58 protein-coding genes and 6 pseudogenes (2 of these 64 running past the window's edge) are annotated in these 54,449 nt (G+C 69.6%); 28 read left to right on the forward strand and 36 right to left on the reverse strand.

Going from position 1 to position 54,449, the window contains the following annotated elements; translation table 11 throughout:
* A pseudogene (locus MQE23_RS00605) lies at positions 1-31 on the forward strand (deoxyribodipyrimidine photo-lyase); its annotated part reaches 178 nt to the left of the window's first position; the annotation flags it as partial.
* A 109-nt stretch (positions 32-140) separates the two neighbouring features.
* Here the strand turns inward: MQE23_RS00605 and MQE23_RS00610 are convergent.
* Positions 141-1,136: a MerR family transcriptional regulator gene (locus tag MQE23_RS00610; protein ID WP_020269207.1), complete on the reverse strand. Its 996-nt coding sequence runs from the start codon at positions 1,134-1,136 to the stop codon at positions 141-143.
* A 162-nt stretch (positions 1,137-1,298) separates the two neighbouring features.
* Here MQE23_RS00610 and MQE23_RS00615 point away from each other — a divergent pair, with 162 nt between their 5' ends.
* From MQE23_RS00615 to MQE23_RS00630, 4 genes are all read left to right on the forward strand, one after another.
* A complete protein-coding gene (locus MQE23_RS00615; protein ID WP_037665959.1) occupies positions 1,299-1,910 on the forward strand; it encodes a sigma-70 family RNA polymerase sigma factor in 612 nt (203 codons plus the stop codon).
* Between the two features lie 107 nt (positions 1,911-2,017).
* A complete protein-coding gene (locus MQE23_RS00620) occupies positions 2,018-2,845 on the forward strand; it encodes a DUF4397 domain-containing protein (RefSeq protein ID WP_243377837.1) in 828 nt (275 codons plus the stop codon).
* A complete protein-coding gene (locus MQE23_RS00625) occupies positions 2,838-3,488 on the forward strand; it encodes a class F sortase (protein WP_243377838.1) in 651 nt (216 codons plus the stop codon). The genes MQE23_RS00620 and MQE23_RS00625 overlap by 8 nt, the downstream gene beginning before the upstream one ends.
* Positions 3,488-3,751 (forward strand): hypothetical protein, encoded by a 264-nt coding sequence (locus tag MQE23_RS00630; protein WP_128092422.1) that lies wholly within the window; start codon positions 3,488-3,490, stop codon positions 3,749-3,751. The genes MQE23_RS00625 and MQE23_RS00630 overlap by 1 nt, the downstream gene beginning before the upstream one ends.
* Here MQE23_RS00630 and MQE23_RS00635 read toward each other — a convergent pair.
* Positions 3,696-3,998, reverse strand: a pseudogene (locus tag MQE23_RS00635) (RNA polymerase subunit sigma-70); the annotation flags it as partial. The gene MQE23_RS00630 and the pseudogene MQE23_RS00635 sit on opposite strands and share 56 nt — an antisense overlap.
* A gap of 524 nt (positions 3,999-4,522) precedes the next feature.
* On the opposite strand from MQE23_RS00635, the gene MQE23_RS00640 reads away from it, so the two are divergent.
* The gene (locus MQE23_RS00640) at positions 4,523-5,404 is read left to right on the forward strand and encodes a metallophosphoesterase (protein WP_243377839.1); all 882 of its coding nucleotides are present in this window, start codon (positions 4,523-4,525) and stop codon (positions 5,402-5,404) included.
* Positions 5,405-5,444: 40 nt separating this feature from the next.
* Here the strand turns inward: MQE23_RS00640 and MQE23_RS00645 are convergent, their stop codons facing one another.
* The 3 genes from MQE23_RS00645 to MQE23_RS43595 form a co-directional block, all read right to left on the reverse strand.
* The gene (locus MQE23_RS00645) at positions 5,445-5,918 is read right to left on the reverse strand and encodes a GNAT family N-acetyltransferase (RefSeq protein ID WP_063610792.1); all 474 of its coding nucleotides are present in this window, start codon (positions 5,916-5,918) and stop codon (positions 5,445-5,447) included.
* A 78-nt stretch (positions 5,919-5,996) separates the two neighbouring features.
* Positions 5,997-6,917 carry a hypothetical protein gene (locus MQE23_RS00650; protein ID WP_243377840.1) on the reverse strand — a complete coding sequence of 307 codons (921 nt, stop codon included), beginning with the start codon at positions 6,915-6,917 and terminating at the stop codon, positions 5,997-5,999.
* 344 nt (positions 6,918-7,261) lie between these two features.
* On the reverse strand, positions 7,262-7,855 hold the full coding sequence (locus MQE23_RS43595) for a DUF1330 domain-containing protein (protein ID WP_347710159.1): 594 nt from the start codon (positions 7,853-7,855) through the stop codon (positions 7,262-7,264).
* Between the two features lie 305 nt (positions 7,856-8,160).
* Between MQE23_RS43595 and MQE23_RS00660 the strand changes: the two genes are divergently transcribed.
* Positions 8,161-8,895, forward strand: coding sequence for an alpha/beta hydrolase (locus MQE23_RS00660; RefSeq protein WP_243377841.1), 735 nt, complete (start codon positions 8,161-8,163; stop codon positions 8,893-8,895).
* A gap of 597 nt (positions 8,896-9,492) precedes the next feature.
* On the opposite strand, the gene MQE23_RS00665 is transcribed toward MQE23_RS00660, so the two are convergent.
* From MQE23_RS00665 to MQE23_RS00695, 7 genes are all read right to left on the reverse strand, one after another.
* A complete protein-coding gene (locus MQE23_RS00665; RefSeq protein ID WP_243377842.1) occupies positions 9,493-10,281 on the reverse strand; it encodes an LLM class flavin-dependent oxidoreductase in 789 nt (262 codons plus the stop codon).
* Positions 10,282-10,394: 113 nt separating this feature from the next.
* Positions 10,395-11,093, reverse strand: a complete 699-nt coding sequence (locus MQE23_RS00670) for a nitroreductase (protein WP_243377843.1) — start codon at positions 11,091-11,093, stop codon at positions 10,395-10,397.
* Between the two features lie 271 nt (positions 11,094-11,364).
* Complete coding sequence (locus MQE23_RS00675; protein WP_020269244.1) at positions 11,365-12,099, reverse strand: NAD(P)-binding domain-containing protein; 735 nt, start codon at positions 12,097-12,099, stop codon at positions 11,365-11,367.
* A gap of 108 nt (positions 12,100-12,207) precedes the next feature.
* On the reverse strand, positions 12,208-12,801 hold the full coding sequence (locus tag MQE23_RS00680; RefSeq protein ID WP_020269245.1) for a TetR/AcrR family transcriptional regulator: 594 nt from the start codon (positions 12,799-12,801) through the stop codon (positions 12,208-12,210).
* A gap of 383 nt (positions 12,802-13,184) precedes the next feature.
* Complete coding sequence (locus tag MQE23_RS00685; RefSeq protein ID WP_020269246.1) at positions 13,185-14,024, reverse strand: helix-turn-helix transcriptional regulator; 840 nt, start codon at positions 14,022-14,024, stop codon at positions 13,185-13,187.
* Positions 14,025-14,280: 256 nt separating this feature from the next.
* Positions 14,281-15,030 (reverse strand): SDR family NAD(P)-dependent oxidoreductase, encoded by a 750-nt coding sequence (locus MQE23_RS00690; RefSeq protein ID WP_020269247.1) that lies wholly within the window; start codon positions 15,028-15,030, stop codon positions 14,281-14,283.
* Positions 15,031-15,342: 312 nt separating this feature from the next.
* On the reverse strand, positions 15,343-15,909 hold the full coding sequence (locus MQE23_RS00695; RefSeq protein WP_243377844.1) for a TetR/AcrR family transcriptional regulator: 567 nt from the start codon (positions 15,907-15,909) through the stop codon (positions 15,343-15,345).
* A gap of 70 nt (positions 15,910-15,979) precedes the next feature.
* On the opposite strand from MQE23_RS00695, the gene MQE23_RS00700 reads away from it, so the two are divergent.
* Positions 15,980-16,144, forward strand: coding sequence for a hypothetical protein (locus tag MQE23_RS00700; protein ID WP_020269249.1), 165 nt, complete (start codon positions 15,980-15,982; stop codon positions 16,142-16,144).
* 355 nt (positions 16,145-16,499) lie between these two features.
* On the opposite strand, the gene MQE23_RS00705 is transcribed toward MQE23_RS00700, so the two are convergent.
* On the reverse strand, positions 16,500-17,480 hold the full coding sequence (locus tag MQE23_RS00705) for a winged helix-turn-helix domain-containing protein (RefSeq protein ID WP_020269250.1): 981 nt from the start codon (positions 17,478-17,480) through the stop codon (positions 16,500-16,502).
* An 89-nt stretch (positions 17,481-17,569) separates the two neighbouring features.
* Between MQE23_RS00705 and MQE23_RS00710 the strand changes: the two genes are divergently transcribed.
* The 4 genes from MQE23_RS00710 (at position 17,570) to MQE23_RS00725 (ending at position 23,464) form a co-directional block, all read left to right on the forward strand.
* The gene (locus MQE23_RS00710) at positions 17,570-18,886 is read left to right on the forward strand and encodes an MFS transporter (protein ID WP_243377845.1); all 1,317 of its coding nucleotides are present in this window, start codon (positions 17,570-17,572) and stop codon (positions 18,884-18,886) included.
* 98 nt (positions 18,887-18,984) lie between these two features.
* Positions 18,985-19,569, forward strand: coding sequence for a DinB family protein (locus MQE23_RS00715; RefSeq protein ID WP_020269252.1), 585 nt, complete (start codon positions 18,985-18,987; stop codon positions 19,567-19,569).
* 294 nt (positions 19,570-19,863) lie between these two features.
* Positions 19,864-20,244, forward strand: coding sequence for a CU044_2847 family protein (locus MQE23_RS00720; RefSeq protein WP_037666163.1), 381 nt, complete (start codon positions 19,864-19,866; stop codon positions 20,242-20,244).
* A 226-nt stretch (positions 20,245-20,470) separates the two neighbouring features.
* On the forward strand, positions 20,471-23,464 hold the full coding sequence (locus tag MQE23_RS00725) for an SAV_2336 N-terminal domain-related protein (RefSeq protein WP_243377846.1): 2,994 nt from the start codon (positions 20,471-20,473) through the stop codon (positions 23,462-23,464).
* A gap of 126 nt (positions 23,465-23,590) precedes the next feature.
* Here the strand turns inward: MQE23_RS00725 and MQE23_RS00730 are convergent, their stop codons facing one another.
* The 8 genes from MQE23_RS00730 to MQE23_RS00765 form a co-directional block, all read right to left on the reverse strand.
* A complete protein-coding gene (locus MQE23_RS00730; protein ID WP_243377847.1) occupies positions 23,591-24,499 on the reverse strand; it encodes an SDR family oxidoreductase in 909 nt (302 codons plus the stop codon).
* A gap of 250 nt (positions 24,500-24,749) precedes the next feature.
* On the reverse strand, positions 24,750-25,229 hold the full coding sequence (locus MQE23_RS00735; RefSeq protein ID WP_020269260.1) for a MarR family winged helix-turn-helix transcriptional regulator: 480 nt from the start codon (positions 25,227-25,229) through the stop codon (positions 24,750-24,752).
* Positions 25,230-25,240: 11 nt separating this feature from the next.
* A complete protein-coding gene (locus tag MQE23_RS00740; protein ID WP_020269261.1) occupies positions 25,241-26,302 on the reverse strand; it encodes an alkene reductase in 1,062 nt (353 codons plus the stop codon).
* Positions 26,303-26,366: 64 nt separating this feature from the next.
* Positions 26,367-27,272, reverse strand: coding sequence for an NADP-dependent oxidoreductase (locus MQE23_RS00745; protein WP_243377848.1), 906 nt, complete (start codon positions 27,270-27,272; stop codon positions 26,367-26,369).
* A gap of 492 nt (positions 27,273-27,764) precedes the next feature.
* Positions 27,765-28,316 (reverse strand): DinB family protein, encoded by a 552-nt coding sequence (locus MQE23_RS00750; protein WP_243377849.1) that lies wholly within the window; start codon positions 28,314-28,316, stop codon positions 27,765-27,767.
* Between the two features lie 199 nt (positions 28,317-28,515).
* Positions 28,516-29,280, reverse strand: a complete 765-nt coding sequence (locus MQE23_RS00755) for a class I SAM-dependent methyltransferase (protein WP_020269344.1) — start codon at positions 29,278-29,280, stop codon at positions 28,516-28,518.
* 619 nt (positions 29,281-29,899) lie between these two features.
* Positions 29,900-30,523, reverse strand: coding sequence for a hypothetical protein (locus tag MQE23_RS00760; protein ID WP_243377850.1), 624 nt, complete (start codon positions 30,521-30,523; stop codon positions 29,900-29,902).
* Positions 30,524-30,552: 29 nt separating this feature from the next.
* Positions 30,553-30,966 (reverse strand): helix-turn-helix domain-containing protein, encoded by a 414-nt coding sequence (locus MQE23_RS00765; RefSeq protein ID WP_020269346.1) that lies wholly within the window; start codon positions 30,964-30,966, stop codon positions 30,553-30,555.
* Between the two features lie 123 nt (positions 30,967-31,089).
* Here MQE23_RS00765 and MQE23_RS00770 point away from each other — a divergent pair, with 123 nt between their 5' ends.
* A complete protein-coding gene (locus MQE23_RS00770; protein WP_037666302.1) occupies positions 31,090-31,959 on the forward strand; it encodes an NADP-dependent oxidoreductase in 870 nt (289 codons plus the stop codon).
* 337 nt (positions 31,960-32,296) lie between these two features.
* Here the strand turns inward: MQE23_RS00770 and MQE23_RS00775 are convergent, their stop codons facing one another.
* Positions 32,297-32,839, reverse strand: a complete 543-nt coding sequence (locus MQE23_RS00775) for a winged helix-turn-helix domain-containing protein (RefSeq protein WP_020269348.1) — start codon at positions 32,837-32,839, stop codon at positions 32,297-32,299.
* Positions 32,840-32,896: 57 nt separating this feature from the next.
* Here MQE23_RS00775 and MQE23_RS00780 point away from each other — a divergent pair, with 57 nt between their 5' ends.
* Positions 32,897-33,802 carry a S41 family peptidase gene (locus MQE23_RS00780; protein ID WP_243377851.1) on the forward strand — a complete coding sequence of 302 codons (906 nt, stop codon included), beginning with the start codon at positions 32,897-32,899 and terminating at the stop codon, positions 33,800-33,802.
* 136 nt (positions 33,803-33,938) lie between these two features.
* Positions 33,939-34,025 (forward strand): annotated as a pseudogene (locus MQE23_RS00785) (hypothetical protein); the annotation flags it as partial.
* Between the two features lie 72 nt (positions 34,026-34,097).
* Here MQE23_RS00785 and MQE23_RS00790 read toward each other — a convergent pair.
* Positions 34,098-34,895, reverse strand: coding sequence for a Ku protein (locus MQE23_RS00790; RefSeq protein WP_243377852.1), 798 nt, complete (start codon positions 34,893-34,895; stop codon positions 34,098-34,100).
* 532 nt (positions 34,896-35,427) lie between these two features.
* Here MQE23_RS00790 and MQE23_RS00795 point away from each other — a divergent pair.
* Positions 35,428-36,024: a hypothetical protein gene (locus tag MQE23_RS00795; RefSeq protein WP_243377853.1), complete on the forward strand. Its 597-nt coding sequence runs from the start codon at positions 35,428-35,430 to the stop codon at positions 36,022-36,024.
* A gap of 469 nt (positions 36,025-36,493) precedes the next feature.
* Here the strand turns inward: MQE23_RS00795 and MQE23_RS00800 are convergent, their stop codons facing one another.
* From MQE23_RS00800 to MQE23_RS00820, 6 genes and pseudogenes are all read right to left on the reverse strand, one after another.
* Entirely contained in the window at positions 36,494-36,925 is a 432-nt protein-coding gene (locus MQE23_RS00800; RefSeq protein ID WP_243377854.1) for an HIT family protein, read from the reverse strand.
* Positions 36,926-37,112: 187 nt separating this feature from the next.
* Positions 37,113-37,235, reverse strand: a complete 123-nt coding sequence (locus MQE23_RS43450) for a hypothetical protein (protein ID WP_279345108.1) — start codon at positions 37,233-37,235, stop codon at positions 37,113-37,115.
* A 13-nt stretch (positions 37,236-37,248) separates the two neighbouring features.
* A pseudogene (locus MQE23_RS00805) lies at positions 37,249-37,347 on the reverse strand (aldehyde dehydrogenase family protein); the annotation flags it as partial.
* Positions 37,348-37,495: 148 nt separating this feature from the next.
* Entirely contained in the window at positions 37,496-38,158 is a 663-nt protein-coding gene (locus MQE23_RS00810) for a hypothetical protein (protein ID WP_243377855.1), read from the reverse strand.
* Between the two features lie 232 nt (positions 38,159-38,390).
* A complete protein-coding gene (locus MQE23_RS00815; protein ID WP_128092432.1) occupies positions 38,391-39,083 on the reverse strand; it encodes a hypothetical protein in 693 nt (230 codons plus the stop codon).
* 194 nt (positions 39,084-39,277) lie between these two features.
* Entirely contained in the window at positions 39,278-40,291 is a 1,014-nt protein-coding gene (locus tag MQE23_RS00820) for a LacI family DNA-binding transcriptional regulator (protein ID WP_243377856.1), read from the reverse strand.
* A gap of 326 nt (positions 40,292-40,617) precedes the next feature.
* Between MQE23_RS00820 and MQE23_RS00825 the strand changes: the two genes are divergently transcribed.
* Positions 40,618-41,583, forward strand: a complete 966-nt coding sequence (locus MQE23_RS00825; protein ID WP_020269264.1) for a glycoside hydrolase family 6 protein — start codon at positions 40,618-40,620, stop codon at positions 41,581-41,583.
* A 199-nt stretch (positions 41,584-41,782) separates the two neighbouring features.
* Here MQE23_RS00825 and MQE23_RS00830 read toward each other — a convergent pair whose 3' ends face one another.
* On the reverse strand, positions 41,783-42,142 hold the full coding sequence (locus tag MQE23_RS00830) for a hypothetical protein (protein ID WP_020269265.1): 360 nt from the start codon (positions 42,140-42,142) through the stop codon (positions 41,783-41,785).
* 69 nt (positions 42,143-42,211) lie between these two features.
* Between MQE23_RS00830 and MQE23_RS00835 the strand changes: the two genes are divergently transcribed.
* The 4 genes from MQE23_RS00835 to MQE23_RS00850 all read left to right on the forward strand — a co-directional run bounded on the left by MQE23_RS00835 (position 42,212) and on the right by MQE23_RS00850 (position 45,930).
* Positions 42,212-43,183: a Clp protease N-terminal domain-containing protein gene (locus MQE23_RS00835; RefSeq protein ID WP_243377857.1), complete on the forward strand. Its 972-nt coding sequence runs from the start codon at positions 42,212-42,214 to the stop codon at positions 43,181-43,183.
* A gap of 169 nt (positions 43,184-43,352) precedes the next feature.
* Complete coding sequence (locus MQE23_RS00840; RefSeq protein ID WP_243377858.1) at positions 43,353-43,631, forward strand: polyprenyl synthetase; 279 nt, start codon at positions 43,353-43,355, stop codon at positions 43,629-43,631.
* Positions 43,621-44,673 carry a polyprenyl synthetase family protein gene (locus MQE23_RS00845; RefSeq protein WP_243377859.1) on the forward strand — a complete coding sequence of 351 codons (1,053 nt, stop codon included), beginning with the start codon at positions 43,621-43,623 and terminating at the stop codon, positions 44,671-44,673. Before MQE23_RS00840 ends, MQE23_RS00845 begins: the two co-directional genes overlap by 11 nt.
* Positions 44,674-44,769: 96 nt before the next feature.
* On the forward strand, positions 44,770-45,930 hold the full coding sequence (locus MQE23_RS00850) for an oxygenase MpaB family protein (RefSeq protein ID WP_243377860.1): 1,161 nt from the start codon (positions 44,770-44,772) through the stop codon (positions 45,928-45,930).
* A gap of 19 nt (positions 45,931-45,949) precedes the next feature.
* Here MQE23_RS00850 and MQE23_RS00855 read toward each other — a convergent pair whose 3' ends face one another.
* Complete coding sequence (locus tag MQE23_RS00855) at positions 45,950-46,564, reverse strand: dihydrofolate reductase family protein (protein ID WP_243377861.1); 615 nt, start codon at positions 46,562-46,564, stop codon at positions 45,950-45,952.
* A 172-nt stretch (positions 46,565-46,736) separates the two neighbouring features.
* On the opposite strand from MQE23_RS00855, the gene MQE23_RS00860 reads away from it, so the two are divergent.
* The 4 genes and pseudogenes from MQE23_RS00860 (at position 46,737) to MQE23_RS00875 (ending at position 49,635) form a co-directional block, all read left to right on the forward strand.
* A complete protein-coding gene (locus MQE23_RS00860; protein WP_243377862.1) occupies positions 46,737-47,600 on the forward strand; it encodes a metalloregulator ArsR/SmtB family transcription factor in 864 nt (287 codons plus the stop codon).
* 355 nt (positions 47,601-47,955) lie between these two features.
* Positions 47,956-48,624, forward strand: a complete 669-nt coding sequence (locus tag MQE23_RS00865) for an HAD-IA family hydrolase (protein ID WP_037666197.1) — start codon at positions 47,956-47,958, stop codon at positions 48,622-48,624.
* 7 nt (positions 48,625-48,631) lie between these two features.
* A pseudogene (locus tag MQE23_RS00870) lies at positions 48,632-48,808 on the forward strand (IS5/IS1182 family transposase); the annotation flags it as partial.
* A 263-nt stretch (positions 48,809-49,071) separates the two neighbouring features.
* A complete protein-coding gene (locus MQE23_RS00875) occupies positions 49,072-49,635 on the forward strand; it encodes a cysteine hydrolase (protein ID WP_037666192.1) in 564 nt (187 codons plus the stop codon).
* 284 nt (positions 49,636-49,919) lie between these two features.
* Here MQE23_RS00875 and MQE23_RS00880 read toward each other — a convergent pair.
* Positions 49,920-50,203: pseudogene (locus MQE23_RS00880) on the reverse strand (hypothetical protein); the annotation flags it as partial.
* Positions 50,204-50,276: 73 nt separating this feature from the next.
* On the opposite strand from MQE23_RS00880, the gene MQE23_RS43455 reads away from it, so the two are divergent.
* Both MQE23_RS43455 and MQE23_RS00890 read left to right on the forward strand, forming a co-directional pair.
* Positions 50,277-50,780, forward strand: a complete 504-nt coding sequence (locus MQE23_RS43455) for a dihydrofolate reductase family protein (protein WP_279345187.1) — start codon at positions 50,277-50,279, stop codon at positions 50,778-50,780.
* A 237-nt stretch (positions 50,781-51,017) separates the two neighbouring features.
* The gene (locus tag MQE23_RS00890; protein WP_020269360.1) at positions 51,018-51,755 is read left to right on the forward strand and encodes a transporter substrate-binding domain-containing protein; all 738 of its coding nucleotides are present in this window, start codon (positions 51,018-51,020) and stop codon (positions 51,753-51,755) included.
* A gap of 62 nt (positions 51,756-51,817) precedes the next feature.
* Here the strand turns inward: MQE23_RS00890 and MQE23_RS43460 are convergent, their stop codons facing one another.
* Positions 51,818-52,024: an SCO3870 family protein gene (locus tag MQE23_RS43460; RefSeq protein ID WP_037666314.1), complete on the reverse strand. Its 207-nt coding sequence runs from the start codon at positions 52,022-52,024 to the stop codon at positions 51,818-51,820.
* A 207-nt stretch (positions 52,025-52,231) separates the two neighbouring features.
* Here MQE23_RS43460 and MQE23_RS00895 point away from each other — a divergent pair, with 207 nt between their 5' ends.
* Positions 52,232-52,645 carry a hypothetical protein gene (locus tag MQE23_RS00895; protein ID WP_243382417.1) on the forward strand — a complete coding sequence of 138 codons (414 nt, stop codon included), beginning with the start codon at positions 52,232-52,234 and terminating at the stop codon, positions 52,643-52,645.
* A gap of 139 nt (positions 52,646-52,784) precedes the next feature.
* On the opposite strand, the gene MQE23_RS00900 is transcribed toward MQE23_RS00895, so the two are convergent.
* The 3 genes from MQE23_RS00900 to MQE23_RS00910 form a co-directional block, all read right to left on the reverse strand.
* Positions 52,785-53,348 carry a snapalysin family zinc-dependent metalloprotease gene (locus tag MQE23_RS00900; RefSeq protein ID WP_020269362.1) on the reverse strand — a complete coding sequence of 188 codons (564 nt, stop codon included), beginning with the start codon at positions 53,346-53,348 and terminating at the stop codon, positions 52,785-52,787.
* 135 nt (positions 53,349-53,483) lie between these two features.
* On the reverse strand, positions 53,484-54,152 hold the full coding sequence (locus MQE23_RS00905) for a hypothetical protein (RefSeq protein ID WP_020269363.1): 669 nt from the start codon (positions 54,150-54,152) through the stop codon (positions 53,484-53,486).
* A gap of 207 nt (positions 54,153-54,359) precedes the next feature.
* Positions 54,360-54,449, reverse strand: partial view of a glycoside hydrolase family 64 protein gene (locus MQE23_RS00910; RefSeq protein ID WP_020269365.1) — the 3' end only. The gene runs 1,116 nt beyond the window's last position; 90 of the gene's 1,206 nt are visible here — the last part of the coding sequence; its start codon lies beyond the right edge, outside the window; the stop codon is at positions 54,360-54,362.

The following is a 54,449-nucleotide window of genomic DNA, read 5'->3' on the forward strand; positions in this document are numbered from 1 at the left end:
CCTCGACTCCTCACTGCGTCGGCGCGGTGGTGTCACACGGAAGCCCGTAAGTCAGCACCCCGTTCCCGGCCGACGGGCCCGACGGCATCGGTCCGTTCCCTCACCGCTTCGGGCCGTCGGCCGAGTCCGGATGCAGCCGATCAGGGCTTGTGCGACACGACCGACTCCAGCAGCGTGACGGCCTCGGCCAGCCCGGCCGGGCGCGGCAGGCCGGCCGACGTCCGGCCGGCCCAGCCGGGACCGATCGTCAGGACGACCGGTTTGCGGCGCGCCCCGCGCACCCCCCACTCCATCGCGGCGACGTGCTGCGCCAACGGCCGGCTGGCGGTGGTACGGGACTGTGCCCACAGCCCGACCGCGGCCGGCCCGGTCCGGCGTACGGCCGTGACGAGCGACTCCACGGGCAGGGCACCGCCGAACATCCGTACCGGCAGGCCGCGCTCGGCCAGCGCGGCGGCCAGCGCCTCCAGCGGCAGCGTGTGGTTCTCTCCCGGCACGCAGGCGAGCACCGTGGTGGCGCCCGCGGGGTCGGCGACCGCGGAGGGGGTGCTGCGCCGCAGCGCGCCGGAGACGTGCCAGGACAGGAAGTGCTCGACCTCGACGTACTTCTCGCCCGAGCTCTCCCACTTGCGGCCGACCGCCTGGAGCGTCGGCATGATCACCTCGGTCCAGGCGGTGACCAGGCCGTGCTCGTCGATCGCGGCTTCGAGCAGTTCGTCCAGCGCGGCGGCGTCGAGGCGCAGGGCAGCACGGGCGATGCCCTTGCATTCCTGACGCACGTCCCCCAGGCGCAGCCCACTGCCCGCCCGGCTGCGAGCCCGGACGGAGGCGCGCGGTGTGACGGCGGCCGGCCGGGCCGGGACCGCTTCGGGCGGGGCATCGCCTCGCACCATGCGCGCCGCCTCGGCGGGCGGTATCCCGGTCGCCGTCAGGGCGCACATCCGCTCCAGCCGTGCCATGTCCCCGGCCGTCCAGCGCCGGTGCCGGCCGCCGGTGTGCGCGTCGGGACCAAGGCCGTAGCGGCGGTCCCAGGTGCGGACCGTGGTGGGTGCCACTCCCAGCCGCCGGGCCACCTCGCCGGTGGTCAGTCCGGCGTCTGCCGGCACGCCCTCGTCATCCCGTTCTTGTACGGCCATACCCCAACTATACGACGCACAATCGATGCATGTTGCCCTGCGTCGTTTGTGCGCCGAACACTGGCTCACGAGCGCATGGTCGCCGCTCCGCACAGCGCGACCGGTGTGGTCCGGCAGACGGTCTTCCGTCCCACACGGCGCCCGGCAGGAGGAAACCAGGCCATGATCACGAACACGCTGTCCACGACCCTCGCCCCACCCGTGGAGGAGACGCGCTACGAGGAGGAACTGGCCCGTGGCCTCGTCGCCGCCGACGAGGAGGCGTTCGCCGCGATCTACCGGCGCTGGGGCTCACTCGTCCACACCATGGCCACCCGGCTGCTCGGTGACGCCCACGAGGCGGAGGACGTGACCCAGCAGGTCTTTCTCGGCGCCTGGCACGGACGGGCCGGCTTCCGTCCCGAACGGGGACCGCTCGGCGCCTGGCTGGTCGGCATCACCCGCCGCAAGACCGTCGACGCGCTGGCGGCCAGGACGAGACGTCTGACGCTCATCGACTCGGCCGCCCACGACACCGGCGCCGGCGCGGCGGAGCAGGGCGAGACGGCGCCGGAGCGCGTCCTGGACCGGGTACTGCTCATCGACGCCCTGTCCCGGCTGCCGCAGCAGCAGCGTGAAGTGCTCTGCATGGCCTTCTACGAGGACCTGACCCAGGCCCAGATCGCGGAACGCACCGGCATGCCCCTGGGGACCGTCAAGAGCCACGCCCGTCGCGGCCTGCACCGTTTGCGCCTGGTGATCGAACAGTCCGCCGCTCCCGGCACGGGCACGTGACCGCGCCGAAGAAGGAATGCCTGCCGCGCATCCGCGCCGGCCCTCACACCTGAAACGGGACCGAGACTCCGCACCGTACGGAGACTCCTTCTGAAGGGAAGATCCCCATGAGCTCCCGAATCCACCTCGCCGTCGCAGCCTCGGCCGGCGCCTGCGCCCTGGCCCTCGGCATGGCCGCACCCGCCATGGCGCAAGAGCAGGACAAGGCCATGGTGTCCGTCTTCCACGGCATCCCCGGGATGACCGTGGACGTGTACGCCAACGGCGACGAACTGCTCAGCGACTTCAAGCCCGGCACGGTGACGGACCCGCAGTCCCTCGACGCCGGGACCTACGACATCCAGGTCTTCGAAGCGGGCAAGGGCCCCGAGGGCACTCCCGCCCTGGAGAAGAAGGTCGAGGTGCCCGAGGGCGCGAACGCCACGGTCGCCGCCCGTCTCTCCGCCGACGGCAAGCCCCAGCTGACGGCCTTCGTCAACGACGTCTCGCAGGTCGGCGCCGGCCAGTCGCGTCTGACGGTCCGCCATGTCGCGGCGGCGCCCGCCGTCGACGTCCGGGCCGGCGGACAGCCCGTCTTCAGCGACCTCACCAACCCGAAGGAGGACACCGCCGAGGTCGACGCGGGCACGGTCAACGCCGACGTGGTGCTCGCCGGTACGGACACCGTGGCCATAGGCCCGGCCGACCTGAGCCTCGAGGAAGGCACCAGCAACGTCGTCTATGCGTGGGGCAGCGCCGGCGACAAGAACCTGGCTCTGAAGGTCCAGTCGTTCAGCGGCATGGCATCGGCACCCCAGGGCGTCGACGCGGGCGGCAGCGGTGCCGCCGTCACCACGAACTCCTCCGACACGTGGCCGGCCTGGGCCGCCGCGGCCGGAGTGGTCACGGTGACGGGCGTCCTGACGGCCCGCAGGGTCGCCGGCCGACGTGGCTGACAGCGCGCGACGGCTGACCGGACTGACCGTGGCGGCTGCCGCTCTGGCAGCCGTCCTCGGTTTTCCGGACGGGCCGTCGCACCCGGCCGCGCCCCCGCCCGCCGTCGTGGCCGCGACCTTTGGACGTACGGACGGGGCGGCCGCGAAGTCGGGCACCGGCACGGCGCAGGATCCGCCGCCCCGGCGCGTCCTGGTGCGCGACGTGGGCCTCGACGCCCGGGTCGGCCCGGTGGGCGTGACGAACCGGGGGGACATGACCGTGCCCGACGAGCCCTCCGTGGCCGGCTGGTACCGCTATGGCCCTGCACCGGGCAGTGAGCTGGGGTCGGCCGTGCTCGTCGGGCACGTCGACAGCGACACCGGTGAGATCGGTGAATTCGCCGCGCTGTACGACGTGCGGCGCGGGGATCGTGTCGAGGTGCGGCGGGCGGGGGCGGAACCGGTGCACTACCGCGTCGTCTCGCGCGTCACCGTGCCGAAGGACGAGCTGCCCTCCTCGGTGTTCCGCCGCTCCGGTGCCCCCGTCCTGACGCTCATCACCTGCGCACCGCCGTTCGTCCCCGAGCGGGGCGGCTATCTGTCCAACCTCGTCGTCACGGCGGAGCCCGCCGAGTCGCGGGGGCCGGGGAACGGGAGGGCGTAGTGGTCCACGTAGAGCCCGCGCACCTGGTGGAACTGGCGCTGCGGAATACCCCGCCGACCGACGACGACGCCGAGGCCCTGCGGCATGTCGAGCGGTGTGACCGCTGCCGCGATGAGCTGCGGATGATGACCCGCGTGGTGACCGCCGCCCGCAGCGCGGAGCTGGAGGACATGGCGGCGGCACCTCCGGAGCTGGTCTGGCAGCGCATCACACAGGGCCTGTCGCGCGAGTCTGCTGCTCGCCGATGTGCGGGGGCAGGTTGAAAGGCGGGAACAGCCGCTCGGTGTCCCGGAAGGCAGGGATGTCGGTGATCCGGTCCCCGGAGATGTCGACGACCTGGAGGGCCCAGAGCTCGAATCCCGCTCCGGTGACGCTGGGTTGGTACTGGCCGAAGGCCGGCGAGCCGTTCGCCACGGTGGGGAACAGCCGGGATCCCCGGCAGCCGACGGCGGGTCCGGTCAGCCACGCCTGAATGTCGGTGACGCCTCGCATCCACAGGGCGTATGGCGGCCCAACGTGGCTCGCCGCCGGAGCACCTGGCTACGCCGGGGCGGGGCGAGGGAGAATGCCCAGCTGGGCGCTGACACCGTCATGGACAGCCAGCCGTATGCCCCGTCATCAATTACCCGGTTTTGACGATTGAGGTTGCCGAGGAAGGCCTGGCGGCGGGCGAGTTGCCGATCTGTGCGGTTGTGGCCACGGGTGACGAGGTCGTTGGTTGCGCAGACACGCAGGAGCGGGTGCTGAACCGGCGGCTGGTGCATGCCGAGTTGCCGGCAATGACAGAGGCCGATCAGGGGCTGGGCTGGGGACACCGTCCGGAGCCGATGATTCTCGCCGTGACTGTCGAACCGTGCCTGATGTGTCCGGGAGACGCCATGACGATGGGGGTGACGGAGATCTGGCCTCGGCTCTGGCGAGCCTGCCCGTGCGCGACTGAAACACGATGGCTCTCAGACAGGGCATTTTGGTCTCGCAGATTCCGGCGCACAAACGCCTGGTCCTGCAGAGCCGGCCTCGATAGCGTCTGGCGAATGCGGATCTTGCACCTGTCGGACACCCACCTCGATCGCCGTGACGCACCGAACAAGCACGGCGTCAACGCGACTCAGTCCCTGCGCCGGATGCTCGCCGATCTACGGCATCTGCGCGCGGTCGACACCATCGTGGTCAGCGGTGACATCGCCGACGACGGCTCCCCGGAGGCATACGTCGCGGCCCGCGACATCGTGCGTGAGTTCGCGGCGGAGCGGAACGTCCCGGTGATCTACAGCACCGGCAACCACGATGAGCGCCAGGCGTTCGCCAAAGTGCTGGGCAGCGGTCATCTCGATCCGGACGGCAGCGACCGGGCCGACACTCTGATCGCCTCCGATGAGACAGAGCGGGCCGCCGTGAGCCTGGTCGGCGGCCACCGCTTCATCACGCTCGACTCACTCGTGCCCGGCAAGGGGTACGGGCACCTCAGCCGAACCCAGCTCGACTGGCTCCGCGACGTACTGAGCACACCAGCACCCCATGGAACCGTCCTGGTCTTCCACCACCCACCGATCACCCTGGACGTGGAAGTCCAGCAGGCACTGGGACTGCAGAACCCGTCAGACCTGGTCGATACGATCCGTGGCAGCGACGTCCGCCTCATCCTGTGCGGCCACTTCCACCTGCAGATCTTCGGCTTCCTGGAAACGGTGCCGGTGTGGGTCACCCCAGGCGTTGTCAGCCGTGTCGACCTCACCGCCGCCCCGCGCACCGAACGGGCAGTGCGGGGAGCCTCCGCCACCCTGGTTCAACTCGGCGCGCACGGCCCGCTGTTCCACACCCTCCACGCCCGCGACCCGCAGGCCGGCGAGACCGTCTACGAACTCGACGAGCAGCAGCTCCGCTCCGTCATCGACGAGCTCGGCCCCGGCGCCTGACCACGGCGCTCCCCCGCTTTCGCCGAAGTCGCTGAACACCTCACCAGACCGCGCCTTCCGGCGGCAGCGGCCGGCCGAAGACGACCATGGGGCGGCCGGGGCCGTCGTAGTCCTCGACGATCTGCGTGCCAAAGCCGAGGCTGCGGTGGAAGGCGATCGAGCCGGTGTTCCCGACGGACGTGATCGCCTTCAGCCGTTGCGCGCCCTGGCGACGCGCGGCCTGTGCGAACGCCGCATAGAGACGCCGCCCGAGCCCAGTGCCCCGGGCATCGTCCCGCGTGGCGATCAAATGCACGTACCCCGTGCCGGTGGGCGTGACGAAACCGATGACGTACCCGCGGATCCCGTCCTCGGCACGGGCCACCAGGCACGTTGAACCGAACTCGTGCACCAAGGAAAGCAGGTGCAGAGACCGGAGGTCGCGCTCTCCCCAGTAGCGCGGGTGATCTCCCAGGACCTGATGGATGTCGCCTATCTCGGCCGGTGTGATCTCTACGTCCATAAAGACGATCATGTCAGGCACAGACCCTGCATCCGAGAGCGGTGCCTTCAGAACGCCAGTGTTGTGGGTGCGCAGACAATGGCCGACGGCTCAGGTCGGGCTGGCTCGTCGACGGGCCCAGACGTAGCCGGCGACGATCCCGCCGATCACGATCACCTCGAAGACCACGTCCACCAGGTGATCCCCCAGGGAGACCAGCAGCAGTCCGAACAGTCCAGCGGCAAGGACCGCGCCGAGGGATGCCGCCAACTGGTGCCGCGCCGTCCAGCCGTGGCGCACCCAGCGGGCCACGATCGCCGCGGCGGCGATGGCGACCAGCACGGCTGCGAGCACCCACCACACGAACGATATGCCGCCGCCGATGAATGCCATCAGGTGGAAGGCGAACCAGACCAGTCCGAAGCCCAGCCCGGTCCACCCGGCGCGCATCGGCCCGGGCAGCCGCTGCGGAACCCGCGGTGTGTCTCGGGCCCGGCAGCGCGACGCGGTCAAGGTCAGCATTCCCACGATGGCGAGCACCGCGCCGATCTCGACGACGGAAAGGCGGAAATCCGACCGCAGGAGGGAAATCAGCGCAAAGAGCGCCGTACCGAGGGCGAACACCCCACCGAAGACCGCCAGCTTCCGTCGCGACAACCACGGGGACCCGCTCTCCCGGGGGAACAGGATATGCACCACGCCGATGGGGATGAGCACACTCCAGACAACGTGGTACCCGCACACGAGCACGGCCCAGAACCAGTTCACCCCGGCGGCGCGGCCGTACATCGTCTCGCCGTCCATCCCCTGCGGATTGAAGATCGTCTGCAGGGCGAGGCCCTCCTCGATCAGCGCGTAGGCGACACCGAGCAGGACTATCCCCCACCCGTTGAGCCGCAGGCGTTGCGCGATCTCACGTAACAGGACGACACCGGCACCGTAGAAGCAGAGGATCGAGACCACCCGCAAGGGCTCCACGAAATAGCTCAGGCGCAACGCCGCTCCCACCACCTCGCCCAGCAAAGGAGCCATGAGAAACAGTGTCACCACTGGGGCCACCCGGTGCCGACGGCCATCCGGACTGAGCTCGCCGCGACCCCTGGCGGTTGGTGGATCGGGGGGCGTCTTCATTCCCACGCTTTCGGGTCCTCTGTTTCATGTGTGGGCTGCCATTGCGATGGAGTTCCGCGATGGCGTTTCCGCCGATAACCGTTCCGCCCACTGTGCACACAGCATGATGGCCAGCGGGGAGTCAGCGACCACGGCGGCATTGGCCGTGGGGAGGCCGGACTTTGACGGAGGCTCATATCTGCAAGTCTGTTGCTGCCCAGGGCGCCGCGTATCGGCCGATGGTCTACTCCAGGGCGACCAAAGTCTTAGTGCCGGGGCGAGGACTCGTCCCACGTCATGACAGTGGCCGGGGGGCTCAGGAGGCTGAGACGTTCTCGGGCGTCAGGCCGTACAGCCGACGCAGCACCATGACGTCGAGCTGGTGGGCGGGCAGGCGGCTGACCGTGTACGGCTTCAGGCGTGCGGCTCCTTGCCCGCTGCCCAGAACTTGCGGCGGCCGAACAACGAGCGCTCAGTATCTCGGCGCCCGAGTAGGAGGCTGCAGGACTACCTGGTCGACTGGCCCGCTCGGCCGGGTCGTAGTTCGGCCCGACACCCTCGATGAGCAGCAAGTCGCCCTCGATGTGATCGGTACGCAGGCTCAGGATGGCCCGGTACGCGGGAGAGTCGTACCAGGCACGGGCTTCGGCAAGGCTGGGGAATTCGATCAGCACCATGCTGCCGGGCCACGTACCCTCTGCGACTTCGGCCGGCGGGCCGTGGATGACGAAGCGGCCTGCGAAGGGGTCGAGGGTCGCCTGGATGCGCTCCAGGTACTCGATGATGTCGGAGTGATTGCGGCGGCTGCGGAGAGAACGTAGCTGAGGGTCGTTGGGCGGTGCGATTACCCCAGGGGTAATCGCACCGACACATCGAGGGCACGTGCCAAGACCACCGCCCCACCGTTCGCCTCACGGAAGCTCGGGAAGTCGCGACGACACCCAAGTGCCCAGTGTCTCAGTGGTATTCGGCCACGGAGGCTCCACGAAAACTCGTTGGCGGACGAGGGCGACCACTGCTAGGTTTCCGGAGGCCGTGCGAGAGAACGAGGAGGTGGTACCCGTGAACGCAGTATCGACATGGGTGCTCCCCTCCGGGGTCACGGTCGGGCGATAGCCAGGTCGTCCGGGAGCGCCGTTCCAGTGCACTCCCGAAAGGCACGATCATGCATTTCACTTCTGAACAGCGTCTCGACGACGGCGTCCTTGAACGCGAATTCACCCTCGGTGAGATCCCCGGCATCCTGTGGACACCCGCATCCACATGCGCACCGGTCCCGCTGATTCTGCTCGGCCACCCTCCCCTCGGGCTGCGCAAGATGTACCCCCGACTGGTGGCCCGGGCCCGGCACTCCGCGGCGGAGGGTTTCGCCACGGCCACCATCGAGCTCCCCGGAAGCGGCGACCGGTCCCGCTGGCCCGCCGCCGAGCAGGCCCGAGCCGACCTGCGCCGGGCGATGCAGGCCGGTGAGCCGGTCAGCGACGAGATCGTCGACGCCCTCGTCCTCCCGCTGGTCGACAAGGCAGTCCCGGAATGGCAGGCCACCCTGGACGCCCTCCTGTCGCTGCCCGACATCGACGGCCCGGTCGGCTACTCGGGAGGAGTGATCTCCATCGGCATCCGGCTGGCGGTGGTCGAGCCGCGCATCGTGGCCGCCGGCTTCTTCGCCGGGAGTTTCGTGCCTCGCGCCATGTTCGAGGAGGCCCGCCAGGTCACCATTCCACTGCACGTCCTGCTGCAGTGGGACGACGAAGGGAACGACCGGCAGGCGGCCCTGGACCTGTTCGACGCCTTCGGCTCCCAGGAGAAGTCCCTGCACGCCAACATGGGTGGGCACACCGGCGTCCCGCAGTTCGCAGCAGACGCCGCAGTCCAGTTCTTCACCCGGCACCTGAAGTAAGGCCCGGCCTGTCAGGCCACCAGCGGACGGCGAGCCATTTCGGCCGGGATCTGCTCATCAGCGCAGGTCCCGGCGCTCGTCTGCTGTTCATGCCGCGGGCCCCTGCCAACTCAACAAGGGCCGCGCTGCCCGAACCATGGACCGTTCGGCGGGCCTCCCCGGGAGAGCGGGCTCACATGTCGATCAGGCCCCCCGACCGGAGCGGGAGCCAGAAACGCTCCTTAGGAATTCGGGGCGGTGGCCGCAGCGGGAGGGGCACTGGTTGGTTGCTGGCAGGCCTCGCACAGTTCATGACGGCCCTCGGGGGTGATCACAGTGCCCCAGCCATTGCATCTCTCACAGCCCCGGGCCAAGGCGACGTCTGGACGGGGGGCCGGGATCCCAGAATGAGGACCGGGTATGCGAGCCATGAGGTGGAACCTCCCACCAGAGGTGGCGAGTGACGGGCGCACTCCCACACTGCCTGCCCATATGCCCGATATGGGTGTTATTGCAGTCAGGATTAGGTCAAGGTATTGCTAAACGGACACTCGGTGCATGTCCCGAAGCGCCTTCAGCGAGGCGGCCATGGCGTTGCCAACACCTGAGGGGTGGTGGTCATGACGGGGGCCGGCTTCGTGAGGCGCGGGTCGAGGCCGTACTGCTCGTGGGCGCCGAGGTTCTCGCGCAGTGTGGGGCCTTCGTAGTCGTCGTGGACCAGGCCGCGTTCCTGCAGGAGCGGGATGACCTGGTTGACGAAGGCGTCGAAGCCGTCATGGTAGCCGTCGCGGCGATCGAGAAGCCGTCGCAGGCCTCTGCCTCGAACCACTGCTGCATGTGGTCGGCCACGTCGGCGGCGCTGACGACGGTCACCGGGTGGAAGTCGATGACGCCGTGGGCGAGCACGTCGCGCATTGTCCAGTCTTCCCGGGCCACTGCGAGGGCGCGGGCGGAGCGCGGGTCGTGCGGGCTGGGCATGGCGTCGGCGAGCTGGTCCGCGGTCAGCGGCTCGTCGAGCCGGCCAGGGCCGAGCGGGAGGCCGATCATGGCGCCGAGGTAGCGGACGCGCTGGCACAGGTCGACAACCTCGTCCGGGTCGCGTCCGGCGCGCTTGGTGGCGTCTCGCAGGGCCTGGCGCTGGGCCCGGGCGTCCTCGATGGTGTACGGATTGGCGTAGACGCCGCCGGCGTAACGGCCCGCGAGTTCCAGGCCGTAACCGCCGCCGCCCGCCTGGAAGATGACCGGCTGGCCCTGCTCGGACGGGGGGATGGGGGGCCGCGGGCCGCGGAGGCGGCGTGCTTGCCCTGCAGGTTGACCGGCTGGATCTTGTCCATGTCGGCGAACCGCTTGCCAGCGACGTCGAGAAGCCCAGGCGTCCTTCTCCCAGCTGTCCCACAGCCCTTGCACGATCTGGACGAGGCGATGAAAAACGGAGAATGTCTCTGGTGCGGGCGCCGAGCCCGGGCCGGCCGAGTGGCGGGCCCGGGCCCGGCGCCGGATGGTTCCGGCGGGCGGAGGAACTACTGCCTGTCGAGGACTCCCGGGGTGTCATGCAGGACCACGCTCCGCTGCAGCGGAACCCGCTCCGTGCGGAGCGTGTTCACCGGAGCCGTCGGGTCAGCCATGCCGAAGGAGATTCCGAACAGCAGCTTGAGCTCGGCGGGGACACCCAGGGACTCGCGGACGGTGTCGGCATAGACGCCGAGTATGGTCTGCGGGATGCCGGCCAGCCCCCGGGCCGCCAGCGAGAGCAGGAAGTTCTGCGCGTACATGCCGATGTCGCCGGCCGTCCGCACCCCGTCGCCGAGTGCCGGCATGAACAGGAAGGCGGCATGGGGAGCGCCGTAGAACTCCAGGTTCTCGCGGACCGCCGCCCTCCTGCCGTCCCGGTCCGAGCGCTCGACACCCCGGGCCCGGTAGACACTCGCGCCCAGGGCCTGCGACCGCTCGAGGTAGAGGCCCTCGCCGTAGCCATCGGTGAAATCCGGGGAGGTCCGTCCCTCCTCCTCGGCCCGGAGCAGCTCTTTGGCCAGGGCGTCCCGCGCCGCACCCGAGACGACGTGCACCGTCCACGGCTGGGTGTTGCTGTTCGAGGGGGCCGTCTGTGCGTCTTCCAGCACGCCGCGGATGTCCGAAGGGGACAGGGCGGTGGGCAGGAACTGCCGGGGGGAGCGTCGGGAGCGGGCGATGTCGGTGAAGGGTGATGCGGTGCCGGGCAAGGCGGTTCCTCTCCATGGCGCGCAGTCACCGCCGCTGCGGCAGCAGCGCAGCACAGTACGGCAGCCCACGCAAGGAGGCAGCCGGCGTAAGGGCCGGGCGCAGGATGCGCCCTGCGGGTTCCGGCAGGCTTGCGGATGCTCGCAGGCAGCGGCTTGCCGAGGCTGCAGGCTGCAGCGCGGGGACTTGCGCTCTTCGTGTTCGCGTGTGTTCGCGTGGCGTGCCGACGCTGCCGCCCTCGTGCCGTTGCGCACGAGAGCCGCGTCAAGTGACTCAGCGGTGGGCGGCGCGGTTCATCTCGACGACGTCCTCCAGGGTGGCCGTGGCCGGGAGGGCGGCGAGGCGTTCCGGCACGCTGTCGCGGATGCGGGCGTCCTTGACGCGGTCGGCCGCGGCCAGGGCCGCCGGCAGTTCGTCGAGGGTCAGCTCGGTGCAGTAGGCGGGGCTGTTCGGCTGCTGGCGCCAGGAGTCGGCCAGCGTGCCGGCGTCGTAGGGGTCGAAGCCGGTGTCGTCCACGAGCTGCATGGCCACGCGCCGCGCCTCCTCGGAGTCGCCGGCGACGGGGATGGCGAGGCGGCCGGGCGTTCCGGCCGGGACGCCCTTGGTCCGCTGGGTTTCGGCCAGGGCGGCGTTCCATGCCTTGACCACGGGGCGGCCCAGCTGCTCGGCGTTCCACACGCTGTCGATCTCGCCGTTATCCACGGCTTCAATCTGCCCGCTGAGGTGCGGATAGTAGTTCGAGGTGTCGATGACCACCGTCTCGGCGGGGACCGGGGCGAACAGGCCGGCCAGCTTCCCCGCCACCCCGAAGGGGATGGCCAGGACGATGACGTCCCGGCCCTGGACGGCGTCGGCGAGCTCCGCCGCGCGGGCCCCGGACTCCAGCACCTCCGGCCGGACGGCCTCGGGGCCGCGGGCGTCGGCCACCTGGACGTCGTGACCGGCCGTGCTGAGCTTGGCAGCGAGGTTCCCGCCGATGGCGCCGGCGCCTATGACAGTAATTTTCATGATTTGTCCCTGGGGAAGTTGTGCAGCCTCTGAGGGCAGCGCAATGTGATGGCTGGGTGGTGTGGTGTCGCCTGGCGTTGCGGGGGTCTGGGCGGCGTGCCTGACGTTTTACGCCTGGGCGTCCCGCTGGCGGTAGCCGCTCGCGATGAGCATGCGGAGCCGGTCGAGCGACTCCTCCTCGGTGCCGTTGCCCTTGATCCAGGCAATGGAACAGGCCGCGAGGAACAGGTCATGCCCCCGCACCGACGCGCGCACGCGCCCCGCTCGCTGCGCGGCTCGTACGTACTGATCGGTGGCGGAGATGAGGATGTCGCAGGGAATCGTGAGCGGGTTGTCCGGCTCCTGAGCCCGGGCGGCGGCCATGAGCGGGTCCGGCAGCCCGCTGAAGGCGCTGAAGTACTCCTCCATCGCCCGCAGCCACTGCTCCAGCGCCTCGGCCGGGTCGCCGAGCTGATCGATGTCCGCCTGGCGGGCCACCAGCTCCTCGGAGCGTGTCTGCAGCACAGCCGCCAGGAGCGCCTCCCGGGTGGGGAAGTGCCGGTACAGGGTGCCGGGCCCGACGCCCGCCTCCTTGGCCACCGCCTCGAGGGAGGTGCCGACCCCGTGCTGCAGGAAGTGACGCTGCGCGGTCTCCAGGAGGGCAGCGCGGTTGCGCTGGACGTCCGCGCGGGGCTTGCGTCCTCGCTGTTCACCGGCGCCCATACGCCCTCCTGCCTGTCGTGATCCTGCGGCCGCATCAAAACGGATGCTGCCTCCGCATGTATCCGAGAGTAAAACGGAGGGGGCATCCGGTCAAACCGGCGGCCCGATCACGGGGCCCGGGCAGTGCAGAGGGCCGACATGTCCGGCCGCATTCGCATCCAGGCCAAGCCTCCGCCCGCGAGCGCGGCCACCACGGCGGGCGAACCAAGTGCGTCGGCGACGACATGGCCGCGTACGCGCGCCCCCTGGGGGCCAACGGCCTGCCCGTGCCGCAGAAGGGCCTGCAGCGTCATCCGGTCGTCGGTTCCGCCTGCACCATCCCAGGGCACCCGTTGTCCGGCCCCTGCCGTGCCGAGTCTGGACCCGTCCCCCGGTCCAGCACGTCAGGGGGTGAGCTGCTGGTGCCCTATGACGGAGAGCAGTTCGAGCTTGCCGTGGCTCTCCGTGCCGGGGCGAGTGGTCAGCACCACCAGGGTCTGGGCGCGGTTCTCGGTGAACAGAAGCTGGGCGTCGACGTCGATGCGGCCGAGTTCGGGATGGAGGATGGTCTTGCAGTCGTCGTAGCGCCGGGCGACCTCCTGGAGTTCCCACATGCGGACGAACTCGGGGCTGTGTTCCTGGAGTTCGGCGAGGATCCGGGCGGCTCGGGGAGTGTCGCTGCCGGCTGTCAGCGCGGCCCGCAGGCGGGCTGCCTGGGCGCGGCCGTGGCGTTCGCGGTTCTCCTCGGGAACCATGAGCCGTTCGGCCGGGTCCATGAACCAGCGGTAGTAGCCGCTGCTGGCCAGACCGGTGTGGCGGGTCTGGTCGCCGAGCAGTGCGACGGCCAACGGGTTCATCGCGAGGGTGTCGACCAGGTCGGTCTGCACCATGGCCGGGGAGTCGTCCAGGCGGTCCAGGACCCGCATCAGTGTCGGGCTGACATGTTCGGAGCGGTGGAAGCGGGCCGGGGCGTTGTGGCCGATGAGGACGAAGAGGTGGTCTCGTTCGTCCGGGGTCAGCCGCAGTGCCCGAGCGAGAGCCGTGGTGATCTGGACCGAGGGCTGCGGAGCACGCTGCTGTTCCAGCCGGGCGTAGTAGTCGGTGGACATGCCGGCGAGCTGCGCGACCTCCTCGCGGCGCAGCCCCTGCGTACGCCTGCGCGGCCCCTCGACCAGCCCGACGTCGCGGGGGCGCAACATCTCACGCCGGCGGCGCAGGAATTCCGCCAGTTCCTTCTTGTCCATGCCGCCATCCTCGCCGCATCCCGCCCGGCTATCCAGAGACCGCCGATCCATGGCTGAGCCCTCCTCTCCCATCCCCGCGAAGCCGCCCCGCACGGCCGACGCCGAGGGCGCTCGCAGCGAGACGACCCGATGGTCACCTGGCCTGCACGACCCGCTGGGAACTTCGCCGACTGTCGGTGGTGCGCCGCAGGCCGTCGCCTGGAAGACGGCCTGCGGCGACGGTCCCCACCGTTCCTCGTCGGTCACTACAGGTCGGTCAACTGCCGCTGATCATGGCGAGGACGTCGTCGTAGGAGCCGCTGGCCTCCGCGTCGCGGATGAACCTGGCGCGCTCGACGACCAGTTCCTTCGCGTCGGGGTTCTCGCGCAGCAGGTCGAGGGTCTCGGTGAGGAAGTCGTCCAACGGCATGGATTGGTCGTTGTCCTCCTGACCCAGCAGGGTCGTGCGCACGCCCGGCGGGACCACCTCGATCACCTGGACGCCGGCGTCGGCACCGGCGAGTTGGATGCGCAGGCTCTCCGAGAAGGAATGCAGCGCGGCCTTGGTCGCGCTGTAGGTCGGAGTGCTCGGGTACGGTACGAACGCCAGCGCGGAGGTGACGTTCATGACGACCGCGTCGTCCTTGCCCGCAAGCAGGGGCAGGAAGGCGTACGTCATCCGGATCGTACCGAGCAGATTGGTCGCGACGTGATCCTCGGCGACCTGGAGTTCGGCCGGGTCGAGGAGGTTCTCCAGCAGCATGATGCCGGCGTTGTTGACCAGGACGTTCAGCCTCGGGTAACTCGCCGCCACGGTCTCACGGGCCCGGGCGATCGAGTCGGGGTCCGCGACATCGAGGACGAGCGCGTCGATGCCCGGGTGCTCGGCCGTGATCTCGTCGAGGAGTTCCTTGCGCCGGCCGGCGACGATCACCTTGTTGCCGGCTTCGTGCAGGCGCAGGGCCAGACCGAGCCCGATGCCCGAGGTTCCGCCGGTGATCAGGATCGTGTTGCCGGTCATCTTCATGGGGGTCTCGCTCCTTCGTTACGGCGGGCCGTTGAGCGCCCGCAGCCTTGAACGTAGGGGCGCCCGCGCAAGGGCGGGAGAGGAAGGTTTATCCGTGGATCGGCGGTCTCTGCCTGGCGAGGTGGTCCCACCCAGCGGATCCGGTATCGCTTCTGCGTCACGGCATCCGAGGACAGATGACGTTCGCCGGGGCTCGTCCTGACGCGCAAGTGCTGTCGAACCCGGGTCCGAGGTCTGCCCTCGGATCGGAGGGCAATGCCGGCGCGCGTCGTTCTGGAGAGGTGCTCCCCTTCCCCGGTGGTACCTGGGCGCCTAGGCCTGGTCCCTGGGCGAGCGCGCAGCTGTGGAAGGAGACGCGAATGCGCCGTGCCCCGGACTGAGCCCGTCCAGCAGAAGGTCACCGAGCTCGGAGAAGGCGTCGCCGGCGGTCAGGCCGGTCCTCTCCAGGAGGACCCCCGACTGGACCGCGTCGATGGTGACCGCCACGACCTGGGCGGCGAAATGGCCGTTGAGCACGCGGAAAGCGCCGGCCTGTACGCCCTCCTCGATCAGTTCGTGGACCCGGCGCGCCGCGGCGGCGGAGTTCTTGCGGTAGATCTGCGCGGTCGGTTCGTAGCCGACCATGTCGTCGTAGAAGGCGTGGGAATGCCGGCTCATGGCCGTGCCGACGCCGGCGAGGTAGACGCGGATGCGCTGCCTGGGGTCGGGCTCGGCCTGGACCGCCTGCTCGATCTCGGCTGTCGCCCCCCTGAAGAAGGCGCGGGTGACCGTCAGGACCAGCTGTTCCTTCGTGGAGGCGAGACTGTACAGCGTCGCCCAGCTGCCGCTCAGGCGGCGTGGGAGTGGCCGGCGCACTTCGTGGCCTTCGATCTGGTCCACCGAGACGACGACCTGTTTTGGCTCGCCGTACGCCCGGCGCCGTGCGGCGCCGTGAGCACCGTGTCCGTCGATGACCGACCCCGCTGTGGCGCAGGAACGACTGTCGTGGACGGCGGCCGGGATGGAGGGGCTGTACGGCTGTCTGCCAGATGCACGGCTGGTTCCAACCCAATTTGTCAGCGGCCGCAATCTGCTCTGCGCCGAGAAGCAGCTCCAGCACGGCGTCACCGGCTGACGAGGTGAGCCAGGGTTCCTGATCCACGCCGTACCGCCCATCCGCGGCAAGCGCGGACGATCCCGTCAGCTCCCCGCCGTCCTCTACGCCGACGGCGTCCCGACCACAACTTCTACCGCCGCCAGGTCCGTGAGCTGGGCATCCGCACGCTCATCGCCCGGCACGCACCGGGCACGGCGGCGGACTGGGCAAGAACCGATCGGTCGTCGAAGCGGCCTTCGCACTTCTGCGCTGGTTCCGCCGACTGCCTATCCGCTGGGAAATCCGCGTCGCCATCCACCAGGGCGCCTTCCGCACCCACGGGTACGCAATGATCTGCTGGCGGCGCCTCAAAAAAACAGCGCTGCTCTGAGCCTCAGCCCGAACCGGCGACCAGCGCCTCGCCGAGCGGGGTGCGCCGGTAGAGCACCGACCGTCCGGACCGCGCGCGGACGAGCAGCCCCGCGCCGCGCAGGATGGCGAGGTGGTCTCCCACCGCGCCGGGTGCCATGGCGAGGCTTCGGGCGAGGTGGCTGGTACTGGCCGGGGCGTCCAGCGCCAACAACAGCCGGGCTCGGGCCCGGCCGACCAGAGCGGTCAGCGCGTCCGGTTGGGGGACGGTCGCCTGTTCGCCCCACAGGGCGGCGGTGCCGCGGGCAGGGTAGACCAAGGTCCTGGGCCAGGGGTCTTCCAGGTGGGCGGCGATGTTCCCGACGAAGACCGATGGGATCAGCAGTAGTCCGTCGCCGGCGAGGCGGACGTTTCCCACTGGGGGGAAGAAGCCGATCTCGATCCCGCCGGCGCGCCAGGCGATGCTCGGGTGCAGGCTCTCGATGGTCGTGGCCCATCCGTGTTCGCCGATCACACCCACCCGGTGCACGACATCGCGCTCACAGATCGCGCGCAGTTGCGGCCAGTCCGTGGCGAGCAGTTCGTGCCACGCCTGGTCCATCGCCTCGGCGATCCTGGAGACGGCGTCCGTGGAGTCCAGCACTGCGCGCACGCGGGGATCATGGGCGGACGGGCCGGTCGCGGTGGTGGCGAATTCGCGGCGGGCCGCTTCCAGCGGTGTGGCCCGGATCATGGCCAGGTCGTCTGCCCAGGTCTGGTTGATGCCGCGCGGGGGCGGGGCGACGAAGTTCGGTCCGGATTGCGGAGTGTGCAGGGCGAGGGCGGCGTCCAGCTCGGTCTCGCGGCGAAGCCGTTCAAAGGCCGGCAGGAGCCGGGTGGCCCAGGCTCGCGGCAGCGGCCGGTTTTGGCCGGCGAGTGAGCGCAGCAGTAAGCAGAGGTCCATCGCGGGCGACAGTGCGAAGCGGCTGCGCAGCAGGTCCTCGACGGAGACTTCGAAGCGGAGCACCCGGCGATGCTACCGCCGGACGTCTGTTCCGATTCGTCCAGCGACGAATCATTGGTGAGTGGCGGGGGCGCGCGGCGAGGCTGGGCGTCATGATCCCAACCGCCGAACCCGCGCAGGGCAACCACCGCGCCACCTACCGGGAGGTGCTGGCCGAGCCGCGATTCCGGCTGCTCTTCTCGACCCGCGCCGTCGCGATCACTGCGGGCTCGCTGCGGATCACCACGTTCTCGGTGCTGGTCTTCGCGGCCACCGGCTCCGCGCTGTTGAGCGCACTGGCCTTCGGCATCGGCTTTCTGCCGCAGTTGTTCGGCTCGCTGCTGCTGGGCTCACTGGCCGACCAACTGCCGCCCCGCGCGCTCATCGCCGGCGGCTACGCCTTGGAGTGCGCCGCCGCCCTGCTGCTCGCCCTGGTGCGGATGCCGATCGCGGCAAGCCTCGGTCTCGTGGCGCTGGTCGCCCTCGCCACACCGGTGTTCGGCGGCGCGTCGAGTCGGCTGGTCGCGCAGTGGCTGAAGGGCGACGCCTATGTACTGGGCCGTTCACTGAACAACATCGCCTCCTCTGGCGCGCAATTGTTCGGTCTGGCGCTGGGAGGTGCGGTCGTCGCGGTACTCGGCCCGCACCGGGCGCTCGCGGTAAGCGCCGCCCTCTACCTCGGCTGCGCGCTCGCCATCCGCATCCGGTTACCCCGGCTGCAGCCGGGAGAGTTCGGCGGCACACCCGGCAGCGCTCGGGGCGATGGCGGGGCCGTCCGGGCAAGCCTGCACGGCGCCGGCCTGCTGCTGCGCGGACGCACAGTGCGACGACTGATGCTGGCCCAGTGGCTACCGCCCGCGTTCGTAGCGGGCGCGGAAGGTCTGATCGTCGCCTACGCGGGAGGACGCCACTTCGCGCCCGGCTGGTACGCGGTGCTGATGGGCTGTCTGCCGGTCGGCATGCTTGTCGGTGACCTGCTGGTGGGTCGACTGCTACGGCCACCCACCCGGGAGCGACTGGTAGTCCCGTTGATTGCGCTGACGGGACTGCCGCTGGTCGGCTTCGCCACCGAGCCCGGAGTGGGCGTCTCGTCCTGTCTGCTGCTGCTCTGCGGCTTCGGATTGGCCTACGGTCTCGGCCTGCAACGGACGTTCCTGGACGCCCTGCCGCAGGATGGCCAGGGCCAGGCCTTCGGTCTGCTCGGCTCCGGCAGCATGACGCTGCAGGGCGTCGGGCCGGCCTGCTTCGGCTCGGTGGCCGCGGGCATCGGAACAGGCGGCGCAATCGCCCTGGCAGGCGGCGCGGCGGTGCTTACCGCCGGCTGGATTCTCACCTGGCACCCGCCCACCTCCCCGTTCCCCGTCCCGAACTGCTCAACGGGATCAGAGAACGGCACCGAACAGCATGCGTGTAGTTCTCCTGCGCAGTAACCGTCGCAGGTCGGGTCGGCCGCGAGTCGTCGCCCCCCCGTTGCGGACTACGTACGGGATCTTGAGACCACGAAACAGCCCATGGAAGGTTCACGCCGATGATCGATGAATTCGCGAAGGACAACCTGCACGGGAGACTGCGGCGGGACCGCGAGGCGCTGCTCTGGAAACTCGACGGCTTGTCCGAATACGACGCCCGCCGGCCTTTGACAGCGACCGGGACCAACCTCCTCGGTCTGGTCAAACACGTGGCCACCGTCGAGGCCAGGTACTTCGGCGAGGTCTTCGACCGCCCTTCCCCGGAACCGCTGTCCCGGTGGCAGGACCACGACGGCAGCGACCAGTGGGCGACCGAGGACGAGACCCGCGATCAGATCATCGGGTTCTACCGGCGCACGTGGGAACACTCGGACGCGACGATCAACGAGCTCCCCCTCGACGCCCCCGGCCACGTGCCGTGGTGGCCGGAGCCTTGTCCCAACACGAACCTGTTCGCCATCATGGTCCATGTCATCGGCGAGTCCAACCGGCATGCCGGGCACGCCGACATCCTGCGCGAGGGCCTCGACGGCCGGACCGGGATGCGCGCCGAACACGAGCAGCCCATCGACGAGGAAGCCCGTGCAGCCTACTGCGCGAAGATCGAGCAGGCCGCCAGGTCGGCCGCATCGATCAAGGCTTAGTCGGACACATCAGCCAGCCTGACATCAGCTCCCTACCGGCGCTTGCGATTTCCGAGCACCCGGCGCGGCTGGCGCCACCACGTCACTCTCGTCACCGCCGCCCAGGCTTTCCTCACCCTGCGGAGGCTCGACCCAGAAGCCCAGATTCCGGCCTGAGCCTCTACCAGGTCCTGTACATGCTCCAAGACCTGCTGAGGTGCTGGACCGGCACCCGCGCCACCTGCGGCCGCCCCCTGCCGACCAAGAGCTCCAGAACCCAACGAAGCACAACTGGAACCTGGCATAGTTGGGGCCATGGGGGAATACGTGGAGTTCACCTTCGACGACGGTCAGGCAGTTCTGCTGGAGGTATTTCCCAGTCCGCTGGCCGACTCCGCGGCGGAGGGTGCGACGCCCGGTTCCGCACCGCTCGTGCCCGTCGCGGGCGAGCGGAACGGCCGCGTAGCGCGTGCTGCTCACGGCGCACTGCGGCAGGTTCTGAAGCCGCTGGTCCCGGTCCTCCAGTCGGTGCATGACACGGTGTCCGCCATGGACCGGCGGCCCCAGCAGCTCACTGTGGACCTGGGCGTCAAGGTCGGCAATGATCTGACGCTCGGTATCGTCGCCAACAAGGGCGAGGCGAGCCTGACGGTGTCCGCGACCTGGAACCTCGAACCACCGGCGCCGACGGAGTAGCCGTGCACCCGTCGTTCGACAACGACCCGGACGCGCCAATCCGCCGCTCGTGGGTGACCGTGCACGCCCGAGGTGCGGCAGGGGCTGGGCTGGGCGCGGGCCTCATCGTCGCAGAGGGGTTCTTACTGACCTGTGCGCATGTGGTCAATGCGGCGCTCGGGCGTCCCAAACTGGCTGCCGCCGAGCCTTCTGCGCAGGACATGCTCCGGCAGGGAGGCGGTGCTGCGTGAGCTCAGGAACGGCGGAGTCCGGTGAACCGGACGAGCTCTGGGTGGCCGGCCTGCATGCCGCCCTGCGCAGCGCCGGGGTAGACCTCTCCCCCCGGGAGCTGAGCGACGCCCTGTGGCTGGCCCTGCACGGGCCGCCGAGCCGGTCCGCGGCAGCCGTACCGGAGCGCGGTGCCATGCCACCGCCCGGCATTCTCCCCCAGCCGGAGCAGCCGGACGGCGATGCGGCCGAGGCCGCGCCGCGTCGGGGCCGGCGTCCGGTCTACGCCTTCACCGGCGACGGCGACGGCGGGGCTCCGGGTTCGCCGGTCCGCGTTCCCGGCGTACGGGGCCTGCGGCATCCGCTCGGCGTCGTCCGGGGGCTGCGTGCGCTCAAGCGAAGGGTGCCGTCCGCGCACCGGTATGAGCTGGACGAGAGCGCCACCGTCGGCGCCATCGCCGAGAGCGGCGTCCTCGATGTCGTGCTGCGCCCGGCTGCGGACCGCTGGCTTCACCTCGTCCTCGCCGTCGACGACGGCCTGTCCATGCGGGTGTGGCGCGACACCGTCGACGAGTTGGCCGATGCGCTCAGGGGCTCGGGCATCTTCCGCTCCGTGCGTGTGAGTCCGCTCGGCGCACCCGTCCGGTTCGTCGGCGATCGGACCGCTGTGCTCGTCGTGACCGACGGTGTCGCCGACCACTGGTACACCGGAACCGCCCACAGACGTCTGGCCACGTTGGCCCGCAGCGCGCCGACCGCGGTACTGCACGTGTTCCCGCTCCGGCTGTGGGGCGAGACCGCGTTGACTGCCGAACCCATGATCGTCCGTACGACCGGGCCGGCGCCCTCCAACAGCCGGCTTTCCGCCCATGACCCCTGGCTTCCCGCCTTGTTCGGTCCACGGCCCGGCCTCCCGGTGCCCGTCCTCGAGCTGGACGAGGCGAGTCTGCGCCCTTGGGCGGAACTGATCGCGTCGCACGGCGGCGTGGCCGCCATGCGTGTCATCGACGCGGAGAGTCCGCCCGACGCGGTGCCCTTCGACGATGCGGTCACCGGTGAGCCTCAGACCGCCGCCGAACGCGTGCAGGTCTTCCAGGCGATGGCCTCGCCGCACGCCTACGAGCTGGCCGGCCACCTGGCAGCGGTCGATCCGCTGACGCTTCCGGTGATGCGGCTCATCCAGGCCGCTGCCCTGCCCGACAGCAGCCCGGTCTGTCTGGCGGAAGTTCTGCTGAGCGGTCTCATGCATGTGGACGGCGCGCTGGAGGGGCAGGACGTCTTCGCCTTCGCGCCGGACGTGCGCGCGGTACTTCGCACAGTGATCAAAGCAAGCTCGGCACAGCGCACCGCTGACGCCGTCAGCGACTTCATCACACCACGCCTGGGCCGCACTCCTGACTTCCCGGCCATCATCGCCGACCGTTCGGGGACGTTGAGCCTGCCCAGAGGAGGCGCACCTCTTGCGGAACTGGAAACAGAAAGAGCAGGACAGGCATACTCCCGCCGTGAACATCTGCTCCGCCTGACTGATGCCCTGTCCACGCTGGACTGTCTGGCGGACGCGCAGGGGCGTCTGCAGTTCGCTGCCCTGCTGGGAGACCTACTGGGCCGGTCCATCGACTTGCGGGGCATCAGGCTGCATGAGGACATCACCGTCCTGTCACGGGCCGCGTTGGACACGGCCGGTGGCGAGCGGGCCCTGCTCGACGTGGCACGGGCCCTCGACGGGGCTGCGGTCACGGCAGAACTGGAGCGGCTCCTCGCGCCCACGGACGACGGCGCGAGCGGCCTCGAGAGGATCTCACCCAGCAAGGACGACAGCTCGGCGTGGGCGCTTGCCGAGACGTCGGTACGGGACCTGCCGAGAGCTGAACAGCGCATGACTGACGATGGTGATGCCACAGCGCCACGCGGAGACCCGGCCCGTGTGCAGGCCTTGATCGTCGGCATTGAGCGCTACGACGCCGGACCGACCTGGGACCTGATCGGGCCCGCCCGGGACGCGGTCCGCTTCCACCGGCTGCTGCGCGGCGCCGGCGTGCCGGAAGCCAACCTGCGCCTCCATCTCTCTCCCCTGCCACCGCATGTCCCTGACGTGCAGTACGAACCCGCAGACCGTGCGACCCTGCGCCGCGTCCTCGTCCGCGAACTGGCGTCCGCACAGGGCGACGTGCTCTGGGTATGGTGGGGTGGGCACGGTGTCACCGACCGTGCCGGCCGCCAACGGCTGTTCTGCGCGGATGCGACCACCGCCGACAAGGTGGGCATCGATCTGGACTCGGCGCTGGAGCGGTATGCCGGGGATGCTGTTCCCGGGCTCACCCAGCAGCTGTGGATCGTGGACGCCTCCGCGAATTCCGAGGACGACCTCAACTTCCAGCAGCCGCTCGCTCCCGATGCCCTGCCGGTCGGGCGGCGCACCCTGACCCACCGGCAGAGCCTGCTCCGCGCGGCCGGCGCCGGCCAGGCCGCCATGAACGACCTCGCGCAGGCCACCGGCCTCTTCTCCGACGTCATGCTGGACCTGCTGGCCGACCAGGCCGCCGTCCTGCCAGGGCTGCCCGATCCGCAGGATCTGTTCGCCGCCGTCAAAGCACGTTTTGCGAATCTCAGGGACGCCGATCGTACTCGGCAGCATCCCGAGATCAGGCTGCGGAGCTCCGACGGCAGCGAGGCGTCGGCCCCCTCCTCCGTACGACCGGTCGCGCCCCTTCAACGAGCCGTAGAAGCTCTGTTGGCCTATCCGCTGTTCGCCGACATCGCCGAGCGACAAACGGTGATCAGCATGCTCGACCCGAGTGTCACCGCGACTCTGCCCCGCCACACCAAGGCTCGCACCGATGTCATCGGCATCGTCAATGGGATCGCGCGGAATCGCCCGGAGGCGTTGGAGGATCTGTATGACGCCGTGGTGTCCGTCGATGACGATCCCGAGCGCGAGATGACGCTCCGCCGAGCCCTGGACGACCTCATGACCGCGGCGAACAGAAGCAGACGACCGGGCACCGTGTGAGGGCTGTGGACCGCCTGGCCTGAGGACGCTGCGTTGCAGGCCCGCCGTCGGCGCATCCGCCGGGAGGGACGCGACGACCTCCACGAGGTGTTCTTCGGCGTGGTCATTCGGCCGGATGCCGGCCCGTCACCGGCACTGCGCCTTGCCCAGCTCGTCGGCGAACCGGGCGAGGGCCTGCTCGGCCGTGGGGACGGGGCCGAACAGCTGCTCCTGGCGGCGGGGGTCGGCGACGTAGCGGCCGGTGTCGAACCAGCCGAACATCGCGGCCATGTCCTTGACCAGGGGCATGAAGCGGCCGGCAACGGCTCCCGCGGTGCGGGTGACGGCGGTAGGTACGGCCCACACCTTGATCTTCTTGCCGGCCCGGCTGCCCATCAGGACGGCCATCTCGCGCATGCTGACCGGACGGTCCCAGCCGATGTCGATGCGCTCACCGTTGTCGGTCTCGGCGTCGACGGCGGCTGCCAGGTAGGCCGCGAGATCGGAGGTGTGGACGAAGGTCAGGGGGACGGTGGTCTTGCCGATCCACATCAGGCGGCCCTTGTCGATCGGGTCGCCCGCCATGGTCGCGATCTGGTCGAGGAAGGCACCCGGGCGCAGTGCGACGAACGGGACGCCGAGTTGTTCGAGCTTGTCCTCGGCGACCTTCTTGTGCCAGAAGTGCGGGACATGGGGCGTCTGGTCGCTGGTGAGGATGCTCGTCAGGACGAACCGCCGGATGCCGGCACGGTGGGCGGCCTGGGCGAGGTTGGCGTTGCCGACGGTGTCGATGTCGTACGCGTTCTTGCCGCCGCGGGTGTAGCCGGCAGCGGTGGTGATGACGGCATCGGCGCCGTTCATGGCAGCGACGAGCGAGTCGAGGTCGAGCATGTCGCCGCGGGCGATCTCGACACCCCGGCTTTCGAGCCGGCTCGCGTCGGTGGCCGGCCGAACCAGGGCGCGGACGTTCTTACCGCGCTTGAGCAGCTCGTCGACGACCTTGCCCCCGAGGGAGCCGGTCGCGCCGACGACTAGGACCGGGAGGGTGGTGGTCATGGGGGGGGCTCACTTTCCATCAGGTCAGGGCGCTCAGGGGGCGGGCATGTGGTGGGCCCGCGGCGCGGGTCACCGCCGGCCCGCGGGTGCTTGTTCGAGGGGTGGCCCGGACGCCGGTGATGCGGACTTCCCCGTCTACGTTCAGTACGCGCCTCCGGGCGGCCGAGCGCGCTGCGACACGGTCTCCTGCGCAAGAACGCCGGAACCGGTGTGCGCGCCCCGGCCGGAACCGGGGTGCAAACGGCGGGAGTTACTTGGATTCTTCCGGCGGAAGAGCGCGGCTGTTGATGGCGTCGGCGATGGCGTAAGCGGTGCGGACGAAGGCCTCCGCCTGCTGCGCCGACAGGTTTCGCGCGGAGGTCTCCTCCAGGGCCTGCCACATGGCTGCCAGGGGCTCTCGCATGGCACGGCCCTTGTCGGTGAGATGGACGACCATGACACGCCGGTCGTGTTCGGCCGGCTCTCGGACGAGCAGGCCGGCATCCTGCATGCGGCGCAGGGACTTGGAGACGGTGGAGTGGTCCAGGCCGACGCTTTCGAGCAGCTCTGACTGGGTCTGGCCGTCCCGGTCGAGGAGTTGCATCAGCAGCAGTTCCTGGCCGGGATGCAGGTCCATCTCGCGGAGCATGGCGGCGGCGCGGGCACGGTGAGCACGGGCGAGCTGGAAGATCGCGTAGCTCATCGGCCCCTCGCTGGCCGTGGTGGGGGTACGGGGTGTGGGGGCGGCCATGGTTCGGTTCCTCAGACGGTGTGGGTGGGGTAGTCGGTGTAGCCGGCCACTCCCCCGCCGTAGAAGGTCGCCGGGTCGGGGGTGTTCAGCGGCGCGTCAGAGCGTAGCCGCTCGACCAGGTCCGGGTTGGCGAGCGCGAGGGCGCCGACGGAGACGAGGTCGGCCGTGCCGTTGTCGACGTCCTTGGCGCGGGTGGGCAGGTCGGTGCCGGCCCGGTTGAGGATCAGCGTGGTCGGCCACAGCGCGCGCAGGGTGCCGAGCAGTGCGTCGTCGTCCGCGTGGAGGATGTGGAGGTAGGCGAGGCCGAGGGGGCTCAGGGCGCGCAGGAGCGCCGGGTACAGCTCGGCGGTGTCGGACTCGGTGATGTCGTTGTAGGGGTTGCCGGGAGAAATGCGCACGCCGGTGCGGTCGGCGCCGATCTCGTCGGCCACGGCAGCGGCCACCTCGGCGGCGAATCGGATGCGGTTGTCGAGAGAGCCGCCGTAGCGGTCGGTGCGCTGGTTGGTGTTGTCGGACAGGAACTGGTGCACCAGATAACCGTTGGCGGCGTGGATCTCCACGCCGTCGGCGCCTGCCGCGACGGCAGCCGCTGCGGCGCGGCGGAAGTCGTCGACGGTCGCCGCGACCTCCTGCGTCGACAGAGCACGGGGGGTCGGCATCTCCTGGGGCCCGGACGCGGTGAACATCATGCCCTGCGGCCGGATCGCCGAAGGGGCGACCGGCCGGCGCCCGTGGGGGGTGTTGTCGGGGTGGGAGATCCGTCCGGTGTGCATCAGCTGGATGACGATGCGGCCGTCGGCCGCGTGCACGGCGTCAGTGACCTTGCGCCACCCGGCGATCTGTTCGTCATTGTGGATGCCGGGGGTGAGGAGGTAGCCCTGGCCATCGGTGGAGGGCTGGGTTCCCTCGGTGATGATGAGTGCGTGTGAGGCCCGCTGGGCGTAGTACTCGGCGTTCAGCTCGGTGGGGACGCCTTCGGGTGTGGAGCGGTCACGGGTCATGGGGGCCATGACCAGGCGGTGCGGGAGGGGGATGGCGCCGACGGTGGTCGGTGTCCACAGGGAGTTCAGCATGAAGGGTCCTTCGGTGCGGTGATGGCGAGGTGATGATCGGAACAAGAGGGAAAGGCGCGCGCGATCAGTCGAGGGTGAGGACGAGCTTGCCCCGGACATGCCCGGCGTCACTGACCTGCTGGGCCGTGGCGGCCTGGTCGAGCGGGTAGGCGGTGACGGTGGTGACGACCTTGCCGGTCGCGGCGTCCTGGGCCAGGGCGGCCAGGCGGGTGGCCGACCGTTCCTGGGGACCGGCGGCGAAGGTGATGCCGAGCTGGTGTGCGCCGAAGTCGGCGATGGTGACGATGCGCTCGGTGCCGCCGCGCAGGGTGATGGAGTCCTCGAGGGCTCCCTTCCCGGCCAGGTCGAACACCGCGTCCACGCCGTCGGGGGCGAGCGCCCGGACCCGCTCGACCAGGCCCTCGCCGTAGAGGGTCGCGGTGACGCCGAGCGAGGCGAGGTATTCCTGGTTGGCAGGGCCGGCGGTGCCGATGACCCGCGCTCCACGGGCGGTGGCGAGCTGGACCGCCAGGGTTCCGACCGCTCCGGCCGCGCCGTGCATCAGTACGGTCTCCCCGGCGGCGACGCCGAGCAGGTTCAGGACCCGCTCGGCGGTCTCGCCCGCCACCGGCAGGGCGACCGCGTGCTGCCAGTCGAGACCGGCGGGCTTGGGGGCCACGGTGGTGGCCAGCGCGTACTCGGCGTACGAGCCGGTGTCCGACCAGCCCAGCACCTCATCGCCCACCTGCACGTCCCGCACGCCCTCACCCAGGGCGTCCACCACGCCGGCGAGCTCGTGACCGGGGACGGAGGGCAACGGCGTCGGGAACCTGGCCTCCAGCACCCCGGAGCGGATCTTGCCGTCCAGCGCGTTCAGCCCGGCCGCCCTGACACGGACGCGGATCTGCCCGGGGCCGGGCTGCGGAACCTCGATGTCCGCCTCGTGCAGTACTTCCGTGCCGCCGAAACGGTCGAACAGGATGGCTTTCATGATGACTCCTCTCGTGTCGCCACCCATTTAGGTGGCTAGACACATAACTACCGTACACCAAAAATGTGGCTAGCCAAGTATTTGCTGCCGCTCGGGCCGCGCAAGGCCGGTCACGGTCGGGTCGGTCTCCTCGGGCGGCGGTCGAGGCGGCAGCGCCCGCCGGAGCGCGCAGTCGCATCCCTGGACCGCTCAAACCGGGCCCGCGGGACCCACTGGAGCGGTAAGGCTGAGTTTCACCGGCGCCCCAGGAACAGGCCGAGCAGGCCGGCTACGGAGTGCTCCTCACCCGCGGAGAAATTCTGACCGCGGACACCGAGCGCCGGGCGCCAGGCTGCGGCAGGGGTCTATGCGCCCACGCCCCGCTACCACGACGGCCGCTTTTGACTGACCATCACGAATGTGAACGGCGGCAACCAGGATCGGCTACACCGCTCGCGACCCTGTGCGGGTGTGCCGGCTCACCGGTCGAGGTGCTGAAAGGCGGCCGCGGCTTCACACGCCGATCGCTCCGTCGATGCGCTCGCGGAGCAGGTCGGCGTGGCCGTTGTGGCGGGCGTACTCCTCGATCATGTGGATGAGTACCCAGCGCAGCGACACCGTTCCGCGCCAGGAGTCCTCACCCTCCACTTCCAGGTCCGGGGCCTCGGTGACGAACCGTTCGGCGAAGGCCACCTCGGTCCGCCACGCTTCCCATGCCGCGGTGACGCCCCTGGGGTCGTCCGTGGCGCCGTCGAAGTCCCCGTCGGGGGCGGCAGTCGAGGAGAAGAGGGCCGGGGCGTCCTGCGCGGCCAGGACCCGCCGGAACCAGCGGCGTTCCACATCGGCGAGGTGCCGGACCAGGCCGAGGAGCGAGAGGGTGGACGGTTCCACGGACCGCAGGGACATCTCGGGGCCCAGGCCGGAGCACTTCAACTGCAGCGTGGCGCGCTGGGCGCTCAGGACGTCGATGAGCATCCGTCGTTCGTCGCCGGTCGTCGGGCCGGTGAACCGGCGATCGCTGTCGGCGCCGCCGAACAGTTCGGCCCTTCTTGTGGGATCGCTCATGTCCGCCCTTCTGTTCGCGCTGTGCGCGGCCGTGACTGCCACGGTCGCGTTCGCCTTGTGAGGCCGCTGCCCCTCGCTCTTGGTCGGCGCCGGGCATCTGCTGTTCGCCGACCGGAAGGCACGCGCCGAGGGTCGCGGGCCTCCACGAGGTCGTCGCCCCACGGTCGTCGCCAGTGTCGTACGAGAGCCATGAACACCGTCAGGGCTTCACGGCGTGGAGGATCCGCATCCCTCTGGAGTCCGCGGCGTCGCGGCGCACGTCCAGTCCCGCGGTCCGGCACTGTTCGACCAGCCAGGAGGACGCGATTCGCAGCTTGGGGTAGCTGCTTGCCCGTTGCTGCCAGGAGCCGTTCGTGCGGGTGTGGAGCAGGTCGTTGACGATCACCGTGTCCTCGTCGCGGTATTCGAGGAAGCAGGTGAGCAGCTGGTCGTCGCTGCTGCGGACCGGGATGAAACGGTCCGTGCCCCGCAGCTCCGCTGTGAGATCGCGGTAGGTGATGACGAGATGGCCGTCCGGGCGGAGGGCACGGCTGATGTGGCCGAGCAGCACGGGGACGTCCGCCTTGGACGGGAGGTGGGGCAGCGTGTCACCCATGCAGACGACCGCCGTGACCGTGCCCGGCTCGGCGGCCTCGGGCAGCACGGTGCGGATGTCGCCGTGCACCGGCCGTACCGCCTCGGCGCCCCGGACGTACGAGACGAGTTCGTCGAGCAGCCGGCGGCTGGTGTCCACGGCGAGCACGGGGGCGAAACCGAGGCGGATCAGCGCCAGCGTCTGTGCACCGGAGCCGCAGCCCAGGTCGATGGCCGTACCGTCGTCTTCGGTCCCCGCCAGGCCCAGTTCCGCGAGCAGCGCGGCCTGCCGGTCGGCAACCTCGTGGACGTCGCCGCCCAGCATCCACGTGTAGTGCTCGGCGAGCAGCCGGTCGTAGTGGTCGACGCTGGTACTCGCGTCGGGGGTCATGGCGTGCTCCTTCGGGTCGTCTGTACGCCTTGCCGTCCGCTGGCCGGCGCGAGCAGCGAGGCGTCGGGCCAGGTGAAGCGGAGCTTGGCGAGGGATCCTGCGAGCCGGGACGCTACCCCGCCGGGGGGGCGGGACCAGTGCCTTCTCGACGCAGGTGCAGCCCAGGGCCCGGTAGAACTCCTGGGCCGCCGTGTTCTGTTCGAGCACCCACAGATACATGGCGTTGCTCCTCGCACGCTCGGAGACGGCCACTGCGGCGCGGCGCGAGCGAGCAGCGCGGTGCCGAGGCCCGTTCGGCGGCGGTGCTGGGTGACGTGCAGATTGTCGACGAGGCTGCCCCAGCGGCCGTCCTCGTCGAAGACGACGTGGACGAACCCTGCGAGCCCGGTGTCGTCCGCGGCGACGACCGTCGCACTGCCGCTCGGGGCGGAGAGGCGCAAGGACCAGACGGACCGCCGGTCGGCCACCACATCGCCGTCCAGGAACGCGTCGGAGACGCGCCACGGTAGTGGCGACGCCAGCTGTCGGCGTGCAGCAGCGCCATGTTCGGCGTCTTCGGGTCCCGCTGCCCGCATCCGCGGCGAGGCCGTGGGTGAGCCGGTGGGCCCGGCGGTGGCGCTCAGGCGGCGCCGGGCCGGCTCGCTCCCCGCCTGCGCCGGGTCTGGCCGTGGCGCTGCGCGGTGTCCAGCAGGTCGTCGACGGTGTCCTCGATGGCCCGTACTCGTGCGCGGGCCTCGTCGGCACTGACGCGGTGCAGCTCGGTGCTGACGGCGTTGATGACTCCCCCGGCGCCTGCGACATAGTCCGGCAACCAGATGATGTCGCGCTGGTGCAGCAGGTCTGCGACATCCGGCGTGGCGAGCTGGTTGTTCGCCGGTCCGACCACGGCACGGCAGCGGAGATCTTCCGCGGTCCGCCTGGTCGGGAGGGAGCCGAGAGCCGCGGGGACCACGATGTCCACGTCGGCGGCGAGGATCTCGCCGGGCGCCCGCCAGACAGCGCCGAGCTCATCGCCGATCTTCTGTTTGTCCGGGTCGATGTCGGTCACCGTCAGGCCGCCTCCCTCCGCGGCGAGCAGGCGGGCGAGGCCGGCCCCGACGCGGCCCAGACCGACCACGGCGATGCTGCGGCCGCCCAGACTTGAGGTTCCGTACAGCCGTCGGAGGTCCTGGAGGGAAACGGCCGAGCCGGTCCAGTGAACGACGAGCGTGTCGCCCTCGCGCAGGAGCCGAGGGCCTTCCACAGTTCACACGCCAAGATTCAGAGCCGGTCTCAGGATGCCGGTGAATCGGCCATCGCGTCGTAGTGCTCTCGTGCCGCGCGGACCTCATCGAAGTGCGTCTCGGCCCACGCTTTCACGGCCGTCAGCAAGCCGGCCAGGCCGACGCCGAGGGGGGTGAGTTCGTAGTCGACGCGGACGGGGACGGACGGGGTGACCGTGCGGGACAGCAGGCCGTCGCGTTCGAGGGCGCGCAGGGTCTGCGTGAGCATCTTGGGGCTGACACCCGCGATCTTGCGGTTCAGCTCCCCATAGCGGCGGGGGCCGTCGGACAGGGCCGCGACGACCAGGCCGACCCACTTGTCGCTGAGCCGGCCGAGCAGTTCGTTGGTCGGGCAGGTGCGGCAGAACGCGTCGTAATCGGCCCGCGCCTGCTCACGCTTCTGAGCTGCCGTCATCGTCGCCATGACTCTCCTCCCGGTGCACTAGGCACTTTCAGGTAACTACTTCCTGCTGGAGAGTAATGCTTCCTAGGGTTGCGCCAGCAAGGCGGAAACGCGCGAACACAAGTCATCTCAGGAGAAGTTCCCATGCGTGCTGCAGTGGTGAGGACATTCGGCGGTCCCGAAGCCGTGGAGATCATGGACGTGGACCTGCCCGAGCCCGGGCCGCACCAGGTGCGGATCAAGGTCGCGGCAGCCGCACTGAACCCGGTCGACACTCTCAAGCGGATGGGCATGTTCGGACCGCCTGGCGGGCTGGGTGGCGATGTCGCCGGGACGATCGACGCGGTCGGCGCGGACACGTCGTGGAGCGTCGGCGACGCGGTGGTGGCGCTGGCCGACGGCACGCATGCCCAGTACGTCGTCGTGGAGGCCGACTGGGTGGCCCCGGCGCCGTCGTCGGCTGATGCCGTGCACGCTTCGACCCTGCCGCTGAACGCCCTGACCGCTGCGGGGGCACTGGACCTGCTGGAACTGCGGAAGGGGCAGTCCCTGCTGGTGACCGGGGCAGCGGGCGCGGTGGGCGGATACGCCGTCCAGCTCGCCTCCCACCAAGGGGTATCGGTGACCGCACTGGCCCGCGAGAAGGACGAGCAGCTCGTACGGTCACTGGGAGCGGCGCACGTCACCGGCATCACCGGCGGGGCGGACTTCGACGCCGTCCTCGACGCGGCCATCCTCGGGGAACCGGCACTCGCCCGGGTGCGCAACGGCGGCGCCTACGTCGGCGTCAACCCCGTCGCGGCCCCGGCCGCCGAACGCGGAGTACGCATCGAGGCGGTCCAGGTACGCCCCGACGGGGCGTACCTGGCGGAACTGGTCCGGCTGGTGGACGAGGGCGTGCTCACCCTCCGGGTCGCCGAGACGTATGCCCTGGAGGAGGCGGCGAAGGCTCACGCCCGGCTCGCCGAGGGCGGACTGCGCGGACGCCTTGTCATCGTTCCGGACCACGGCTGACCGGACCGGCACCCGGCCTCCGCGACGCACAGGCCAGCAGCGGTGTCCGCACTGGCCTATGCCACACCTTGGGCTCCTGTGGCTCGCTCGATTCGGTGGGGCCCATCCGGGCGGCCGGTGCGTAAGGACCTCTCGGACGGGACGTGGTGGACGTCGCGCGACATCGACGGCACTCACATCGTCCCCGGCCGACCACGTCGAAGTTTTGGAAGTTGACGAGGTGTCGCCGTTCAGTCCGTGACGCGGGTCAGCTGTCGGCCGGCGCCGGTTTCCTCGGCCAGCTGGGGGTGGCGCCTATCCGGGCCAGGCGGCGGCCAGTCTCGTGAGGTTGGTGCCGCTAGGCGGAACTGGTGGCGCTGGTCGGCCGGGCCTGCTGATAGAGCGCCACCAACACACCGTGCACGGGCTGGTCCTCTGCATGCTCCTCGGCCTCATCGACCAGTTGGGCGAGGGTCTCGCCGAGTTCTCTTGCCTTCGCGGGGCTGAGACGCAGGTGGCGCAGTGTCAGGTGGGTCTCGGCGGGAGAGCGGTCCAGCTCCTGGGCGACCGCAGCGAACATCGCGGCGGTGCCTGCCGCTTGGGGTTCGGCGACGACCATCTGGCGGGCCGTGCGCTGGTAGTACTGCTCGGTGCCGCCGCGGACCTGGCGGGTCCCGGCGATGTGGACCAGCCCGGCTTCGCGGAGCACTTTGAGGTGGTGGGCCACGTTGCCCTTCTTCCCGTCGAGCTGCGCCGCAAGCTGGCTGGTGGTGGCAGGCCGGTGGCCCAGGGCAAAGAGCAACCGCTGGCGCAATGGGTGAGAGAGCGCCGCGAACTGCTCAGGCGCACCGATCTCCAGGACGTCCTCGGGAGGCGGCGGGTAGGGAGGCTGATCACGCATACCAAAAGTGTCTAAACTCTTTGACGCTTTCGCAAGGGCAGTGCTCTACTCCCTGCCATGACGACTCCGACGAAGCTTGCGCCGGCCCCTGTCATCGACGAGACGGCCCGGCTGCTGACCGATCACTACGTTTTCCCCGAGACAGCTGAGCAGCTGGCCGGCCTGCTGAAACGACGCCTCACCGAGGGCGCCTACGACGTCGACGACGCCGAGGAGCTCGCCCGCCTGGTCACCGCGGACCTGCAGTCCGTCAACGGTGACCGGCACCTGAGACTGAAGCACCACGCCGCCCCGGTCTCCCCGAAGCAGGGGGCGGCCACCCGGGACGCCATGCGCCGGGACTTCGACTCCTCTCTGGGCGGTGCGCCCCGGGTGCAGTTGCTCGACGGAGGGGTCGCCGTGGTGGAGCTGGCACCGATGCTGTTTCCGCTGGAGTGGGCCGCCGAACCGCTGAGCTCCGCGCTCACCCTGGCCTCCCGCGCCCAGGCGCTGATCGTGGACCTGCGCGCCAACCGGGGCGGCGACCCGGACACGGTCGCCTTCGTCTGCAGCTACCTGCTCGACGAGCGCACCCACCTCAACACCATGTACTGGCACGGCGGCGAGCGCAGCGAGCAGTCCTGGAGCCTGCCGCACGTTCCCGGCGCGCGCTTCGGCGGCAGCAAGCCGTTGTATGTGCTGTCCAGCGACAGCACCTTCTCTGCCGCTGAGGAGCTGGCGTACGACCTCCAGCAACTCGGCCGCGCCGTAGTCGTCGGCGAGCCCACCCGCGGCGGCGCGCACCCGTGCCAGGGCTGGACCCTGCACCCACACCTGGAAGCCACCGTCCCCGTCGGCCGCGCCATCAACCCCGTCTCCAGCACGAACTGGGAGGGCACCGGTGTGCAGCCGGACATCCCTTGCGCCGCTGCTGACTCCCTCGACCACGCTCACGCCCTGGCCCTCGCCCGACTGGCAGGCTGACCCAGTCCAGCTCATCGACCGCACTGCACGCAGCGCCCCCCACGCCGGCGACTGACTTCGCCGGCAGAGGCCCCCGTCTCCGGCGGCCCCCAGCGCGCACACCCCGCACGACTAGGTTCGCTGTCAACCGCCTGGATTGGATGTTGAGGCTCGGCCACCGGAGCCGGACTGGCTGATCGAGCGGGGCCTGTCCGGCAGGGACACGGCCTACGTCCACGTCGGCGGCTGCTGGAACGCCGGGAAGCGCTCGAAGGGCGTCACCCAGGAGCAGCACTGCACGCCCTCGCCGAGGGGGTCAAGCCCTGCCCGCAGTGCGAGCCCGACAACGCACTGGGGTTCCTCGACTAGGCGCTGCGCGGCCGGCGCCCGGACGTCTTCTTTGCGGCGGCCTCTTCGTGGTCTTCTTGGCGGTGGCCTTCTTGGCCGGCTGCATCTTCGCGGCTTTCTTCTTCGGCATCTCGTCTACGTCGGCGTCCTCGCCGCGCGAGGCCCTGGCCCTCTGCACGGACTCGGTCAGGGCGGCCATCAGGTCGACGATCTGTCCCGGCTCCGCTTCCGGCTCCTGCAGCTTCGGCGGCTCGCGGTGCTCCCGCTTCGCTTCGATGATCTGGGCGAGGGCCTCGGTGTAGGTGTCCTGGAACTCCTCACCTTCGAGATCGTCGCGGGTCATGGTGTCCATGAGCGCGTGCGCGCCGTCGATCTCCTCGTCGCTCAGCTCCACCGGCGGGGGCAGCAGTTCCTCCGGCGACCTGATCTCGTCGGGCCAGCGCATCGCGTGCAGCACGATCACGTCGTCCCGAACCCGCAACAGACCCAATCTCTCCCGGCCGGACCAGGCGTACTTCGCGACGGCCACCTTGCCGCTCCGGTCGAGCGCCATGCGCAGCAGCTTGTACGGCTTAGCGGCGACCTGCCCGCTCGGCGCCAGATAGTCCTTGGTCAGCTGGTAGCCCTTGCCGATCTCGCCTTGGTCGACCTCACGGTCCCCGATCTCGCAGTACTTGCGCACCCGCACCCGGCCCATGTCCTCCAGGTGGTACTGGTGAAACCTGATCGAGTGGTCCTCGGTAGCGCTGGCCACGGTGATCGGCACGGTGACCTTCTCTGAACTACCAAATTCTCGCGTTCTGTTGGCTCTGTCGACCGGAGGGGTGGCAGTCAGGCCGGAATATCGAGCTCGGTGAGCAGTCCGCGCACATGCTGCTCGGATCGGCCGTATGGCGTCGACGCCCTGGCACCGTCACCGTGGCTTCGATCCGCCTTTGGCTTCAGCCGTGATCAGCCGCATTACAGGGCATCGGCCCGCCAGTGCATACGACCCCTGTGGCTTTGTCGGGCAGTAGTGACGTCGCTTGTCGATGGGTTTGGGAGGCACCTCGACGGATGTGTGGTGTCGATGAGTTTGGGAGGCGCTGGGGCTCTTGCCAGGACAGCGTCGGGATGCTCTTGGTGAAACGTACTGGTCATGCGGCAAACGGGCACTGCAGTCATTCGCCGGTCGCACCACTTCGTCGGCCGTCAGACGGAGCCGAGTCGGCCCTCAGAGCGACGCTCGGAGCCTCCGTGGCTGGGATCTTCATTACTGAACGGGCCGAACAGCAGTTCATCCAAGCCGAGGACCGCCCATGCGACAGCTACAGCACACCAAGGAACCCACTACCGTCCACCTCGGACGATTACGCGTCGCATGGCGGGCGGCCCACGAGCCCGTTGCCGGAGTGTCACGACGGATTCGACTCGTGGCTTACGCCGTGCCCTTGGCCGTTCTTCCTTCCAGTATCTGGCGGCTCCCGGCCGCGTTCGGCAACGGTCGCGGACTCGGTGAACGGACGTACGTCGTCTTCCTGTCAGTTCTGTCCGAGGTCTTCGCTTTCGCTGCGATCGGTCTGATCGCCCGCTGGGGTGAGGTGTTCCCGCGCTGGGTCCCGTTCCTTCGCGGCCGCCGGGTCCCGAGAAGGGCGGCCGTCCTCCCGGCCACCATCGGGGCCGCGAGCCTCACCCTCGTGTTCACCCTTTTGTTCATCGCCTCCGAGATCAGGGGTACCACGATCCGAGGTGGCGACCTGCCAGCCGACTACCCTAGCCAAGCCGGCGGCTGGGAAGCTGCCTGGTTCTATCTCTGCTACGCGCCGCTGACCCTGTGGGGGCCGCTGCTGGGCGTGCTGACCGTCGCGTACTGGAAACGCCGTTCCGCGGCCGAGAGGGCACCTGCGACGGCGTGAGATCGCCGTCGGCTTCCGATGCTCACTCCGGAGACCAGGTCCGTGGGCGAGCAGTGCCGAGAACTCGCTTCAGAAAGTCAGAAACGGGCAGATCGAGCAGGATGACCTCACCTCCGCACAAAGGGCGCACCGGATTCACGAGGCGCGGCGGAAGGTGGCGGCCGGGCCGATGACGTCCGTCACCGACGCTTTCACTCGGACACCGGCGTCGTCCTCCCCCCTCCTCTCCACCCGGGAAGACGACAGCGCATTACTCCAGAGGCGCCTCCTTCGCCGTCGCCTCACCCGCGGCGGGCATTCGGTCACCCCTTATCAGGAGGGCTGGCCGAACCTGCTCAGTGGACCGCCGAACGTGATCCCTCTCCGCAGAACCCCCTGGCCCAGTGCCTGGACGACCGATCTCCGGGTGGGCCGCCGACCTCACGGTCGACGGCTCGACCGAGATCGCGTCAATCAACCGTCGCCAGGCTCAAGCTCCCAGCTGCAACGCCTTCCTGAGCGTGCCGGCCCGGGCAAGCCGCACGTCTCGTGGCGCTTCACGCAGTGCAGGGTCCGGCATGCGAAACCCGTCGTCCTCGAACCGGGGGACGACATGAACGTGCACGTGATGAAGCACTTGACCTGGGATGTGGTTGTTCTGTGTCACCGTGCTTCCGACAGCCCCATAGGCATCCTTCACTGCAGACGTCACTCGTGCTGTGACCTCGAAGAGCTCATGCAGGAGATCAGCTGGTACGTCATGCAGGTCGGTCACATGTGACAGCGGCAGGACTAGAGCATGACCAGGGTTGTTCCGCCGCTGCTTGAGCGCAGGGACGACGAAGACGTTGTCCGAGCGGTAGGCGACCAAGTCCTCGTCGATCTCGCCTTGTCCGATCCTGCAGAAGGCGCACTCACTCACTCTGAGACCTCCGAAGTCGCCTCTCGCCCGGCCTAGCTGGATCGACGAGTCTGGCAGGCCGTCGCCCAGACGGGCATCTCCGTTTCCCGGAACAAGAAAGAGTAGGTCTGGCTCGCAGGTCACCCGCTGTCGGTTGGCCGGCGCCTGGCATGTCTTCGACCCCGCAGTGCCTCAGTACGCCGGCGGGTCAGCCGAGGCCGTCGGCTCCCACGGTCACTGGGGACTCGTCGAGCAGGGCGTCGGTGACGGGCAGTGGGCTCCCGTCGAGATCGAGGGCCGAGGTGGCCTCCTTGTACCAAGAACAGATCACGGCGTTGCCCCAGAAGCGGGGTCCACTCGGCAGGCTCGAGGACCAGCGTGCAGTCGGAGGCCAGGGCCGGGGCCAGCTTCCAACTCTCCAGCATGAACGGGGTGTTCCACGGCCTGGACGCTGGACAGGACCCATGAGCGGCTACGGCACGTACAGGGTGCGCCCACGACGAGGAGGCCCTGGCGGTCCTGCGAGCGGCACCTGGCGTGGTGGCGGGCGTGGCCAGACTGCAAGGTCGTCACTGCAGGAATGGACCACCGTTATGGCTGCTCTTCCGTCTTGACGGTGAACGGTCCGGTGGCGAGGGCTACACACGGGGTGACGTCCGTTGTCTCGCCCGCCGCCAGACCCGCCTCGCACAGCCGGCCGCCGTTCTCGCGCAGGTCGAGGTAGAAGCGCGTGGTCTTGCCGTCCTGCTTGAGGCCGTGAATGCGTTCGTCGATGTAGCCGAGGCTGTTCAGGGTCTTCCGGACCTTGACGGGGGTGGGATCCACGACCTTTTGCAGCGCCTCGATGATGCGCTGTTCGTGGTGGACGCTCGTGCACCCGTCGTGCCGGTCCAACTCTGCAGCAGGCCCTGTGGGAGGGCCGGGCTCGATCGGGTCGGTCGGGGGCGTTTCCCCAGGGGCGAGACTCCGCACCGGCTCCGGACCGGTCGACTTTCCGGGCGGTGTCGGCGGGACCCCGTCGGACGGGGGACACGCCTGCGCGTACATGCCCAGCATCGCCGCGAACGCTTCCTGCTCGGGGGATGGCTGTGTGGGTCTGGCCTTGGAGGCGACGCTGCCGGCCGGCTCACCCTGTGGGCCACTGCCCTTCAGCTCACCTCCGCAGCCGGTGAGTGCCAGAGAGGCGAGAGCGGCAGCCGCGAGGCCGCGTCGGTGATGGGCGAATGCGCTGATGGAGGCACGGAGGTGTGTCATATGCAGAGTCTCCGGTCACCACCGCTCACCCGCTTGAGTACGCGTACTTACCCACATGGGTACTCGGCTTCAGCGGCCGACAGGTGTTCCGTGCTGCGAGGAAGTAGCGCCCCCGTGCACGAGGCCGGATTCGCTCAAGGCTCGTCGCTCGCGGTGTGTCAGGCAGGTCCGAGGGCAGCTCCGCTCACCAGCGGGACAGGGCGGGTGCGGCCCGCCCAGGGGGTGTCCCCGTCTACTTGTCCCCACGACTCACCCCTACGCAGCCCCACGTGCCTGTCACGACGGTCAGCGCTGCCAGGCCGCCGATGATCCCTTTGTACGCGCCGGGGTCCAGGTCCACTTCCGTGTCCTCGTCCTCCAACGGACCAGCTGCGCCCTTGGGGTCGTACAGCACGCGCAGTTTGTCGCCTGGCCCCACCCTGTCCGGGTCGCAGCCGTCCGTCATCCGAGGTGAGATCTCCCGGCCGTCGCGGGTGCGGAGCGTGCACTCGTCGGTCGTGCCGTTGTCGACGTCGGCTACGACGGCCTCGGTCCAACGGCCCCGCTTCTCCAGCCCCCGTTCGTCGCCGGCCTCTCGGGTGATGATCGCCAACACGATCGCAGCAGGGAGGGCAACGACGAGCGCCCCGATGGCCAGTTTCGGCGTCTTCTTGTGAGTGACGTGGCGGAGCAGGACGCCGGGCACCAGGACGAGTGCCAGGGGTATCACCAGCGCGGAGGTGACGAAGACCGGGCCGCGCAGGAAGGCCGGCAGAGGCGCCACCGGCGCGAACCACATCAGGGCCACCGAGGCCGCTACGCACGCGCTGTTGAACAGAAACCAGTGCATCGGGCCCGTACGGCGTCCAGGAGGAGCGGTCTCGGTCGGCCGGGCCACTCGGCCGGCTCCTGCCGCGAGCCCTCGTACGTCCCTGTCACCCGCCATGCGCTCCCTCTCGTCCACGTCGGCCTCTTGACGGACGAGCGTACGGGCCGCGGAAGCCGGACTGATCGGTAGGTCTCGTCGGGTGGCCGCCTCCTGCGGCATCGGCGTGCCGGCACCACCTGGGCCAAAGCGCGCCATCACCAGCCACAGGTACGCCCACCTGCAACACGCCTCCCCCGCCCTGCTGACACCCGTCAGGCACTCGAGCGGGTGACCAGGCGCGTGGGCAGGATCAACGGGGTGGGGTCGTGTCCGTTGATGACCGTGACGAGCATGCGCGCCATCTCCCGCCCGAGAGCCGTTATGGGCTGATGGACGGTGGTGAGGGGCGGGTCGGCGACCTGGGCGACGGTCAGGTCGTCAAAGCCGACCACAGCGATGTCGGCGGGGACCGCCCGGCCGGCCGCACGCAACGTGCGCAGCGCCCCCGCCGCCATGTTGTCGTTGGCGGCGAACACCCCGTCCACGTCGGGGTGGTGCGCCAGCAGGGCAGCCATGGCGGCGGCTCCGCTGGGCTCGGTGAAGTCCCCTTCATGCGGCGGCAACGGATCGAGGCCGGCCGCCAGCAAGGCGTCCCGGTAGCCGCGGTACCGGGCACGCCCGGCCTCGGTGTCCAGACGCCCGCAGATCGCAGCCACGCGAGTCCGGCCGCACGAAACCAGGTACTCGGTCGCCTCGCGCGCTCCCCCGACGTTGTCGACGTCCACATACCAGCGGGGCGCCGAACCGACGGGGCGCCCTCCGAACACGACAGGCATCTCCGCCTCCTCGGCCATACCGGCCAGCGGATCGTCCTCGCGCAGCGCCATCAGCATGACCCCGTCGGCCCCCTTGGACCGGAAGAGCTCCTCCACCCGCTTGCGGCCCCGGTCGGAAGCGGCCAGACACAGCATCAGATGCAGATCGGCCTCCTCCAAAGCGGTCGACGCCCCCACGATCACCTGGGCGTAGAACGGATCCGCGAAGATCGACGGATCCTCTCCCGAGACGACCAGGGCGGCCGCTCCCGTCTGACGGGTGGCCAGAGCACGGGCGGTCGGATTGGGCACATAACCGAGTTGCCGGACAGCCCGTTCGACCGCCTCCCGTTTGGCGCGGCTGACATGCGGCGCGTTGTTGAGGGCACGGGAGGCCACGGATCGGGAGACACCGGCGCGTTCGGCCACCTCGTCGAGCGTCGGCTGCCGACGCGGCGCAAGTTCTGCCATGAACCACGAGCCCTTCCCTCACGACCGGACGGGAAGCGTCTCACCCCGGACCATGGCACTGCCACCCCTTCAAGTCTGGGACCGCTTCCAGTTTGCTGGCCATCGAGGCTTGTTCTCGCCATACGAATCGCGGTGTGCGTCGGCTCTTGACACCTCAACTACCCCGCAACACCATACCGAGCACACCCCAACGATTTTCCAGTGCTGTTGGGATCGCTTCCAGTGGGAGCGCTCCCAAGATCAGGTCGTAACACCGCTCTTGCTCAGGTCGCACGCTCGGGACCAGAGCGTGCGACGCACCCCTGCCAGGAAATCGAGGTTCAGTCATGCGCCGCAGACTCCGCGCCTTGGCCACAGCGCTCCTCGCTCTGCCGCTGGCGTTCGCCGCCGCACCGTCCGCCCACGCGGCCGACCCCACCACCATGACCAGTGGGTTCTACGTGGACCCCGACTCCAGCGCGAAGAGGTGGGCCGCCGCCAATCCCGGCGACGGCCGGGCCGCCGCCATCAACGCGAACATCGCCAACACCCCGATGGCCCGCTGGTTCGGCTCCTGGAGCGGCACCATCGGCACCGCCACGGGCGGGTACGTGGGAGCGGCGGACCGCGTCGACAAGCTCCCCCTCCTCGTCGCCTACAACATCTACAACCGCGACTACTGCGGCGGGCACTCCGCGGGCGGAGCCGCCTCGCCGTCCGCCTACGCTGACTGGATCGCCCAGTTCGCCGGCGGGATCGCCAACCGCCCGGCCGTCGTCATCCTCGAACCGGACTCCCTCGGTGACTACGGCTGCATGACCCAGGCGCAGATCGACGAACGCGAGGCCATGCTCTCCGGCGCCCTCGCCCAGTTCAGCCGTCAGGCCCCCAACACCTGGGTCTACATGGACGCCGGCAATCCGCGCTGGGCCGACGCGGCGACCATGGCCCGGCGCCTCCACGAAGCCGGCCTCCGACAGGCCCACGGCTTCTCGCTCAACATCTCCAACTACATCACCACCGCCGAGAACACCGCCTACGGCAACGCCGTCAACCGTGAACTGAGCTCCCGCTACGGCTACACCAAGCCGTTCGTCGTGGACACCAGCCGCAATGGCAACGGCTCCAACGGCCAGTGGTGCAACCCCTCGGGCCGCCGCATCGGCACCCCCACCCAGCTGGGCGGAGGCGCCGAGATGCTCTTGTGGATCAAGGTTCCGGGCGAGTCCGACGGCAACTGCGGCGTCGGAGGCGGCTCCTCGGCCGGTCAGTTCCTCCCCGAGGTCGCCTACAAGATGATCTACGGCTACTGACCGGGACCGCCGTGGCCCGGTACGCCCTGTCCCCCGACCGGGCCACGGCGACGTCCGCCGCACCCCGGACGCGCGCAGCTCCGCGAAGCCCGGGCGGGTCGGTGCGCTGCGACGGTGGTGCCAGAAGCTGTTGGCGGCACGGGCCGCGGTGGTGCCGGCCGACCGTTCCGGGCCAATGGCACCGGGCTGCTCGCGCCGGTCACTTCCGCTCCAGCGCGGCCAGACGCAGCTCGAGCTGGTCCACCCGGTGCCGTAGCAGCGTGACCTGTGCTTCCAGGCTGACTTCGCGTTCCGCCCGGCGCTGAATGCGCGGTGACGCGGCGGCGCGCTCGATCACCGCGTCCAGCCGGACCAGGCGCTGCGGCCCGTTCGGGCCGTCCACCAGCCGGGACTCGATCTCGCCGTTGCGGTACCAGGACCGCAGGGCCGAGCGGGAAACCCCGGTCTCGGCTTCCGCCTTGGCCAGCGTGACCCAGGGGGTCTCGTCCAGCTGCTCGAACAACTCCAGCTCATTCTGCCAGCGCGCGAGCCGGTCCTCCCAGTCCGACGGTTTCTCCATCAGACCCCTCCCTTCGGCACGGTCACCCTGTCAATGACAGTGTATTGACAGGGTTGGGACCATGGAACCATGACATTTGAAAGGTTCACGGTGAAAGCCCGCAGGGTCGTCGTCACGGCCCAGGAGCAGGCGAGGCTGCTCAAGCACCACCACATCGGCACGGAGCACCTCCTGTTGGGGCTGCTCGACGTGCCGGACAGCACGGCGGCGAAAGTTCTGCACGAGCTCGGGTACGACAAGGAGACGGCGCAGGCCGACATCTCCGCGGTGGTCAAGCCCGGCACGGAGGAGCTGAGCGGCCATATCCCGTTCGCGCCGCGCGCGAAGAAGACACTGGAACTCGCCCTGCGCGAGGCGCAGCAGCTGCACCACAACTACATCGGTACGGAACACATCCTGCTCGCCCTGGTCAGGGAAGGTGCGGGCGTCGGCGCGAAGGTGCTTGCCGAGCGGATCAATCCGATCAGCAAGATCCGTGCCGCGGTGCTGGCCTCGTTGGACGGATCGCATGACGTCGCAGCCGGCCCCTGGCCGACCGGCACACCTGCCACCGAGGACACCGTGTCCGCCGCCAGCGCGCTGGCCGGTGGCGCACCGGTGGGCAGCCATCACCTGCTTGAGGCGATGCTGCGGGCGGAGAACAGCATGGCGGCCAAGGTGCTGCGCGAACTCGGGGTCGACCCGGACGCGGTCGCCGCCAAGATCGACGAACTGGATCCGGAGACGACCACCGACGCGAACCCGGAAGAAGCCGCCGCGCGCAGAATGGAGATCAGGCTGGTCGACGATGAGGTGCACGTGATCCTGCGGGATCCGGCAACGGTCACGCTCGCCAAGAAGGTCACCGAACTGTCCGACGGCCCGATCCAGGGCGTCGGGCCGGTCGCCGGCATGTTCGTCCCCCTCTGGCGGTCGACGAACCAACTGCTGCTGCGGATCCAGCAGATGCTGGAACCAGAACCCGAAGACGAGGACGGATCCGCCGCGAGCAAGGTGGCCAAGGTCGTACGCACGGTGCTCGCGCCCCGGCTCCGACGGTGAACCGGCTGGGCGTGACAGCGGCGGGCTCGCGCAGCCTCGATCCGCACAGTTGAGCGATGTGATCACTCGATCGTGAGTTCTTGTGCTCTTCCGCCCGGTCTGGCCAATGCTCGGAAGAACGGCGCGTGACCGGCGCCGCCCGGATGTTGTGTGAGTGGGGGGGAAGAGCATGACGCGAGAAGCGGGACGGCGCGACGGCTTGGACGAGCAGGCGGTGCTGACGGCGGCCGGGCTGGCCGATCTGACGGTGCGTACGCTGAGTTCGGCCGTGGGGACGCTGCGGGGGTTGCTGCGCCGTTCGGACACCGCGGAGTTGGCGGCGCAGGCCGAGAGCGAGCTGATGGCGCGTGGGCGCCTGGCGCTGGACCGGTACGCGGCCGTGTCCCCGGCCCACCTGGAGATCCTCGCCCGGCACGCCCAGGCCCGGAAGGCCGCCGATGGCGTCTGACCGGTGGGAGCCGGCCGCGTTCAAGACCCGCGTCGACGAGGTGCTGCATCGGTTCGTCGCGCAGGAGGCCGACCAGTTCGCCGCGATCGATCCGCTCCTCGGCCCGGTGGCCGAGCAGCTGGAGATGACCGTCGCGGACGGCAAACGGCTGCGAGCGGCGTTCTGCTACTGGGGCTGGCGCGCGGTGGGACAGCCGGACAGCGACGCACTGGTGCGGGCCGCGGCCTCCATGGAGCTGGTGCACGCCGCCGCGGTCGTGCACGACGATCTCATCGACGACAGCCCGCTGCGGCACGGACGCCCCACCGCGCACATCGCCCTGCGCGGTGCCGTGCGGCGGCGTCCGCGCGCCGACGCCGCCGCCAGGTCGCTGGCGATGCTGGTCGGAGACCTGCTCATGGCGCTGGCCGGGCAGCTGTTCGCCACCAGCGGTCTGCCCGCCGCCTACCTCGCCCGGGCCCGGCCCTTGTGGTCGGTGATGGCACGCGAGCTGATCGCGGGAGGCCTGGAGATCCTGCGCACCGGAGCCGGTCCGGACACCACCGCGTCACTGAAGGTGATCCGCTACAAGACCGCCAAGTACACCGTCGAGCAGCCCCTGCTGATCGGCGGCGCTCTGGCCGGGGCGGGCGCGCAACTGCGCGAGGGCTATTCCGCGTACGGACTGCCGCTGGGCGAGGCATTCCAGCTGCGGGACGACCTGCTCGGCCTGTTCGGAGACCCGGAACGCACCGGCAAGGCCGACACCGACGACGTGCGCGGCCACCGGCCCACGGCCCTGCTGGCGGAAACCTGGCGTCTTGCCGGCCACGAAGACCGCGAACAGTTGCGTGGCCTGCTGGGCCGGCGTAGCCCGGACGCGGATGCCCTGGACACGGTGCGCGAGGTGATGCGCCGGCTGAAGGCGCCCGATCGCATCGAGGACATGATCGGCGCACGCGTCCGGGAGGCACTCGGCGCTCTCCACGAACTGGACGTACCAGCGCACGCATCGAGCGCTTTGACCGCACTGGCGCAGTCCGCATCTGACCGCCTGTCCTGAGCTTCTGCCGTCCCTGTCGGCACAGGCACACGCCATGTCCGGCCGTCGGCCCGCCCGTCGGCCGTCGCCGGTCCTGAAGAGACAAGGAGCCCTGCCGTGACCTACACCGAGTCAGCCATGGACGCCCTGCGGCACGTCGGCGACGAACTCGCCGACGCCACCGTCGCCGCACTCTTCGAGAGCGGTCGGACAGGCACGTTCAACACGCTGATGCGCTACGTCTCCACCGCCGGCGCTCCCCTGCCCGACGGGCTGCCCGATGTCGCCCGGGAGTACCTGGAAGCCACCCGTGTCCCGCCGCCCTGGGTGGACTGGGCCGAGATGGAGAAGGCCCGGCTGTTCTTCATCGACAACAACGTGCACATCTCCACCGCGCTGTCCTTCGCCTCCATGCCCGCCTGCTACGTCGTCCCCCACGTGGCGAAGCTGTTGTCGGCCACTCACGGGTTGGAGTACCCCTCCAAACGGATGGCGGAGACGGGCCAGTTCACCGTCTACCTGATGCAGCCCGACGCCTTCGAGGCCGGCGGCCGCTTCGTGCCCGCCGCCCAGAAGGTGCGCCTGCTGCACGCCTCCATCCGCCACCATCTCGAGCGGGAGAACCGGTGGGACACCACCGCGCTGGGAACGCCGATCTGCCAGGAGGACATGATCGGCGGGCAGATGTTCTTCTCCCTGCTCGTCCTGGACAGCCTGCACCGCCTCGGCATCCACATGTCGCAGGAAGGCGCCGAAGCCTACTACTACGCCTGGCGCGTCGTCGGCGCCATGCTCGGCGTCGACCAGGACGCCGTCCCCAAGACCCTGGAGGAGGCCCGCGCCTTCCTCGACCTGTACATGATCCGGCACATGGGGCCCTCCGAGGAGGGCCCGCACCTCACCCGGCAGCTCATCGACCTCTACGAGGAGGTCGTGCCCGGGACCTTCTTCGACCCGATCGTCTCCGCCCTCATCCGCCACCTCATCGGCAACACCTGCGCCGACTGGCTCCGCGTGCCGCAGACCCCGTGGGACACCGTCGTCAAAGCCGTACCCCACCTCCTCGGCATCCTCGAAACCATCGAAGACCGCTCGCCGCTCGGCGCCTGGGCCCTCGACCGCCTCGGCCACCTGACCACCGTCCTCGAGCTGTCCTCCCTCACCCGCGGGCGCGTCATGCACTACGCCATCCCCGAACAGCTCAAGAAGGACTACGGCGTCCCCAACACGGTGCGCCGCACCCACCGATGGAACCCACCGGCCGCAACGATCTCTTGATCGCTCCGCAGCGATGTCGTCACAGGACGTCGTAGGTGAGGTGCGTCGCGGTCGATGTCGAGATCACGCTCCGCTGCACCAGCGTGCGCGGCGCTCCGCCGGTGAACAGGGGCGTCCCGGCGCCCAGCACGACGGGCGCGAGGTGCAGCGACAGCACGTCGACGAGCCCGGCGCCGAGCGCCGAGCCGATCGTGGCGCCGCCGCCCATGAGGACGACGTCGAGGTCCTTGCCGCTGTCCGCGGACGCCGCCTCGGCGCGCTCGCGCGCGGCGGCGACGGCGTCGGGCAGACCGGTGGTGACGAACGTCCAGTCGAGGCCGGTGAGCCGCACCGCCTCCGGCGGGGAACTCGTCACGACGACGAACGCGGGCTTGCCGACCTCGCCGGCGCCGTAGCCGGTGTTGTCGTCCCAGCCGTCCGGCCCGTCGACCACGTCGAAGAGCCGACGGCCGAGGACCACAGCCCCTGAACGGGCGGTCCCTTCGCGCAGGACCCGGCGATCGTCGGGGTCGTCGGAGAACGCCCAAGTGTGCAGGGCCTCGCCGCCGGTGCCCAGACCGTTGTCCGGGCCGGGGTCGGGCCCGGTGACGAAGCCGTCGAGGGAGAGCGAGATGTCAGCGATGATCCGAGTCATACGAGTGCAGACCCGATCCGTCGCCCGAACTCATCGCTCCGCGGCGACGGCGTGCACCGCGCCGTGCGCGGCATCGCCCACGTGGACAACCTCAGCCCGGCCGTTGGCTTCGCCTCGACCCCGGCAACTTATTCCTTGACACGAATATTCGTTGTGAAGAATACTCCTCTCCATGGACGCACTCCTCGCCGCACTGGCCGATCCGGCCCGCTGGCGGCTCGTAAACCTGCTGGCCGAGCGGCCCCGCCCCGTCGGCGTCCTCGCCCAGCTCGCCGAGGCGCGCCAGCCACAGACGACCAAGCACCTGCAGACCCTTGAACGCGCCGGCGTCGTGACCTCCCAGCGCGCCGGTCAGCGCCGCATCTACGCACTCCGGCCCGGCCCCCTGCGGGACCTGGCGGCCGAACTCAGCCGTATCGCCGACTCCGCGGAACGGGACAGCGGCCCGCACGCGACATACGACCGCTACGAGCGCAGCCTCCACGCCGAGCGGTTCGCCGCGAAGGAGTCGGGATGGGTCGACGGCCGCTCGTTCACGTTCCACCGGTCACTGACGGGACGCCCCGAGTTGGTCTGGCACCACCTGACCGAGGCCGTCCTGCTCGCGCACTGGTGGACCCCCGAGGACCTCCGCGTCTCCGAGCTCGTCTTCGAGGCGCGACCCGGTGGGCGGATCGTTCAGGAATACCGCGACGCCGAAGACTCCGACGGTTCCCACCCGGTCGCCGGGCGCGCGGAGGGAGTCGTCGACGACGTACGCCCCGGTGAGCGCCTCGCCTACCGGCTCTCCCCGCTGCTTCCCGACGGCCGCCTCGCCTTCACCGCTCACGTCGGCATGGACCTCGGGCCCACCGACACGGGCACAGATCTCGACGTCCACTGGCGCATCACCGACAGCACGATCGACTCCGCGGACTTCATCGCCGGCATCGAGATCGGCTTCGGCCAAAGCCTGGACAAGCTCGCGGCGATCCTCGACGCGGACTCGCACGACACCGACAGCGCCGACAGCATTGACACGAGGAGCATGAAATGACAGAGCAGAGCGCCGGCCGCCGAGTCGTCACCAACCTGGCCCTCTCCCTCGACGGCCGTTAGAACCTGTGTCAGAACCGGTGATCTGTGACGTTATGTGACTGTTACTGGCTGGTGAGTCCGGGCACTGCGAGTCGCAACAGGGGCCGGAATCGGCCATGTTGGCTTGGCGTCTGGTGATGTTGGTGTGTGAGGTGGACTGTGGGTGCGACGCCGAGTCCGGGTTCGACGTCACCTACCTGCGCACAACACCCTGCTGTCTAACGCGCTCTGGTGGCTCTCCATGTCCGCGACGAAGGCCATGTCTAAGGGCCGTCCCGTAAATGATCTTCGTGTCCTCCTGGCATGATCATGGCGTGACCAGTGAGCGTGTGCAGCCCGGCCCCAGGAAGTGCGTCCTCTTCGATGTCGACGGCACGTTGATCGACGCCGTGGACAACCAGCGCCGGGTCTGGGCAACGTGGGCGGGTCGATACGGACTGGACGCGACTGAGGTCTATCGGGTGGCCCTGCGGACGCGGCCGATGGAGACCTTCGCCAAGGTGGCTCCGGACCGGGATCCAAGGGAGTGTCTGGCTGCGTTGCACGAATTGGAGGACGAAGACGTCCGCTCCGGCGTCTATACGGCTTTCGATGGCGCGTCGCAGCTGCTGGGCACCCTGCCGTCGGGGGCGTGGGCGCTCGTGACCTCCAACTACGAGCACCGGGTGCGCGGCCGATTCGCTCGGACGGGCCTGCCGGTCCCGCGCGTCATCGTGGACGCCGCCGCAGTGGACGAAGGCAAACCCTCGCCCGTGCCCTACCTCTTGGCCGCCGAGCAGCTCGGTGTCCGGCCCGAGAACTGCCTGGTCATTGAGGACGCCCCCTCCGGAGTCGAAGCAGGGCTGCGGGCCGGCATGACGGTGTGGGGCGTCAACACCGCGGCTGCGGTGACCGGCGTGCACCGTCACTTCGCGAGCCTGCGTGAAGCGGTCCCCGACATCCTCGCCTTCGCCCGGCTGGAGGGATCAGCCGGAAGGGGATGATCACGGCGTGACTGGTGTGATCACGGCGTCGGAGTCGTCCTGGATAGCCCCGTTCACCGGGCTCAGCCCGCGCCAGTTCGCCAAGCTGGTGACCGTGCTGCGGCGCGCGGGCGCAGACGAGGTTCGCAGGGGGCGGCCGTGGAGCCTGTCCCTGGAAGACCGGGCGCTGCTGGTCGCGGCGTACTGACGGACCAACTTGACGATGCGCCAGCTCGCCCGATGGCGCCTGCGGATAGGGGCTGAGAAGGACCAGTGGCTCCGTAACTGACGGGCGACACCGCTTATCCGGGTTTGGACAGCACCTACGTTGTCCTGCAGAACAAGAACTGACACCGGTCATGGGCGCACTGCGGCGCGCCGCTGATGAGGATCTGCGGAACCCCCAACCACGGCTCGGTTGATCCACCAGACTTGCTCTTGTTCTTCCACGGAGAAGGGACAGCAAGCATGGCAAACAGTGCGCTTCTGGTGATGGACGTCCAACGGGACATCGTGGCCATCGCCGACGACGGTTCCGGATATCTGCCGCGTTTGCGCCAGGCGATCGACGGAGCCCGGGCTGCAGGCATCCCCGTGATCTACGTGGTGATCGGGTTACGGCCGGGTGATCCGGAAGTCAGCCCCCGCAACAAGGTGATGACAAACATCGTGCGGGCTGGTCTGTTCACCGAGGGGCAGCCTGGCACCGAGATCCATGACGACGTCGCCCCCCAGCAGGGCGACGTCGTGGTGACCAAGAGACGAGGGAGTGCCTTCTCGGGCAGCGACCTCGACTTGGTACTCAGGGCTCGCGATATCGACAGCCTTGTTCTCACCGGCATCGCCACCAGCGCTGTAGTGCTGTCCACCCTGTGGCACGCCATCGACCTGGACTTCGGCCTCACCGTCCTGGCGGATGCCTGCCTCGACACCGACCCCGAGGTGCACACGATGCTTACCGAGAAGCTGTTCCCGCAGTGGGCAGACGTCCTCGCCGTCGAGGACTGGCTCAAAGCCATCGCACCGCAATAGCGGAAGGCCGTCCTGGCGTGCGGGGCAAGCCGGCATCGCCTCCCGTCGGCCGGGAAGAGGTCAGTCGACGGAGTTGCCCGGGCCTGGGTGAGGGTGCCAAGCGGCTCAGGCCAGCGTAAAAGCGGTCCACATGCCACAGTGTGAGCTGCCACGCGGTCAGCGTTGAGCACCCCTTGCCCCCCACGCCCCTTTTGGGGCTCGCCTCGGCGGTACGCCATCCAAGTTCGTCGACACTTGGGACCGCTACCGGTGGCCTCCTCATGCCGCTGGGAACCTTGGATGTGTCAGCTCAGAGCAGCCGGGGCGAGGCGGATGGTGTTCGACTGCTTCCGCAGGCGTATGGGCTTGGGCTTGCCGACCGCCTTCACCGGTTCGACGGCGTGTGGTGACGTACGCGGTGGGCGGGGAGGGCGGGTGAGGCGGCGGACCATGAGGGTGATGAAGGTCCAGTGATGTGGGCCTCGCTGTGGGAGATAAGGCGCTCGTAGTCGCGGACGTTTCTCCTGGCTCTCATGATCCACGAGATGGCCCGCTCGACTCGCCACCGCTTCGCCAGGACGGCGAATCCGTCCTGCACGATCACCGGTTCTGACACAGCTTCTTACGCCGCGCCGGACAACCCGGTGGACATGAGCTGGGTGATGCCCTACGCCGTCTCAGACGTCGCCCGCGTCCACCTGACGAGCCTCTGGGAGCCGGCCACGACACGGCCCTGCTCGGTCGGGTCAACGCCGAGGGGTTCCTCGGTTTCTGGCCCACCGTCATCGGCATGGAGGGCGCCGACCCGCGCGAAGAGAGTTTCGCGAAGTGGCTCGTCGACACCGACCAAGGTGGTTCTCTCCTCGACCCTGGACAAGGCGACGTGGGAGCGGACGACGATCGTCGACAAGTCCGCCGCCGAGGTGGTCGGGGACCTGAAAGCAACCGAAGGCGGCGACATTCTCGTGCTCTCCAGCGCGAGCGTCATCAAGGCGCTGCTGGCGGCCGACAAGGTCGACCGGCTGGCGCTCACGATCTTCCCGGTCTTCCTCGGCGGCGGGCCCCGCCTCTTCGACGACGGTCTGCCCGCGGGGCAGTGGACGCTCGTCAGCCAGGCCGCGGGCGAGCACGGACCGCTGGCCGTCGTCTACGACCGGGTCCGCTGAAGCCGGCCGGTCAGCACAGCTGACGATGATGCGGCGGGCTCGGGAGCCGGCGCCCGTCACGTGGCGGGCTCCGGGCATCTCCGCTCGGTCGTCCACCGGCCGCCGTCGGACCGGCCGGGCACGGCAGCAGGACACTTTCGGGGAGGCTTCGTGCATGTCGTCCCTGCTGCCGGCTGCCTGCTGTCGGCAGCCCCTGAACAGAGCCTGGACACCGGTCCGGGAACCTACACTCGCGCCATGATCCTTCCCTCTCTCGCCGCCGACCTCGCGCCCACCGGTGTCCTGCGAGCCTCCATCAACCTCGGCAATCCCGTCCTCGCCCAAGGCACGCCGCAAGCGCCCAGTGGCATCACCGTCGACCTCGCCCGGGAGATCGCGGACCGGCTCGGTGTGCCCGTGGAATTCCTCTGCTTCGACGCCGCGCGCGCCTCGTTCGAGGCGATGGCCGGCGGGCGGGCCGATGTCTGCTTCCTCGCGATCGAGCCCGCCCGTGAGAAGCAAGTCGCCTTCACCGCCCCGTACGTGCTCATCGAGGGCGTGTACGCCGTGCCGCGGGACTCCGACCTGAACACGCCCGAGGACGTCGACGCGCCGGGCATCCGCATCGGCGTGAAAGCCGGATCCGCCTACGACCTCTACCTCACCCGAACCCTGCGCCACGCCACCCTGGTTCGCGGTCACGAGGGTATCGACACCTTCGCCGCGCACCAGCTGGAGGTGGGCGCGGGCATCCGGCAGCCGATGACCGCCTACGCCGAAGCACACCCCGAAGTGCGGCTGATCGAGAAGGAGTTCATGGAGATCCGCCAAGCCGTCGGCACAACCACCACCCGGCGGCCCGAGACCATACGATTCCTGCGCGAGCTGGTCGAGGAGCTCAAGACCGACGGCTTCGTCGCCGCGTCACTGCGCCGCGCGGGCCAGCCCGAAACCCTCGCGGCACCGGCCCTGCCGGAGCACCGTCCAGCCGGGTGAGCACGCCCGGTCGGGCGGGCGCCAGGACTTCAGCCTGGCGCCCGCGCTGGTCCGCGGAGAACTCAGTGTGAGTTCGAGTGCGGCCGACCGTCTCGGACCCACGTCACCACAATCAGAGCCGCGGTGACATACATCAGGACACTGAACGTGGCCACGGACTCCACATACTGCCCGTGACCGTCCGCGCGCAACTGCAACGCGAAGAAACCAAGCACCGTCCCCAGCGCCGCAGTTGCAGCGGCCATCGCAACAAACGGGCCCTTCGTCATCAAAGCTCCCTCCACACCGCGAAAACCGATCAAGACCGACCCTACAAGCACCGTGATCCCACCACCGGAAGCAGTTCGCGAGACCCAACCGCGCAGCAAGTCCCCGTGGGAGTCGGCCCCTTCGGAGGGGTGTAGCCGAACTCAGCGGTCAGCGGTCGATAGTGGCCATGCACACCCGCCTTCGTCCTCAGCGGGCGCGGGGACATCCTGGCCGACAACCACCTCGGGCGCGCCCTCTTCTCCCCCGTCTACGCCGACCCGGCGCGGCCGCCCAACAACGCCCGGTTCGTCTTCCTCGACCCGCAGGCCACCGAGTTCTTCCGGGAGTGGGACAAGGTCGCCGGCGACACGGTCGCCATGCTGCGCGCCGAGGCCGGCCGCGATCTCCACGACCGTCGGCTGATGGACCTGATCGGTGAACTGTCCACCCGTAGCGAGGACTTCCGGCAACTCTGGGCCGCCCACAACGTCCGCATCCACACCACCGGCGTGAAACTTCTCCACCATCCGGTCGTCGGCGACCTCGACCTGCCCTTCGAGACCTTCCCGCTCGGGGACGGCCCAGCCAGTTCCTCCTCACCTACACCGCCGAGCCCGACTCGCCCTCGCAGGACGCCCTGAACCTCCTGTCCAGCTGGGGCGCGGCCAACGACGACATCGAGCGGTCCGCGCCGACCGGCGACTGCGAGCCGGCCGACTCAGCGGAATCGGCCGACTCAGCCGACTCACCCGACTGATCGACGAGCCGGCGGCTGCCGTGTCAGTCCACGATCACCTCGGCAGGCGCCCCCGGGGCCCGCCCGGCGAGCACACCGGCGAAGTTCCCCTCGACCTCCGTCTTCTCCGCCGCGTTCGGATACGGGTTCTTGCACGCGGTGCCCGCGCTGGAACCGGACATCAGGCTCGAGCAGGGTCCGGGCTTGCGGTCAGGCAGGCCCAGGATGTGCCCGAGTTCGTGGGCGGAGATACGGATCGTGTCGTAGCCCTGGTCGACGGCCTGGCGTCCGATGTAGACGGTTCCGTTGCCCAGGGTGGTGGGCAGGGCGCGCGGCCAGCCGTTGTCCGCGAGGACCCGTATGTTCGCGCGTTGCCCCGCGGCGGCCGGCCGGAGCTCGACGGCGTCGACACTCTCGTTCCAGATCGCCGCGCCCCGGTCGACCGCGCTCCTGAACTCCGCGGAGCCGCCGGCGTCGTAGAGGAGGACACGGGCGGCCAGTGGGGCATCCTCCGCGTCGGGGGGAGCGGCCACAGCCTGACCACCCGTCAGGGACAAGGACAGCACCAAGGCAGCGGCCAGGCCGCCGGTCAGCGTGCGGACGTACATGATCGACCTCCTTGTGGGGGAAGGCAGTCGTGCTCATGACATTCTCTGGGGTCACTGCCCGGTGGGGGTTGAGGTGAATCCGTCAATCCCAGTGGCCTCCGGCCGGACTGGCCGGAGGCCGGAGCGCGCTCAGGTTCAGCTACGGGTGAAGAGCTTGTCCTGGGTGGAGCCGGTGGAGCACAGCTTCTTTTCCTCGGGGGTCATCTTGCGGGACTTGACCACGACCGCGCTGTGCTTGCCGTCCGTGCCGTTCGGGGCCGGGCCGGTTACCACGTCGGGGACGAACCAGTAGTAGTGGCCCCACTTGGGGTCGTCGTAGTGGGTCTGCCACGTGCCGGTGATCTGCTGCATCACCTGGGCGCGGGAGATCCAGCCGACTTCTCCGGGCCGCACGTTCACGGTGAAGGAACTCGTCTCGGTGTGCGAGCTCTGCCATGTGTAGTTGTACGTCGCGGTCACGCTGGCCGTGATGATGCCCTCGATGCCTCCGCCCGCCGTGACCGAGCCGCCCACCGAGTGGGAGGAGCCCACCGTGTCGGCCCAGGACATCGACTGGGAGGCGGGCGAGTCGGTGCAGTTGTAGAGGAGTTCGGAGACCTGGCGTGGCTCACCGAGGTACGCCCGGCCGATCTGCGGGGAGTTGAAGGTGCACTTGCCCTCCCCGGACGCGCAGTCAGCCATGATCTGCTCAGCGGTGGGCTGCTCCTCGGCTGCTGCGGGGACGGCCGTCGCGATCACTCCGAGCGCGGTCGCCGTCAACGCCAGCGTGCGGCTGCCGTAGCGCAGTGTGCGGTTCTTCGTCATGGTTGGTGCCTCTCACCCTTGCATGGGGGGACGGTGACCACACCCTCCCTGTTACAGGAGGGTGTTCGGTCACCGCCTGGTGCCCATGAGGCTCACGTAAACCGCAGTCCATCTACACCAAGGAAAAGCAAAGTTGTAATTGATTTCCAGAAATGATGAAGAGTCAACAGAGCGGTCCGAGCCTGGAGTTGGGGAGCGGGACGCGGGTCAGTTGAGGGGGTCGAGGGTGAGGTAGGCCTGGCGCGGGTTCCCGTCGTGGACGAGGGACTCGTGGTGGCCCACGTCGTCGAAGGCGAA

It is taken from the genome of Streptomyces sp. HP-A2021, from assembly GCF_022807935.1.
In the GTDB taxonomy this organism is placed as follows: domain Bacteria; phylum Actinomycetota; class Actinomycetes; order Streptomycetales; family Streptomycetaceae; genus Streptomyces; species Streptomyces afghaniensis.

Excerpts from the sequence above, each read along its gene's own strand:
- MQE23_RS00610 (WP_020269207.1), bottom strand. The coding sequence starts at position 1,136 with ATGGCCGTACAAGAACGGGATGACGAGGGCGTGCCGGCAGACGCCGGA.
- MQE23_RS00615 (WP_037665959.1), top strand. The coding sequence starts at position 1,299 with ATGATCACGAACACGCTGTCCACGACCCTCGCCCCACCCGTGGAGGAG.
- MQE23_RS00620 (WP_243377837.1), top strand. The coding sequence starts at position 2,018 with ATGAGCTCCCGAATCCACCTCGCCGTCGCAGCCTCGGCCGGCGCCTGC.
- MQE23_RS00640 (WP_243377839.1), top strand. The coding sequence starts at position 4,523 with ATGCGGATCTTGCACCTGTCGGACACCCACCTCGATCGCCGTGACGCA.
- MQE23_RS00645 (WP_063610792.1), bottom strand. The coding sequence starts at position 5,918 with ATGATCGTCTTTATGGACGTAGAGATCACACCGGCCGAGATAGGCGAC.
- MQE23_RS00650 (WP_243377840.1), bottom strand. The coding sequence starts at position 6,917 with ATGGCTCCTTTGCTGGGCGAGGTGGTGGGAGCGGCGTTGCGCCTGAGC.
- MQE23_RS00660 (WP_243377841.1), top strand. The coding sequence starts at position 8,161 with ATGCATTTCACTTCTGAACAGCGTCTCGACGACGGCGTCCTTGAACGC.
- MQE23_RS00675 (WP_020269244.1), bottom strand. The coding sequence starts at position 12,099 with ATGAAAATTACTGTCATAGGCGCCGGCGCCATCGGCGGGAACCTCGCT.
- MQE23_RS00680 (WP_020269245.1), bottom strand. The coding sequence starts at position 12,801 with ATGGGCGCCGGTGAACAGCGAGGACGCAAGCCCCGCGCGGACGTCCAG.
- MQE23_RS00685 (WP_020269246.1), bottom strand. The coding sequence starts at position 14,024 with ATGGACAAGAAGGAACTGGCGGAATTCCTGCGCCGCCGGCGTGAGATG.
- MQE23_RS00690 (WP_020269247.1), bottom strand. The coding sequence starts at position 15,030 with ATGAAGATGACCGGCAACACGATCCTGATCACCGGCGGAACCTCGGGC.
- MQE23_RS00700 (WP_020269249.1), top strand. The coding sequence starts at position 15,980 with ATGACCGACCCCGCTGTGGCGCAGGAACGACTGTCGTGGACGGCGGCC.
- MQE23_RS00710 (WP_243377845.1), top strand. The coding sequence starts at position 17,570 with ATGATCCCAACCGCCGAACCCGCGCAGGGCAACCACCGCGCCACCTAC.
- MQE23_RS00715 (WP_020269252.1), top strand. The coding sequence starts at position 18,985 with ATGATCGATGAATTCGCGAAGGACAACCTGCACGGGAGACTGCGGCGG.
- MQE23_RS00720 (WP_037666163.1), top strand. The coding sequence starts at position 19,864 with ATGGGGGAATACGTGGAGTTCACCTTCGACGACGGTCAGGCAGTTCTG.
- MQE23_RS00730 (WP_243377847.1), bottom strand. The coding sequence starts at position 24,499 with ATGACCACCACCCTCCCGGTCCTAGTCGTCGGCGCGACCGGCTCCCTC.
- MQE23_RS00735 (WP_020269260.1), bottom strand. The coding sequence starts at position 25,229 with ATGGCCGCCCCCACACCCCGTACCCCCACCACGGCCAGCGAGGGGCCG.
- MQE23_RS00740 (WP_020269261.1), bottom strand. The coding sequence starts at position 26,302 with ATGCTGAACTCCCTGTGGACACCGACCACCGTCGGCGCCATCCCCCTC.
- MQE23_RS00745 (WP_243377848.1), bottom strand. The coding sequence starts at position 27,272 with ATGAAAGCCATCCTGTTCGACCGTTTCGGCGGCACGGAAGTACTGCAC.
- MQE23_RS00750 (WP_243377849.1), bottom strand. The coding sequence starts at position 28,316 with ATGAGCGATCCCACAAGAAGGGCCGAACTGTTCGGCGGCGCCGACAGC.
- MQE23_RS00755 (WP_020269344.1), bottom strand. The coding sequence starts at position 29,280 with ATGACCCCCGACGCGAGTACCAGCGTCGACCACTACGACCGGCTGCTC.
- MQE23_RS00765 (WP_020269346.1), bottom strand. The coding sequence starts at position 30,966 with ATGGCGACGATGACGGCAGCTCAGAAGCGTGAGCAGGCGCGGGCCGAT.
- MQE23_RS00770 (WP_037666302.1), top strand. The coding sequence starts at position 31,090 with ATGCGTGCTGCAGTGGTGAGGACATTCGGCGGTCCCGAAGCCGTGGAG.
- MQE23_RS00775 (WP_020269348.1), bottom strand. The coding sequence starts at position 32,839 with ATGCGTGATCAGCCTCCCTACCCGCCGCCTCCCGAGGACGTCCTGGAG.
- MQE23_RS00780 (WP_243377851.1), top strand. The coding sequence starts at position 32,897 with ATGACGACTCCGACGAAGCTTGCGCCGGCCCCTGTCATCGACGAGACG.
- MQE23_RS00795 (WP_243377853.1), top strand. The coding sequence starts at position 35,428 with ATGCGACAGCTACAGCACACCAAGGAACCCACTACCGTCCACCTCGGA.
- MQE23_RS00810 (WP_243377855.1), bottom strand. The coding sequence starts at position 38,158 with ATGACACACCTCCGTGCCTCCATCAGCGCATTCGCCCATCACCGACGC.
- MQE23_RS00815 (WP_128092432.1), bottom strand. The coding sequence starts at position 39,083 with ATGGCGGGTGACAGGGACGTACGAGGGCTCGCGGCAGGAGCCGGCCGA.
- MQE23_RS00820 (WP_243377856.1), bottom strand. The coding sequence starts at position 40,291 with ATGGCAGAACTTGCGCCGCGTCGGCAGCCGACGCTCGACGAGGTGGCC.
- MQE23_RS00825 (WP_020269264.1), top strand. The coding sequence starts at position 40,618 with ATGCGCCGCAGACTCCGCGCCTTGGCCACAGCGCTCCTCGCTCTGCCG.
- MQE23_RS00830 (WP_020269265.1), bottom strand. The coding sequence starts at position 42,142 with ATGGAGAAACCGTCGGACTGGGAGGACCGGCTCGCGCGCTGGCAGAAT.
- MQE23_RS00835 (WP_243377857.1), top strand. The coding sequence starts at position 42,212 with ATGACATTTGAAAGGTTCACGGTGAAAGCCCGCAGGGTCGTCGTCACG.
- MQE23_RS00840 (WP_243377858.1), top strand. The coding sequence starts at position 43,353 with ATGACGCGAGAAGCGGGACGGCGCGACGGCTTGGACGAGCAGGCGGTG.
- MQE23_RS00845 (WP_243377859.1), top strand. The coding sequence starts at position 43,621 with ATGGCGTCTGACCGGTGGGAGCCGGCCGCGTTCAAGACCCGCGTCGAC.
- MQE23_RS00855 (WP_243377861.1), bottom strand. The coding sequence starts at position 46,564 with ATGACTCGGATCATCGCTGACATCTCGCTCTCCCTCGACGGCTTCGTC.
- MQE23_RS00860 (WP_243377862.1), top strand. The coding sequence starts at position 46,737 with ATGGACGCACTCCTCGCCGCACTGGCCGATCCGGCCCGCTGGCGGCTC.
- MQE23_RS00875 (WP_037666192.1), top strand. The coding sequence starts at position 49,072 with ATGGCAAACAGTGCGCTTCTGGTGATGGACGTCCAACGGGACATCGTG.
- MQE23_RS43455 (WP_279345187.1), top strand. The coding sequence starts at position 50,277 with ATGCCCTACGCCGTCTCAGACGTCGCCCGCGTCCACCTGACGAGCCTC.
- MQE23_RS00890 (WP_020269360.1), top strand. The coding sequence starts at position 51,018 with ATGATCCTTCCCTCTCTCGCCGCCGACCTCGCGCCCACCGGTGTCCTG.
- MQE23_RS43460 (WP_037666314.1), bottom strand. The coding sequence starts at position 52,024 with ATGACGAAGGGCCCGTTTGTTGCGATGGCCGCTGCAACTGCGGCGCTG.
- MQE23_RS00900 (WP_020269362.1), bottom strand. The coding sequence starts at position 53,348 with ATGTACGTCCGCACGCTGACCGGCGGCCTGGCCGCTGCCTTGGTGCTG.
- MQE23_RS00905 (WP_020269363.1), bottom strand. The coding sequence starts at position 54,152 with ATGACGAAGAACCGCACACTGCGCTACGGCAGCCGCACGCTGGCGTTG.